Origin of the sequence: Brevundimonas sp. EYE_349, from assembly GCF_023147505.1 — a bacterium.
Classification (GTDB): domain Bacteria; phylum Pseudomonadota; class Alphaproteobacteria; order Caulobacterales; family Caulobacteraceae; genus Brevundimonas.
Window position 1 is genome coordinate 52859 of sequence record NZ_JAHXPB010000001.1, and the last position, 56609, is coordinate 109467.

General features: G+C 67.1%; 51 protein-coding genes, 1 pseudogene and 1 riboswitch (2 of these 53 running past the window's edge). Of the genes and pseudogenes, 28 read left to right on the top strand and 24 right to left on the bottom strand.

Features of this window, described 5'->3' with window-relative positions; genetic code table 11:
- The 13 genes from KZX42_RS00360 to KZX42_RS00420 all read left to right on the top strand — a co-directional run.
- Window positions 1-639, top strand: partial view of an SPOR domain-containing protein gene (locus tag KZX42_RS00360; RefSeq protein WP_248116028.1) — the 3' portion only. The gene continues 48 nt to the left of window position 1, outside the view; the window shows 639 of its 687 coding nt (coding positions 49-687); its start codon lies off the left edge, out of view; its stop codon occupies window positions 637-639.
- Window positions 640-765: 126 nt separating this feature from the next.
- The gene (locus KZX42_RS00365; protein ID WP_248116030.1) at window positions 766-1602 is read left to right on the top strand and encodes a division plane positioning ATPase MipZ; all 837 of its coding nucleotides are present in this window, start codon (window positions 766-768) and stop codon (window positions 1600-1602) included.
- Between the two features lie 15 nt (window positions 1603-1617).
- On the top strand, window positions 1618-2046 hold the full coding sequence (locus tag KZX42_RS00370) for a molecular chaperone DnaJ (RefSeq protein ID WP_248116032.1): 429 nt from the start codon (window positions 1618-1620) through the stop codon (window positions 2044-2046).
- A 90-nt stretch (window positions 2047-2136) separates the two neighbouring features.
- On the top strand, window positions 2137-2835 hold the full coding sequence (locus KZX42_RS00375; RefSeq protein WP_248116034.1) for a YceI family protein: 699 nt from the start codon (window positions 2137-2139) through the stop codon (window positions 2833-2835).
- A gap of 68 nt (window positions 2836-2903) precedes the next feature.
- Window positions 2904-4217 (top strand): cytochrome b/b6 domain-containing protein, encoded by a 1314-nt coding sequence (locus KZX42_RS00380; RefSeq protein WP_248116037.1) that lies wholly within the window; start codon window positions 2904-2906, stop codon window positions 4215-4217.
- Window positions 4218-4288: 71 nt separating this feature from the next.
- Entirely contained in the window at window positions 4289-5248 is a 960-nt protein-coding gene (fabD, locus tag KZX42_RS00385) for an ACP S-malonyltransferase (protein WP_248116039.1), read from the top strand.
- Between the two features lie 150 nt (window positions 5249-5398).
- A complete protein-coding gene (gene fabG, locus KZX42_RS00390) occupies window positions 5399-6139 on the top strand; it encodes a 3-oxoacyl-[acyl-carrier-protein] reductase (protein WP_248116041.1) in 741 nt (246 codons plus the stop codon).
- A 179-nt stretch (window positions 6140-6318) separates the two neighbouring features.
- Window positions 6319-6558: an acyl carrier protein gene (locus KZX42_RS00395; protein WP_008264317.1), complete on the top strand. Its 240-nt coding sequence runs from the start codon at window positions 6319-6321 to the stop codon at window positions 6556-6558.
- A 153-nt stretch (window positions 6559-6711) separates the two neighbouring features.
- Complete coding sequence (fabF, locus tag KZX42_RS00400) at window positions 6712-7983, top strand: beta-ketoacyl-ACP synthase II (protein ID WP_248116044.1); 1272 nt, start codon at window positions 6712-6714, stop codon at window positions 7981-7983.
- Between the two features lies 1 nt (window position 7984).
- The gene (mltG, locus tag KZX42_RS00405; protein ID WP_248116045.1) at window positions 7985-9139 is read left to right on the top strand and encodes an endolytic transglycosylase MltG; all 1155 of its coding nucleotides are present in this window, start codon (window positions 7985-7987) and stop codon (window positions 9137-9139) included.
- On the top strand, window positions 9136-10020 hold the full coding sequence (locus KZX42_RS00410) for a YicC/YloC family endoribonuclease (protein WP_248116047.1): 885 nt from the start codon (window positions 9136-9138) through the stop codon (window positions 10018-10020). The genes mltG and KZX42_RS00410 overlap by 4 nt, the downstream gene beginning before the upstream one ends.
- Complete coding sequence (gene gmk, locus KZX42_RS00415; protein ID WP_248116050.1) at window positions 10010-10651, top strand: guanylate kinase; 642 nt, start codon at window positions 10010-10012, stop codon at window positions 10649-10651. Before KZX42_RS00410 ends, gmk begins: the two co-directional genes overlap by 11 nt.
- 181 nt (window positions 10652-10832) lie before the next feature.
- Window positions 10833-12608 (top strand): ATP-binding protein, encoded by a 1776-nt coding sequence (locus KZX42_RS00420; RefSeq protein WP_248116052.1) that lies wholly within the window; start codon window positions 10833-10835, stop codon window positions 12606-12608.
- Here KZX42_RS00420 and KZX42_RS00425 read toward each other — a convergent pair.
- The 7 genes from KZX42_RS00425 to KZX42_RS00455 all read right to left on the bottom strand — a co-directional run bounded on the left by KZX42_RS00425 (window position 12564) and on the right by KZX42_RS00455 (window position 21765).
- Window positions 12564-13694 (bottom strand): aminotransferase class I/II-fold pyridoxal phosphate-dependent enzyme, encoded by a 1131-nt coding sequence (locus tag KZX42_RS00425; protein WP_248116054.1) that lies wholly within the window; start codon window positions 13692-13694, stop codon window positions 12564-12566. The genes KZX42_RS00420 and KZX42_RS00425 overlap by 45 nt on opposite strands.
- A 9-nt stretch (window positions 13695-13703) precedes the next feature.
- Complete coding sequence (gene rsmA / locus KZX42_RS00430) at window positions 13704-14513, bottom strand: 16S rRNA (adenine(1518)-N(6)/adenine(1519)-N(6))-dimethyltransferase RsmA (RefSeq protein ID WP_248116055.1); 810 nt, start codon at window positions 14511-14513, stop codon at window positions 13704-13706.
- Window positions 14514-14522: 9 nt separating this feature from the next.
- Window positions 14523-15527 (bottom strand): 4-hydroxythreonine-4-phosphate dehydrogenase PdxA, encoded by a 1005-nt coding sequence (gene pdxA / locus KZX42_RS00435; RefSeq protein ID WP_248116057.1) that lies wholly within the window; start codon window positions 15525-15527, stop codon window positions 14523-14525.
- Window positions 15524-16909: a peptidylprolyl isomerase gene (locus KZX42_RS00440; protein ID WP_248116059.1), complete on the bottom strand. Its 1386-nt coding sequence runs from the start codon at window positions 16907-16909 to the stop codon at window positions 15524-15526. Before KZX42_RS00440 ends, pdxA begins: the two co-directional genes overlap by 4 nt.
- Before the next feature lie 72 nt (window positions 16910-16981).
- Entirely contained in the window at window positions 16982-19447 is a 2466-nt protein-coding gene (lptD, locus tag KZX42_RS00445) for an LPS assembly protein LptD (RefSeq protein WP_248116061.1), read from the bottom strand.
- A 33-nt stretch (window positions 19448-19480) separates the two neighbouring features.
- Window positions 19481-20632, bottom strand: coding sequence for an LPS export ABC transporter permease LptG (gene lptG / locus KZX42_RS00450; RefSeq protein WP_248116063.1), 1152 nt, complete (start codon window positions 20630-20632; stop codon window positions 19481-19483).
- A complete protein-coding gene (locus KZX42_RS00455) occupies window positions 20629-21765 on the bottom strand; it encodes an LptF/LptG family permease (RefSeq protein ID WP_248116065.1) in 1137 nt (378 codons plus the stop codon). The genes lptG and KZX42_RS00455 overlap by 4 nt, the downstream gene beginning before the upstream one ends.
- Before the next feature lie 142 nt (window positions 21766-21907).
- On the opposite strand from KZX42_RS00455, the gene KZX42_RS00460 reads away from it, so the two are divergent.
- Genes KZX42_RS00460 through KZX42_RS00475 form a run of 4 tightly spaced genes read left to right on the top strand, consistent with a single transcriptional unit; the run spans window position 21908 to window position 24499 of the window.
- Window positions 21908-23383 (top strand): leucyl aminopeptidase, encoded by a 1476-nt coding sequence (locus KZX42_RS00460; RefSeq protein ID WP_248116067.1) that lies wholly within the window; start codon window positions 21908-21910, stop codon window positions 23381-23383.
- 21 nt (window positions 23384-23404) lie between these two features.
- Window positions 23405-23863: a DNA polymerase III subunit chi gene (locus KZX42_RS00465; protein WP_248116069.1), complete on the top strand. Its 459-nt coding sequence runs from the start codon at window positions 23405-23407 to the stop codon at window positions 23861-23863.
- A complete protein-coding gene (locus tag KZX42_RS00470) occupies window positions 23821-24177 on the top strand; it encodes a DUF1996 domain-containing protein (RefSeq protein ID WP_248116071.1) in 357 nt (118 codons plus the stop codon). The genes KZX42_RS00465 and KZX42_RS00470 overlap by 43 nt, the downstream gene beginning before the upstream one ends.
- A 22-nt stretch (window positions 24178-24199) precedes the next feature.
- Window positions 24200-24499, top strand: a complete 300-nt coding sequence (locus tag KZX42_RS00475; protein WP_248116073.1) for a hemolysin — start codon at window positions 24200-24202, stop codon at window positions 24497-24499.
- Between the two features lie 4 nt (window positions 24500-24503).
- On the opposite strand, the gene KZX42_RS00480 is transcribed toward KZX42_RS00475, so the two are convergent.
- On the bottom strand, window positions 24504-25430 hold the full coding sequence (locus KZX42_RS00480; RefSeq protein ID WP_248116075.1) for a LysR family transcriptional regulator: 927 nt from the start codon (window positions 25428-25430) through the stop codon (window positions 24504-24506).
- A 122-nt stretch (window positions 25431-25552) separates the two neighbouring features.
- Between KZX42_RS00480 and KZX42_RS00485 the strand changes: the two are divergent.
- Together KZX42_RS00485 and KZX42_RS00490 are read left to right on the top strand one after the other, a co-directional pair.
- A pseudogene (locus KZX42_RS00485) lies at window positions 25553-26251 on the top strand (pirin family protein).
- Between the two features lie 84 nt (window positions 26252-26335).
- The gene (locus tag KZX42_RS00490) at window positions 26336-26734 is read left to right on the top strand and encodes a DoxX family protein (RefSeq protein WP_248116077.1); all 399 of its coding nucleotides are present in this window, start codon (window positions 26336-26338) and stop codon (window positions 26732-26734) included.
- 67 nt (window positions 26735-26801) lie between these two features.
- On the opposite strand, the gene pip is transcribed toward KZX42_RS00490, so the two are convergent.
- From pip to KZX42_RS00515, 5 genes are all read right to left on the bottom strand, one after another.
- Window positions 26802-27776, bottom strand: a complete 975-nt coding sequence (gene pip / locus KZX42_RS00495; protein WP_248116079.1) for a prolyl aminopeptidase — start codon at window positions 27774-27776, stop codon at window positions 26802-26804.
- A gap of 29 nt (window positions 27777-27805) precedes the next feature.
- On the bottom strand, window positions 27806-28162 hold the full coding sequence (locus KZX42_RS00500) for a DUF423 domain-containing protein (RefSeq protein WP_248116081.1): 357 nt from the start codon (window positions 28160-28162) through the stop codon (window positions 27806-27808).
- A gap of 43 nt (window positions 28163-28205) precedes the next feature.
- The gene (locus KZX42_RS00505) at window positions 28206-28814 is read right to left on the bottom strand and encodes a hypothetical protein (RefSeq protein WP_248116083.1); all 609 of its coding nucleotides are present in this window, start codon (window positions 28812-28814) and stop codon (window positions 28206-28208) included.
- A gap of 84 nt (window positions 28815-28898) precedes the next feature.
- The gene (locus KZX42_RS00510) at window positions 28899-31457 is read right to left on the bottom strand and encodes a tipN (RefSeq protein ID WP_248116085.1); all 2559 of its coding nucleotides are present in this window, start codon (window positions 31455-31457) and stop codon (window positions 28899-28901) included.
- A 125-nt stretch (window positions 31458-31582) separates the two neighbouring features.
- Window positions 31583-31795 (bottom strand): hypothetical protein, encoded by a 213-nt coding sequence (locus tag KZX42_RS00515; RefSeq protein WP_248116087.1) that lies wholly within the window; start codon window positions 31793-31795, stop codon window positions 31583-31585.
- 141 nt (window positions 31796-31936) lie between these two features.
- Here KZX42_RS00515 and KZX42_RS00520 point away from each other — a divergent pair, with 141 nt between their 5' ends.
- Entirely contained in the window at window positions 31937-33415 is a 1479-nt protein-coding gene (locus KZX42_RS00520) for a phospholipase D-like domain-containing protein (RefSeq protein ID WP_248116089.1), read from the top strand.
- On the opposite strand, the gene KZX42_RS00525 is transcribed toward KZX42_RS00520, so the two are convergent.
- The 5 genes from KZX42_RS00525 to folD form a co-directional block, all read right to left on the bottom strand.
- The gene (locus tag KZX42_RS00525; protein ID WP_248116091.1) at window positions 33400-34137 is read right to left on the bottom strand and encodes an endonuclease/exonuclease/phosphatase family protein; all 738 of its coding nucleotides are present in this window, start codon (window positions 34135-34137) and stop codon (window positions 33400-33402) included. The two genes, KZX42_RS00520 and KZX42_RS00525, sit on opposite strands and share 16 nt — an antisense overlap.
- Window positions 34138-34211: 74 nt before the next feature.
- Window positions 34212-34889 (bottom strand): TPM domain-containing protein, encoded by a 678-nt coding sequence (locus KZX42_RS00530; RefSeq protein ID WP_248116093.1) that lies wholly within the window; start codon window positions 34887-34889, stop codon window positions 34212-34214.
- A complete protein-coding gene (locus tag KZX42_RS00535) occupies window positions 34889-35626 on the bottom strand; it encodes a YgcG family protein (protein WP_248117232.1) in 738 nt (245 codons plus the stop codon). Before KZX42_RS00535 ends, KZX42_RS00530 begins: the two co-directional genes overlap by 1 nt.
- An 89-nt stretch (window positions 35627-35715) precedes the next feature.
- Entirely contained in the window at window positions 35716-36399 is a 684-nt protein-coding gene (locus KZX42_RS00540) for a LemA family protein (RefSeq protein ID WP_248116096.1), read from the bottom strand.
- Between the two features lie 61 nt (window positions 36400-36460).
- On the bottom strand, window positions 36461-37381 hold the full coding sequence (gene folD, locus KZX42_RS00545) for a bifunctional methylenetetrahydrofolate dehydrogenase/methenyltetrahydrofolate cyclohydrolase FolD (RefSeq protein ID WP_248116098.1): 921 nt from the start codon (window positions 37379-37381) through the stop codon (window positions 36461-36463).
- 93 nt (window positions 37382-37474) lie between these two features.
- Here folD and KZX42_RS00550 point away from each other — a divergent pair, with 93 nt between their 5' ends.
- The 3 genes from KZX42_RS00550 to KZX42_RS00560 all read left to right on the top strand — a co-directional run bounded on the left by KZX42_RS00550 (window position 37475) and on the right by KZX42_RS00560 (window position 41184).
- Window positions 37475-39358 (top strand): PPC domain-containing protein, encoded by a 1884-nt coding sequence (locus tag KZX42_RS00550; RefSeq protein WP_248116099.1) that lies wholly within the window; start codon window positions 37475-37477, stop codon window positions 39356-39358.
- Between the two features lie 7 nt (window positions 39359-39365).
- On the top strand, window positions 39366-40397 hold the full coding sequence (gene fni, locus KZX42_RS00555; RefSeq protein ID WP_248116101.1) for a type 2 isopentenyl-diphosphate Delta-isomerase: 1032 nt from the start codon (window positions 39366-39368) through the stop codon (window positions 40395-40397).
- A gap of 44 nt (window positions 40398-40441) precedes the next feature.
- Window positions 40442-40585, top strand: a riboswitch (yybP-ykoY riboswitch).
- 26 nt (window positions 40586-40611) lie between these two features.
- Window positions 40612-41184 (top strand): manganese efflux pump MntP family protein, encoded by a 573-nt coding sequence (locus KZX42_RS00560; protein WP_248116103.1) that lies wholly within the window; start codon window positions 40612-40614, stop codon window positions 41182-41184.
- Between the two features lie 38 nt (window positions 41185-41222).
- Here KZX42_RS00560 and hutH read toward each other — a convergent pair whose 3' ends face one another.
- Genes hutH through hutG form a run of 3 tightly spaced genes read right to left on the bottom strand, consistent with a single transcriptional unit; the run spans window position 41223 to window position 45234 of the window.
- A complete protein-coding gene (gene hutH, locus KZX42_RS00565) occupies window positions 41223-42752 on the bottom strand; it encodes a histidine ammonia-lyase (protein ID WP_248116105.1) in 1530 nt (509 codons plus the stop codon).
- Window positions 42753-42754: 2 nt separating this feature from the next.
- A complete protein-coding gene (hutU, locus tag KZX42_RS00570; protein WP_248116107.1) occupies window positions 42755-44419 on the bottom strand; it encodes a urocanate hydratase in 1665 nt (554 codons plus the stop codon).
- Window positions 44416-45234 (bottom strand): N-formylglutamate deformylase, encoded by an 819-nt coding sequence (hutG, locus tag KZX42_RS00575; RefSeq protein WP_248116109.1) that lies wholly within the window; start codon window positions 45232-45234, stop codon window positions 44416-44418. Before hutG ends, hutU begins: the two co-directional genes overlap by 4 nt.
- 78 nt (window positions 45235-45312) lie before the next feature.
- On the opposite strand from hutG, the gene KZX42_RS00580 reads away from it, so the two are divergent.
- Genes KZX42_RS00580 through KZX42_RS00595 form a run of 4 tightly spaced genes read left to right on the top strand, consistent with a single transcriptional unit; the run spans window position 45313 to window position 52061 of the window.
- A complete protein-coding gene (locus tag KZX42_RS00580) occupies window positions 45313-46704 on the top strand; it encodes a formimidoylglutamate deiminase (protein WP_248116111.1) in 1392 nt (463 codons plus the stop codon).
- Window positions 46701-47414, top strand: coding sequence for a histidine utilization repressor (gene hutC, locus KZX42_RS00585; RefSeq protein WP_248116113.1), 714 nt, complete (start codon window positions 46701-46703; stop codon window positions 47412-47414). Before KZX42_RS00580 ends, hutC begins: the two co-directional genes overlap by 4 nt.
- The gene (hutI, locus tag KZX42_RS00590; RefSeq protein ID WP_248116115.1) at window positions 47411-48622 is read left to right on the top strand and encodes an imidazolonepropionase; all 1212 of its coding nucleotides are present in this window, start codon (window positions 47411-47413) and stop codon (window positions 48620-48622) included. Before hutC ends, hutI begins: the two co-directional genes overlap by 4 nt.
- A 37-nt stretch (window positions 48623-48659) precedes the next feature.
- Window positions 48660-52061, top strand: a complete 3402-nt coding sequence (locus tag KZX42_RS00595) for an SAM-dependent methyltransferase (protein WP_248116116.1) — start codon at window positions 48660-48662, stop codon at window positions 52059-52061.
- Here KZX42_RS00595 and KZX42_RS00600 read toward each other — a convergent pair.
- Together KZX42_RS00600 and KZX42_RS00605 are read right to left on the bottom strand one after the other, a co-directional pair.
- Window positions 52058-52435, bottom strand: a complete 378-nt coding sequence (locus KZX42_RS00600) for a response regulator (RefSeq protein ID WP_248116118.1) — start codon at window positions 52433-52435, stop codon at window positions 52058-52060. The genes KZX42_RS00595 and KZX42_RS00600 overlap by 4 nt on opposite strands.
- Window positions 52432-53952, bottom strand: a complete 1521-nt coding sequence (locus tag KZX42_RS00605) for an HWE histidine kinase domain-containing protein (protein ID WP_248116120.1) — start codon at window positions 53950-53952, stop codon at window positions 52432-52434. The genes KZX42_RS00600 and KZX42_RS00605 overlap by 4 nt, the downstream gene beginning before the upstream one ends.
- 118 nt (window positions 53953-54070) lie before the next feature.
- Between KZX42_RS00605 and KZX42_RS00610 the strand changes: the two genes are divergently transcribed.
- Window positions 54071-55591 carry a carboxylesterase family protein gene (locus KZX42_RS00610; protein WP_248116122.1) on the top strand — a complete coding sequence of 507 codons (1521 nt, stop codon included), beginning with the start codon at window positions 54071-54073 and terminating at the stop codon, window positions 55589-55591.
- 4 nt (window positions 55592-55595) lie between these two features.
- On the opposite strand, the gene gor is transcribed toward KZX42_RS00610, so the two are convergent.
- Window positions 55596-56609, bottom strand: the 3' portion of a protein-coding gene (gene gor, locus KZX42_RS00615; protein ID WP_248116124.1) for a glutathione-disulfide reductase. The gene runs 369 nt beyond the window's last position; 1014 of the gene's 1383 nt are visible here — the last part of the coding sequence; its start codon lies off the right edge, out of view; its stop codon occupies window positions 55596-55598.

Consider the following 56609-nt stretch of genomic DNA (forward strand, 5'->3'; position numbering starts at 1 on the left):
ATTGCGGTCGTGGTCGGCGCCGCCTCTCTGTCGGGGTGCGGCGCCGCGAACAGCGATCCCCATAGGTTCGGAGCCCTGGCGGATCAGGTCGCGGCGGTCGATGTGCCGCTGACGCCAGGCGGCGACCGGCTCGCTCCTCGGGCGCAATCGGCCGAGGCGGCTGGCCTGCGGCCGGTCAAGTTCAGCGCCATGAAGGTCGCGGTGATGGACCCCCACGCCATGTGGGACGCCCGCGACGATCAGGCCGGCGTTCGCCGCGTGGCCGATGACGCCAGCCTGCGCGACGCCGTGATTCGGGTGGTTCAGCCGGCGGTTCAGACCGCAACGGCTATTCCAATTCGTGAAGCCGGCGCAGCGAAGCCGCCCTCCTTGATGCATGACGCCGGCTTGCGCCGTCCGACGCCGATGGGCCGCACCATTCAACTGGGCGCCTATTCCAGCCCTGACGCGGCGCGCCAGGCCTGGGAGCGATTGAAGGCGTCCGCCGATTTCGCCGGCCTGGCGCCGGCGTTCGAGTCCGTGGAAGTTCAGGGTCGGACCTTGACGCGGTTGAAGGTCGGCCCGGTTCCGACCGAGGCCGCCGCTTCGGTTTGCCGCGCCGCCGCCGTCGCCGACGCCTGGTGCGCACGCAACAGCTGAACCCGCCTTCTTCGCCATCCACAGGTCTGCGTTAAGGTTCCGTTGACGTTTGGCGCGCGGCGGCCGACTCTAGGTCGAACTGGACCGCGCCTGAGTCGCGCCGGTCGGCACAGAGGATTCCCTCGAATGACGCAGCCGCATGTGATCGTTCTCGGCAACGAAAAGGGCGGGGCCGGCAAGTCCACCCTGGCCATCCACATCGTCGCGGGCCTGCTGCATGCGGGGCGGACGGTGGCGATCATCGACCTGGACCTGCGCCAGCGGTCGATGCAACGCTTCTTCCACAATCGCCTGGCCTGGCTGGCGGCGAACGAACAGGCCTTGCCGCAGCCCTTTATCCCGGACATGGGCGACGGCAAGGCCCTGGCCAAGACCGATGTCGCCGAACAGATCGCTGTCTTCGAACGCGCCTTCGACGAGGCTGTGGCCCAAGGCGTGGACTGCATCCTGATCGACACCCCGGGCGGGGATACGGCGGTGTCCAGCGCCGCCCACGCCCGCGCCGATCAGATCGTGACGCCAATGAACGACAGCTTCGTCGATTTCGATCTGCTGGGCGAGGTTGATCCGGTGTCGCTGGAGTTGCTGAAGCCGTCCATCTATTCGGAAAGCGTCTGGGAGGCGCGCAAGCAGCGGGCCATCTCTCAGGGGCGGCACGCGACCATCGACTGGCTGGTGGTGACCAATCGCCTGGCCGTCGCAGAGGCCCGCAACCGCAAGCGTCTGGAAGAGCGGATGACCAAACTGGCCAAACGGGTCGGTTTCCGCGTCGGGCCGGGCCTGCGCGACCGGGTCATCTATCGTGAACTGTTTCCCTTCGGCCTGACCGTGGCGGATCTGTCCAACGACATCCGGCCCGTGGCGGTGTCGCTGGCGCACGTCGCGGCGCGCCAGGAGCTTCGCAACCTGATGATGGCCATGGGGCTGGAGCAGGTGATCGCCCCTTTGGACGTGGCGGCCTGACGGTTTGACGACCCGATGGGTTTGATCGGGCTCGCCCTGGCGGCCATCGCCGTCTGGGCCCTGGTTCGGCTGGGTCGCCAGACCGAGCGGCGCGGCCGGGCGCATTGGCGCGTCACGGCTACCCTTTTGGGATCGGTCCTGCTGGCGGGCGGCGCTCTGGCCGCGTTTCGCGGCGCATGGCTGGCCGCGGCGGCGCTGGCCGGGGCTGGCCTCTATCTGGCTTGGTCGTCGCGAATACGATCCGTCGTTCGCTCCGAGCCGATTAGCGACGCCGACGCCCGCGCCGTGCTGGGCGTGCGAGCAGGGGCGAACGAGGCCGAAATCCGGGCTGCGTGGAAGCGCGCCATGGCCCGCGCCCATCCGGACCAGGGCGGCACCGAGGGGCTGGCGACGCGCGTCAACGCCGCGCGTGATCGCCTGCTGAAGCGGCGGGGGTCTTCCTAGCCGACACCAGACTCATTCGAAACAGTAGTTGTTGCGTATCAGTTTCATCTGGCCTAGATCATCTGAACCAACTTTCGGATGGAGCCGGAAATGAAGATCGCAACCCTCGCCGCCGTGTCCGCGCTGGCCCTGCTGGCCGCGTGCAACAAGCCGGGCGAAGCGCCTGCCGCCGCCCCGAACGCGTCGGCCGAAGCGCCGGTGTCGGTGAAGGCGCCGGCCGGCGTCTATGTGCTGGACCCGACCCATGCCACGCTGCAGTGGTCGCTGCTGCACAATACGATCTCGCACTACACCGCGCGGTTTGACAAATTCGAGGCCAGACTGACGCTCGACCCGGCGAACCTGGAAAACTCCAAGATCACCGCGACCATCGACCCCGCCTCGGTCAATGCGGCCTATCCCGCCGACTACAAGGCGTCGCACGCGGGTTCGGCCTATTCCGGCTGGAACGACGACATGGCGAACAATCCTACCTGGCTGAACGCCAAGGCCTTCCCCGCCATCACCTTCGTCTCGACGTCGGTGAAAAAGACGGGCGCGCGTACGGCCCAGGTGACGGGCGACCTGACCTTCCTGGGTCAAACCCATCCGGTGACGTTGGACGCGACCTTCAACGGCGAGATCGACCGTCATCCGTTCGCCAACGTGCCCGCCGTCGGCTTCGCCGCCGAAGGGCGGTTCAAGCGCTCCGCGTTCGGCATGGCGGTTGGTCCCATCGGCGACGAGGTGACTATCCGCTTCGACGGCGAATTCATCCAGGAAGTCGCTCCGGCCGCGCCTGCGTCCTGAGACCCAGAGCGAGAGAGCGGCGATTTCGGTCGCCGCTCTTTTTACGTCGCACTCAAGTCCAAGTGTCCATGTCACAAGCCCGCACCCGCTATTCATCCGTCGCCATCGCCCTGCACTGGGCCATCGCGCTTCTGATCCTGTCGATGATCCCTATGGGTTTGTGGATGACATCGGCGATCGACAACACCGACAGTCAGGCCTTGGCCTATCGGGTATTTCAGATTCACAAGTCGATCGGCTTTCTGATCCTGGCGCTGACAGTGGTGCGGATCGTCTGGCGGCTGACGCATCGGCCGCCCGCCTTGCCCAGGACGATGAAGCGGTGGGAGGCCTTTGCGGCGGGCGCGACCCATGTGGCCTTCTACGCCCTGTTGCTGGCTCTGCCTCTGACAGGCTGGCTTTATGTGTCCGCAGGCTGGGCGGTGTCGCAGGATCGCGCGTTGGAGGTGGCGACCAGTTGGTTCGGCCTGTTCCCCATTCCGCACCTGCCAGGTGTGGCCGAACTGTCGATCCAGATGCGGCGGGCGCTGGCCTTTCAGGCTATGGGCGCCCATTCGCTGATGGCCTGGGGCGCGGTTGTGCTGATCGTGCTGCACGTCGGCGCCGCCCTGAAGCATCAGTTCGTCGATAGGGACGGCGTGCTGGGTCATATGGTTCCCGGTCTGAAGTCCGGTCATGCCGATGAATCTGTCGCTCCTCCACCGGCGCCAGTCTGGGCCGAGCGCGCGGCAGGCGTCGCCCTGGTTCTGGCCGTCGCCGTCGCTGGGGCCATCGCAGCCCGGCCCTATGCCTTGACGGAAAGCCAACTGGCCGAGATCGCGCCGGCGCCTGTCGTCGTCTCAACTCAGCCGAAGCCCGAGGCCCCCGTCACGCCAGGCACGGCGGCCGCATGGACCATCGACGCGGCCGTCTCCAGCATCCGCTTCACCGGAACGCACGCCGGGAAACGATTCGAAGGTCGATTCGACAAATGGGATGGCCAGGTGTGGTTCGACCCGGCCGATCTGGCGGGATCGAAGGCCGTTGTGCTTGTCCAAACCGCGTCCGCGCGGACGGGCGATCCAACGCAGGAAGGCTCTTTGCAGGGCGCGGAATGGTTCGATCCAGCGCAATATCCGGTCGCCCGTTTCGAGGCGACGCGCTTCCGATCCCTGGGCGGCGACCGCTATGAGGCGGCGGGCGACCTGCGCATCAAGACCACCACCATCCCCGTGGTTCTGCCGTTCCGGTTCAGCGAATCCGGCGGCGTGGCCAAGGTGGAAGGCGCGCTGGAGCTGGATCGGACGGCGCTCGATCTCGGCATGGCCTCGGACGCTGCGGCGGATTGGGTGTCCAAAATGGTCGGGGTTCGGATCGAGGTCTCTGCGCGTCGCGCGTCGTGAACCGGCGCTTGCCCTGACGGAAACGAGGGCTTACGGCTCCGCGCCTTGATGAACGATTCAGGGAGCGGTCGATGACCCTCGCACTTCTGTTTCCGGGCCAGGGCAGCCAGGCGGTCGGCATGGGCGCGCAACTGGCCGACGCCTTCGCCTCCGCTCGCGATGTCTTCGCCGAGGTGGACGAGGCCCTGGGCCAGAAGCTGTCGGTGCTGATGCGCGAAGGGCCAGAGGATCAGCTGACCCTGACCGAGAACGCCCAACCGGCCCTGATGGCCGTGTCGGTCGCCGCCATCCGCGCCCTGAAGGCCGAGTTCGGTTTCGACGTTTCGACGGCGGCCTATGTCGCCGGTCACTCGCTGGGCGAATACTCGGCGCTGGCGGCGGCGGGGGCGATCTCGCTGTCGGACACGGCGCGGCTCTTGAAGCTGCGCGGTCAGGCCATGCAGCGCGCCGTGCCGGTGGGGCAGGGGGCGATGGCCTCTCTGATCGGCCCAAAGACCGATCTGGCGCTGGCGGAGGCCGCTGCGGCGGCGGGTGCGGAACTGGGCGTCTGCGTGGTCGCCAACGATAATAACGCGGGCAACATCGTCATCTCCGGCGAGAAGGCGGCGGTCGACCGCGCCATCGAAAAGGCCAAGGAACTGGGCGCGCGGGCGATCCCGCTGAACGTCTCGGCGCCCTTCCACTGCCCGCTGATGCAGCCCGCCGCCGACGAGATGGCTCAGGCCCTGGCTTCGGCAACGATCCTGGCGCCCGTCGTGCCTGTGGTCGCCAATGTTCTGGCGCGCCCGGAAAGCGACCCCGAAGTCATCCGTCGCCTGCTGGTCGAGCAAGTCACCGGCCGCGTGCGTTGGCGCGAGAGCATGGAGTGGATGGCGACGTCGGATTCTCAAGGAGGGGGCGGCGTGACGCGCTTCGTCGAGATCGGCTCGGGCAAGGTTCTGACCGGCATGGCCAAGCGGATCGCGCCGGACGCTGAAGGCTTGGCGCTGAACAGCCCGGAATATCTGGAAGCCTTCGCCAAGGGCGTCTGACCATACCCAATGCCGTCATCCTCGGGCTTGACCCGAGGATCGGACCATCCGCACTTCGGCGCTAGTAGCGAGCGCTGACATAGATATCGGCGTCGCACGGCGCCTGATCCTCCGGTCAAGCCCGAGGATGACGGAAGAAGGAGAGGACGAATGTTCAATCTTGCAGGCAAGACCGCGCTGGTGACCGGCGCGACGGGCGGAATCGGAGGGGCGGTGGCGCGGGCGCTGCACGCCCAGGGCGCGACCGTGGTGCTGTCGGGCACGCGTGAGGCGGTTCTGGCCGATCTGGCCAAGGAACTGGGCGAACGCGCTCACTTCGCCACCGCCAACCTGTCGGACCCGGAATCAGTCGACAATCTGGTCGCTGCGGCGGAAACGGCGGCGGGCGCGCCGCTCGACATCCTGGTGGCCAACGCGGGCATCACCAAGGACGGCCTGCTGATGCGGATGAAGGACGAGGATTTCCAGTCGGTCATCCAGATCAATCTGGAAAGCTATTTCCGCCTGACCCGCGCGGCGGTGAAGGGGATGATGAAGCGCCGCTCGGGCCGAATCATCGGCGTGACATCGGTGGTCGGCGTGACCGGCAATCCGGGCCAGACCAACTATTCGGCGTCCAAGGCCGGCATGATCGGCTTTTCCAAGTCGCTGGCCCAGGAGGTCGGCTCGCGAGGGATCACGGTCAACTGCATCGCGCCGGGCTTCATCGCCTCGCCGATGACCGATGTGCTGAACGATCAGCAGCGCGAAGCCATCCTGACCAAGATTCCCGCCGGGCGCCTGGGCACGGGCGACGAGATCGCCGCCGCCGCCGTTTATCTGTCGTCGAACGAAGCCGCCTATGTCACGGGCCAGACCCTGCATGTGAACGGCGGCATGGCGATGATTTAAGGCTCGTCGCCGTCATCACGACGCGCAACAGACTATTTCCAGCCCGAAAGCCTGTGCTAAAGGGCTTGATGCAACGGCGGTTCGGGCTTTCGGGCTTGCGTCGCCTTCGCTGCCGTGAGACGGCGATTTCTGAGCTACCCCCGCCTCTACGGCGATTTCAAACAGGCAGAGAGACACTGATGTCCGACACCCTCGAGCGCGTTCGCAAGATCGTCATCGACCACCTGGACGCCGATCCGGACAAGGTCACGGAAAAGGCCAGCTTCATCGACGACCTGGGCGCCGACTCGCTCGATAACGTCGAGCTGGTGATGGCCTTCGAAGAAGAATTCGACATCGAGATCCCGGATGACGCCGCCGAGCACATCCAAACGGTCGGCGATGCGGTCAAGTTCATCGACGAAAAGTCGGCGGGCTGATCCCAGCCTCCGACGGGAAGCCGAAAGGCTGACGGTTCAAAGGGCCGCCCGGCGCTCCTAGCGGAGACGCCCGGCGGCCTTTACTGTTTCTGACCGCGACGAATCCCCATGTGATTCCGTCGGGGAAAGTTTGGAGCTGAAGGAGCACGCACCATGCGCCGCGTCGTCGTTACGGGCATCGGTCTGCTGACACCCCTGGGCTGGGGCGTCGAGAAGAGCTGGCAAGGCATCGTCGAGGGACGGTCGGGCATCGGCCCTATCACCGCCTTCGATACCGAAGGCTATGGCTGCACCATCGCTGGCGAAGTGCCGAGCGTTGATGGACGCGGCGGCGGTGGCGAAGGCGACTTCGACCCTGACCAGATCATGTCGCCCAAGGACCGGAAGCGCGTCGACGACTTCATCCTTTACGCCATCGCCGCCGCAGACGAGGCGCTGGCCGATGCGAATTGGAAACCGGAGACCGAGGCGGACCGCGAGGCCACGGGCGTCATGGTGGGGTCCGGCATCGGCGGCCTGGGGCCCATCGCGGAGACGGCCATCGTCCTGAAGGAACAGGGCGTGCGACGGGTCAGCCCCTTCTTCATTCCCTCGGCCTTGATCAACCTGGCGTCGGGCCAGATTTCGATCCGCCATGGGCTGAAGGGCCCCAACCATTCGGTCGTGACCGCCTGCGCCACCGGCGCCCACGCCATTGGCGACGCGGCGCGGATGATCGCCTTGGGAGACGCCGAGGTGATGGTGGCCGGTGGGGCGGAAAGCTCCATCGTGCCCATCGGCATCGCCGGTTTCCTGGCCTGCAAGGCGCTGTGCACGGCTTATAACGACACGCCCGAGACGGCTTCGCGGCCCTATGACCGGGGCCACGCCGGCTTCGTCATGGGCGAGGGCGCCGGGGTCATGGTGCTGGAGGAGTACGAGCACGCCAAGGCGCGTGGGGCCAAGATTTACGCCGAAGTCGTGGGCTATGGCATGAGCGGCGACGCCTATCACATCACCGCTCCGTCCGAAGACGGCGACGGCGGCCTGCGCGCCATGAAGATGGCGCTGAAACGAGCCGGAATGCAGCCGTCCGATCTGGATTACGTCAACGCCCACGGCACATCGACCATGGCCGACTGGATCGAGCTGAAGGCGGTCGAGCGGCTGGTGGGCGATCACGCGCCGAACGTGGCGGTATCCTCGACCAAATCGATGACGGGACACCTGCTGGGCGCGGCGGGCGCCATTGAGAGCATCTTCTCTGTCCTGGCCATTCGCGACCAGATCGCGCCGCCCACGATCAATCTGACCGATCCCGAAATGGAAACGCCCATCGACCTGGTGCCCAACCAGGCCAAACCGATGAAGATCGATGTCGCCATGTCTAACAGCTTCGGCTTTGGCGGCACCAACGCCTCGGTCATCTTCAAGAAGGTGGACTGAGGTGTTCGGACGGGGACGGGGCGAGAAGTCGAGCGGACGGTCGGGGTTCGCGGTCTCGCTGCTGACCGCATCGGCGACCTTCGGCCTGTTCCTGCTGGTCGCGTTGATCTCGGTCTGGGCGGTCTATTATGCGCCCGGTCCGTCGGCGCGGCAGGGCGACAAGACGGTCGTGACCTTGGCCAGCGGTTCCGGCGTCTCCGCCATCGCCGCCAAGATGAAGGCCGAGGGCGTCATCCGTTCGACCGACCTGTTCCGTGCGGCGGCGACCCTCACCGGGGCGGATCGTCGGCTGAGGGCCGGGGAATATGAAGTGCCCTCGGGCATGTCCTTGGCCGGGGTGTTGAATCTGCTGGTCGAAGGGCGGGTTGTCCGTCACTTCGTGACCCTGCCAGAGGGGTGGTCCTCGCTTCAGGCGGTGGACATTCTGAACAAGGAGCCGGTGTTGATCGGCACGGTCGCGGACACGCCTGAAGAAGGCAGTCTGTGGCCCGACACCTATGAGGTGGCGCGCGGCGATACGCGCCAGTCGGTGATCGACCGGATGCAGCGCGCGGCGAGCGAGAACCTGCGTTTGCTGTGGAGCCAGCGTTCGCCCGCGACCGTGGCGCGCACGCCGGAAGAGGCGGTCGTCCTGGCCTCCATCGTCGAAAAGGAAACCGCCTTGGCGGCCGAGCGGCCGCGCGTGGCGGCGGTCTTCTCCAACCGATTGCGCGCCGGAATGCGCCTGGAGAGCGACCCGACCATCGTTTACGGCATCACCAAGGGGCGGCCGCTGGGGCGCGGCATCCGGCGTTCCGAACTGCTGGCCGCGACGCCTTGGAACACCTACCAGATCAACGGCCTGCCCCCGACGCCGATCGCCAATCCGGGTGTGGAGGCGGTCAAGGCCGTGCTGAACCCACCGGCGGATCCCGCCCTGTTCTTTGTTGCGGATGGATCGGGCGGCCACGCCTTCGCCCTGACCTATGACGAGCATCAGCGCAACGTGGCCCGCTGGCGCCAGATCGAGCGTCAGAAGGCGGGCTTGCCGCCAGAGGAGCCCGCACCCCTAGTTCCTGGAACCAACCCGGCGCCGATGACGCCAGCGGCCGAACAATCCGCGACGGGGCAGGCGACCATCACCCTGCCGCCCGGCGCCAGTCAGGGGGCGAGATGACCGCGCTATCAGGCATGACGGGATTCGGTCGGGCGGACGGCGCCGGCGACGGCTGGACCTGGTCGGTCGAGGCCCGGTCCGTCAACGGCCGCAACCTGGAGGTCCGGTTTCGCGCACCGCATGGCTTCGACGCTGTCGAGCGAGCGGCCAAGGCGGCGGGACAGGCGCGGTTCGCACGCGGTCAGGTCAGCATTGGCCTGCAGGCCAAACGCACCGACTCCGGTGAAGCGTCGGTCGCCATCAACGCCGCCGTGCTGGCGCGTTATCTGACCTTGGCCAATGAACTGGCCGAGGATGGCGCGACGCCGCCGTCGGCGGACGGGTTGTTGGCGTTGAGGGGCGTGATCGAGACGCCCGAAGAGGTTGACGATCCCGAGGCGCGGGCGGTGCTGGAAGCCGCCATGGCCCAGACCGTCGAGAAGGCGCTTGACGCCTTGAAGGTGTCGCGTCAGCAGGAGGGTGCGCTTCTGGCTCCCGTGCTGGAGGATTTCATCACCAGGATCGAAACCCTCACGGCCGAGGCCGAAGGCGAAGCGGCGGCGCAGGTCGAAACGATCCGCGAACGGTTCACACGCCGCATCAGCGAACTGGCCCCCGATGCGCCAGGATTGGAAGACCGGGTCTTCCTGGAAGCGGCCGCTCTGGCCACCAAGGCGGACGTGCGCGAGGAGCTGGATCGGCTGACCGCTCATGTCGCGGCGGCGCGCCAGCTTGTGGCTTCAGCGCCCGCCGGGCGGAAACTCGACTTCCTGATGCAGGAATTCATGCGTGAGGCCAACACGCTGTGCTCGAAATCGGCTACGACCGCGCTCACCGGAATCGGCCTGGAGCTCAAGGCCGTCATCGAACAGTTGCGTGAGCAGGTCCAGAATGTCGAATGAACGCACGCCCCGCCGGGGCGTCCTCCTGATCGTCGCCAGCCCTTCGGGCGCGGGCAAGACGTCGCTTTGCCGCCGACTGATGGCGGATCACGGGGGGCTGGAGTTGTCCGTGTCCATGACCACGCGCGGCATACGGCCGGGCGAGGTGGACGGGCGCGACTACCACTTTGTCGGGCATGACCAGTTTCAGCGCCTGATCGACGAAGACGCCTTTCTGGAATGGGCCGATGTCCACGGAAATCGCTATGGCAGCCCGCGCGGGCCGGTCGACCGCGCTCTGGCCGAGGGTCGGGACGTCCTGTTCGATATCGACTGGCAGGGCGCCCGCGACGTGGCCGAGAAATGCCCCGAGGACGCCGTGCGCGTGTTCATACTGCCGCCCAGCCTGGAAGAGCTGCGCCGCCGTCTGGTGACCCGCTCCCAAGACGCCGAGGACGTGATCGAGCGCCGCGTCGCCAACGCCAAGGGCGAGATCGAACACTGCGACGCCTTCGACTATGTTCTGGTCAACGAGGACTTCGACCGATCCTACGCCGAACTGGCCCACATCTATCACGCCGAGCGTTCGCGCCGTTTCCGTAACCTGTGGGTCGGCGACTACAAGGCCGCCCTGCTGCGCGAGGCGGTCTGAGGAAAACGCCGCAGACCGGAGTCTGCGGCGTTGGCACTCAACGCTACGCTACTGACCGTGGTGTGCCACGCTGAAAGGCAGCGGAGAGTAAACGCGGTCATAGGGAAGAACCCTTAAGCCGCGACGATGATTTACGTCCTGTTCGCCCTCTGCCGTCTAAGGTCGGGACAGCGGGGGGCTCATGACATCTCTGGATTCCATAGGACCGATCCTGGCGGGCAGCGCCAAGGAGCGGGCCAAACAAGCGCCGGTGCGCCTATTGCTCGCCGTTGTGATGGCCTGGGCCATGTACGGCGGCGGCATGGCGTCATGGATTCCCGTCTGGTTGGCCGCGGCGTTGATCGTGCAGGGATTCGAGTTCTGCGCCATGGCTCCGTTCCGGCGGGATCCACCGTCGAACAACCGTCTGTCGGTCGGCTTGGCCTTGATGTCCACGACCCTGATGGCCACTCTTTTCGGGGGGATGGCTTTGATCATCTGGACGACCAACCACCCCGCGCTGGTGACCCTGGCGGCCCTGACCCTGGCCGGGGGATTGTTGACCAATGTCGCATCAGGCATCGGCTCGCGCCTTCTCTTCTTCATCGGCGGCGGTCCGTATCTGCTGTTCTTGGCCCTGATGCCGGTGATCAAGCTGGTCCAGGGCGATACGCGGGGCGTGGCCGTCATGACCCTATCGGCCGCCCTGTTCGCCGGCATGATGCTGAACATCTATTGGCGCGTGTATCATACACGGCAGGCCGAGGTTCAGTCGCGCGCAGAGGCTGAAACACGCCTGGAGCAGGCGCAGACCGCCATGGCCGACCGCGCCGCCATGGCCGCCATCGTCAGCCACGAACTGCGCACGCCGGTCAGCGCCATACTGGCGGGCGCCCATGTCATCCGAGATGGCAAGTTGCCAGAGAAGCGGGAAGAGACGGCCGAACTGATCATCGACGCCGGGCGTCTGATGACCGGCATGCTGAACGATCTGCTTGACCACTCCAAGATGGAGGCTGGGGCGATGATGATCGAGAGCCGGGATTTCGAGCTTGGAGAATTGGTGCGTGACACCGCCCGGTTCTGGAGCGCGCCGGCAAGCGAAAAGGGCTTGGTTCTGGAGTTGGCGCTGGATCACGGCGAAGCCGTCTGGCTGCGTGGCGATCCCTATCGCCTGCGTCAGATCGTCAACAATCTGATCTCCAACGCCATCAAGTTCACGCCTGCAGGGGCGATCCGACTGGAGGCTGCCGCGCCGCACGGCAGCGATCATCATTGCCTGACGCTGACCGTCGTCGATCAGGGGGCGGGCATCACGCCTGAAGCCATGAACCGGCTCTTCTCGCCCTTCGAGCAAGGGTCCGCCGAGGTGGCGCGCACCTATGGCGGGACAGGGCTGGGCCTGACCGTCAGCCGTGAGCTGGCGCGGCTGATGGGCGGCGACCTGACGGTGCGGAGCGCGCCGGGCGAGGGGGCGGCCTTCACACTGTGCGTCGATCTGCCAGCGGGCCAGCCCACGGAGGCGAACGACGGCTTTGAGGACGCGGCCCCGGCTCTGGCGCGTCGCATCCGCGTGCTGGCCGTCGATGATCACGAGATCAACCGCCGAACCATCGCCTTGGTGTTGCAGCCGCTGGAGGTCGATCTGGCGACCGCCTCGGACGGTAATCTGGCGTTGTCGCTGCTAGCGGAACGTGCGTTCGACGTGGTGCTGATGGACGTCAACATGCCGGGCATCGACGGTAATGAGACGACGCGGCGCCTAAGGGCCTCCAACGGTCCGAACGCGGGCGTGCCTGTGATCGGCTTCAGCGCCGGCACCGAGGCGGAACAGGTCGAGGCCTGCTATGCCGCCGGCATGACCGACTGGCTGCCCAAGCCCTTGGAGCCCAAGCGCCTGTACGACGCGCTTCACCGCGCGACGTCGGCAGACTTAAGCTCTGCCCCGCGCAGCGAACCAAGGACGCAGGCGGCTTAACGCGTCCTCGATCTCGGGCGTCGAGACCGCGAAGCTGAAACGAATGAAGCGGCGACCATCGACGGGATCGAAATCTACCCCGGGCGCCGTCGCGACGCCGGTATCGCGCAGAATCTGCTCGCAAAAGGCCACGCTGTCGTCCGTCAGATGGCCGATGTCCGCCCAGATGTAGAAGGCGCCGTCCGGCGGGGCGATCCTTTGCAAGCCGAGGGAAGGCAGGGCCTGAAGCATCAGATCGCGATTGCGGGCGTAGGTCTGGATGTGGCCTTCCAGCTCCTCGACGGCATCCATGGCGACCAGCCCGGCGTGCTGGCTCAGCGACGGCGGGGTCAGGAACATATTGCCGATATAGGCCCGAGCAGCGTCCACCTGCGCCTGTGGGACCAGCAGCCAGCCCAGGCGCCAGCCGGCCATGCTCCAGTATTTGGAGAAGCTGTTGATCACCACGGTGTCCGGCGCGAACTGCAGCATGGAGGAGGTCGGGCCGACGTAGCTGAGGCCGTGATAGATTTCATCGGAGACAACGGCGATCCCGCGCTGGCGGCACACGTCGGCGATGGCGGCCAGTTCGGCGTCGGGGATGATGGTGCCGGTCGGATTGGCCGGGCTGGCGATGATGACGCCGGCGGGGGCCGGATCGAGCGCTTCGAGCTGGGCGGCGGTGAGCTGGAACCGGGTCTCGGGGCCGCAGGCGATCTCGACCGGCTCGAGATGCAGGGCGCGCAGCGTGTTTCGATAGGCGACATAGCCGGGGCGGGCCAGGGCGATGCGGTCGCCGGGCTTGAACAGTGTGCTGAGCGCCAGAACCAGGGCCGGCGAAGCGCCGCAGGTCAGCAGAATGCGGTCGGAGTTGACCGTGACACCGTAGCGGTCGTCATACAGGCGCGCGATGCGGGCGCGCAGGTCCGGGCTTTCCCAATAGCCCATGGCGTCCTGATCCAGCACCTGATGAGCGCGGGCGATGGCGGCGGCGGGCGCACCCGTCGACGGCTGGCCGAACTCCATGTGAATGATCGAGCGGCCTTCGGATTTCAACTGATGCGCCAGACGGCTGACGGAGATCGCGCGGAAGGGTTCGACGGTCATGTCAAAGACTCAGGATAGCGCGTCAGCCAGGCGAAGGAAGCCCGCCACGTCGATGGTTTCGGCCCGGGCGTCCGGCTCAATCCCGGCCGCTTCGCACAGGGCGCCGCCGCCCAGTTGCTTCAGGCTGGAACGCAGCATCTTGCGGCGCTGGCCGAAGGCGGCGGCTGTGACGCGCTCCAGCTTCTTCAGGCGTTCTGGAGAGGGGCGTTCGTCCAGCGGGACCAGATGCACCACGGCCGAGGCCACCTTGGGCGGCGGGGTGAAGGCGGCGGCTGGCAGGTGCATGACGACGCGCGCGGTGCAGACGGCCTGAGAAATGACGGCCAGACGGCCGTAGGCGTCTTCGCCCGGCGCTGCGGCGACACGCTCGGCGACCTCTCTCTGGAACATCAGGGTCAGGCTGTGCGGCAGCCAGGGGCCTGTCAGCCATTTGATCAGCAGGGCCGTGCCGACGTTGTAGGGCAGGTTGGAGACCAGGTGCGCGGGGCCGGGGACCAGATCGGCCTCCTTCACCTTCAACGCGTCCGCCTCGACAATGGTCAGGCGGCCGGAGCCGTCGTCCAGTTCAGACAACAGGGGAATGAAGCGGGGATCCTTCTCGACCAACAGCACCGGACCGGCGTCGGATTCCAGCAGGGCGCGGGTCAGGCCGCCGGGGCCGGGGCCGACCTCGATCACGGCGCGGCCTTCGAACGGACCGGCCAGCCGCACGATCTTGCGGGTGACGTTCAGGTCCAGCAGGAAATGCTGGCCGAAGCTCTTCTTGGCCGAGAGGCCGTGGGCGTCGAGGGTTTCGCGGAGGGATGGTTGGTCGGTCACGACGGTCTGTTAGCGCGCGGCGCGCGCCACCGCCATCTCCGAAGCCAGACGGATGGCGGCGATCAGGCTGTCGGGGCGGGCCAGGCCTTTGCCTGCAATGTCGAACCCGGTGCCGTGGTCGGGCGAGGTGCGGATGATGGGCAGGCCCAGGGAGACGTTGACCCCGCCCCAGAAGTCCAGGGTCTTGACCGGGATCAGGGCCTGATCGTGATACATGCAGATGGCCGCGTCATAGGTGGCGCGCGCCGCGTCGTGGAACAGGGTGTCGGCGGACTTGGGATCGGTGATGTCGATACCCTCGGCACGCAGTTGTCGAGCGACCGGGATCAGGATGTCCATCTCCTGAAGGCCCAGTGCGCCGCCTTCGCCCGCGTGGGGGTTCAGGGCGGCCATGGCCAGCTGGGGACGGGCGATGGCGAAGTCCCGCTTCAGGCTTTCATGGACGACTCGGGCGGTGCGGGCCACGCGCTCGGCGGTCACCAGTTCCGGCACCTGGTCCAAGGCGACATGGATGGTCACCAGACAGGCCCGCAGGTCCCGCGCCGTCAGCATCATCACCGGGCCGCGCGTTCCGGGATAGGGCGCATCGGCGGTCAGTTCGGCGATGAACTCCGTATGGCCCGGAAAGCGAAAGCCCGCTGCGTACATCGGCGCCTTGGCGATGGGGGCGGTGACGACGCCCGACGCCTCGCCGGACAGGGCGAATCCGACCGCCTCCTCGATGCCGTCCGCGACAGCCAGGGCGTTGGCGGGATCCGGGCGACCGACCTCGACCGGGGTGGGCAGGGGACGGTGAATGACGGGTAGGGCGCGGGCGAAGCGGTCGGCGGCGTCGCCGGGCGCGCCGACCTCGACCACCGGCACGTTTTGGGCGCGCATCAGGTCGGCGTCGCCGATGACCGCAAAGGCCAGCGGTTCGTGTCTTAGGGCGGTCCAGGCGGCGGCGACGATCTCCGGCCCGACGCCGGCGGGCTCGCCCAGCGTCAGGACCAGAGGCGCGACCGATCCGGTCACTTGAACTCGATCAGGGCGTCGCTGCGCAAGTCGCGCAGATAGCGTCGCTCCAGAACCTGAAGGTTCTGCGCCCGCAGGCGGTTTTCGACCTGCTGGCGGTTGGGGGCCTCGGGGCCACCGACGCGACGGCCGCAGACGGCGACCAGGTGCAGACCCAGCGGCGTGCGGATGGGGGTGGAGACGGCGCCAAGCTCGCCGGTGCGGGCGAACTGTTGGAATTGGGGCGCCAGATTGGCCACGTCGGATTCGCCCAGGTCAGCGCCGATCACGCCTTCGGTTGCGCGAGCTTGCGACAGAATGTTGTCGCAGGTCAGGCCCGCGCGCATGGCCTGGAGCTTCTGCGTGGCGGCGGCGACGTCGGCTTCGGACGCAGTCTCGGGCAGTTCGACCATGACCTGACGCAGCGAGACCAGACTGGTCGAGGCGCCGTCGCGCTTGTCGCGAAGATAAAGGATATAGACCCCGCCATCGACGACGATGGGGTTGGACAACTGGCCGGGCTGGAGTTGATCGACCACGGTCTGGACGGCCGGCTGCAGCGAATCACGCACGACCCAGCCCGCGTCGCCCGGCACCCGCGCGTTGGCGGACGGCGCCGAGGAGAATTGCTGGGCCACGGCCTGGAAGGGCGCGCCCTGAATGATCTGCTGCACCAGTTGGCGCGCGCCGTTCAGCGCGGCCTGCGGCCCGCCCACGCGGGCGGCGTCGATATAGATTTCGCCCAGCAGGAATTGAGGCTTGGAGGCGGCTTCGTTCAGGCGACGCAGTTCCTGATCGACCTGCAGGCTGCTGGCGCGGGCGCGGCTGTTGAAACGGCCGGGCACCAATTGGCTCCAGCCAATCTGGGTGCGCAGGTTCTCGCGGAAGGCGGCGGGCTGGATGCCGCCCTGCTGCAGGAACTGCAGATAGTTGGCCGGGGTCGTGCCCGCGGCGCGGGCCATTTCAGCGATTTCCTGATCCACCTCTTCGTCGGTGACCTTCAGGCTCTCGAACTTGGCCATCTCCTGAATCTTCAGGCGATCCTCGATCAGGGCGTTCAGCGCCGCCTGCTGGATGGCGGGCAGATTCTGCTCGGTCGGTTGCACCTGAGACGAGGCGATCAGCATCAGCATCCGCTGACGCAGGTCATAGCCGGTGATGATCTTGTCGTTGACGGTGGCGACGATGCCGTCGGCCATTTCGAACTGAGGCTCGGCGCGCGCCGTCGTGGGCGCTTCCTCGGCCGCCGGATTGGGCGCGCCGGCGGCGACGCCTTGGCCGGACGTCTGAGCCGGAGCTTGGGCGGCCCCCTGCGGGCGGGCCTGGGCCGCCTGGCCATGGGCCGAACCGGCGAGCAGGACCGCCGCGAGCGCAGCCCCCGTCGAATAACGCATCAAACCCATTGCTCGTCCTGATTCCTCACAGCGGTCCGCCAGCCAGACGGGCAGGCGGTCGCGCCCCGTAAAGCGTCATGCTCAACGCATGTCGCCCTGTCCATAACCTGAACCTCCGAAAGTGGCGAGGTTTAGGCGCACATAGATGCCTTCTGACGGTCCGCCGGGCCGCGCGCGGGTATTGTCGCGGCGATAGCCCAGTTCGAACCGGAAGCAGTCGTCGTCGAACAGCATGCCCACTTCGGACCGGGTGATCTCGTTCTCGTCCAGATCGGCGATGCCGGCGACGGCGAAGCCCCAGTTGCGATAGAGGAACTGCTGGCCCGCCAGCTGAACGAACTCGTAGTTTCGGTTCAACGGGCCATCGACTGGGTTGGACTGGTCCAGAATATAGCTGACGATAGCCTGATTGCGCCGCCCCCAGCGACCGTCCAACGCCGCTTCGGCCCGCCGAACCTCGCCCGAACCGTCTACGGTGGCGTGGAACCAGCTGCGGATCCGATCCGATGGTGAGAAGTCGCCCTGAACCACCCAGTCGGAGGTTTCGGACGCCAGGCCGGTGGGATCATAAAGGCGCGCCGGCGCGTCGGGGATGGAGGTCTTGAAGTCGTCCTGCTGATGGAAGCGATAGCTGCGCCCGATGAACAGGCTGGCCTTGCGTCCCTCGGACCAGCGAATCGTGGCGCGCCCACCGGCGGTCAGACGCGCGCCGCCTTCCAGCAGGTCGTAGCCGGAAAAGCGGTCCATGCGGAACAGTGAGGATTCGTCCAGTTCGAGAACCTGTGCGTCTTCGATCGGGATTCGCGGGTCTAGATTGACCTTGTTGGATACCGAGAACTGGCCGACCGGCTCCAGGATGATGTCGGCGTCTCCGGCGCGCTTGATCAGCGGATAGGTCACGTCCACTCCGGCGCTGAGGCGCGAGCGGCTGATCGTGGCGTCGCTGTCGATCCCCATCATAGGCGGCAGGTCGGACATGGAATACAGGTCGACGCGAGTGTCCACGAACGGCTCGACCCGCACGCCGATCGGCAGGATGACGGTGCGCCGCCATTCCAGCTGGCCGGTGACGCGGCGGCTGTCCACGCCGGTGAGGCCCTCCGTGACCGGCGGCACGATCTCGGGGTTCAGGATCGGCGCGCCGACGAAACGGTCGCGATAGAGCGACACCGCCGAACCCTTCAGCCGCAGCCTTCCGCCCATGACCAGTTCATGCGGTTCCCACCGCGCGTCGATCAGGGGCGCGACCAGGGGCAGGGTGTGATCGTCCTCGAACACCTTGAAGCCGTTGGCGTCGCGGAAGTCGGTGGCCGCGAAGGCTGGGTCCAGGCGCAGGCTCTGGATCGAGAAGGCGGCGACCGACACATAGGAACGGTCGGTCTGATGCTCGGCGTAGATCTGGCTGATCAGGCGGCGCCGATCCCCGTAATAGAGACCGTTGTCCTGATAGGGGGAGCGCACGTCATAGCGGTCGAACAGCGTCTTGTCCGAGGTCCGCTCGGCCGTGAAGCCGAATCGCCAGGGCCCGTCGGGATCAAACTCGCCATGCGACAGCAGATAGCTGCGGTTCTCGCGGTCGCCGAAGCGGACGTTGCTCTCCAGCCGACCGTCGCCATCGATGTCGAAGTCGCCGAAGTTCCGCTCGTTGGTATAGCCGCCGCGCGCCACGATCATGCCGTTGGCGAACCGACGCCGCCATTGCAGGTTTAGGAGCGGCGCGACCTTGGTGTTGATCTGGGGACTGATCAACCAGTCCTCGGACGGCGAGACGACGTGGAGGTAAGGGATTTCCACCGACACGCCCCGACCCTCGTCAAAGTTCACGATGGGCACCAGCACGCCGGACGCCCGCTCGACCGAGGGGTCGGGGTGGGCGAAGAAGGGCGTGTAGAAGACCGGCAAGGGGCCGATGTAAAAGACGGCGTTTCGGTACAGGATGGCGCGAAGCTGCTCGTCCTGAACCACGCGCTCGGCCTGGATCGAGATGGTGGGACGACGCGGCCCATTGTCGTCGCAGATGGGGCAGGGGGTGAACCGTGCGTAGTTCAGCTCGTTGACATTCTCGCTCCGGCGCACCGCGGTCGCGGCCATCAGGCTGGCGCCGTTCGGCAGCCGGGTGGCGAAATCCACGGCGACGCCCGTGGTCAGGTTCTGGTCCAGCTCCAGATGACTGGCGTAGACGACCGTGCCGTTAGGGGCGATGGCCTCGACATCGCCCTGGCCCGTCGCTGAGCCTGCGTTCAGATCGTAGGACAGGCTTTCGCCGCGCAGCACATGGCCGCGCGTGCGGACGTAGGCCCGGTTCTCGGGCGTGCCGTTGACCACGATGGCGTCGCCGACACGCTGGGCGTTGTCGGCGTCCACATAGACGGCGTTCGGCCCCAGACCATCGGACGGCGCGGAGATCTGCACCGCAGGCGGAGTGGCGCGCGCATCGGCCTGGGCGAAGACCGGCGTGGCCAGGGGCGCGCAGGCGACCAAGGCGGCGCCGGCGAGAAGCCTTGCTCTGAAAGCGTTGCGGCGCCGATCGTGGCGATCACCCTGCATAGGCCATCCGTATTCTGAGAAGCGAGCGCCCGATTAGCCGTCTTCGGTATAGAACAGCAAGGTAAAGGCTGCGAGCGCCGTCAGAACGGGCGGCAGCCACGCGGCGACGAACGGCGCCACGACCTCGGCCGATCCCATGGCCGACGAAAACTGGTTCAGGAAGAAGAAGGCGAAGCCCAGCACCACGGCTGCCCCGCTCATACGCGCCAGATCGCCTAGCCGCATCAAGCGCAACGAGAAGGCCGCCGCCAAAATCGACATGGCGGCGAACACCAGCGGCGTAGCCAGAAGCTGCTGGAATCGCAATCGATAGGCGGTGGAGGTGAAACCGGCGTTTTCGATCCGGCTGATCTGGTTCGGCAGGGACCAGAAGGGGGTCGACTGCGGTCGGGCGAACCGTTCGAACGCCTCCTCGTCGGCCAAGCTGGAGACCAGGGTCAGGCTGGAATAGCTGACGGCGCGCTGGCCGATCTGGGCTCCGACCGCATCGGTCAGCCGCCAGCTTCCGGCGTTCAGCGAGGCGGACTTGGCGTCGATCCGTTCCGAGAATGTCCGACCGCCGCCGGGAGCGGTGGTGTAGATAAAGAAGCTGACGTCCAGCAGGCGGGCGTTGGCGCGATCCTGGCGGCCGGCGCGAATGATCATTTGGCGCTGGTCGTCGCCTTCGCGCAGCCAGATCGCCGCGTTCGGATCGCCGCCGGGCGCCGTTCCCGAGATGCGGGCGCGTTCGCGCTGCCAAAGGCCGTCCCCGGCCGAGGCCAGCGGTCCCAGGACTGTCACCGTCGCCACGCCCAGGACGAAGGCCATGCCGGCCGCCGGCAGCACGAACCGCCACGCAGAAACGCCTGCTGCACGCATGGCGATCAACTCGCTTCGCCGGTTCAGGCCAATGAAGGCCGACAGTGTGCCGAACAGGAAGACGAACGGCATGAGTTGCAGGATCACCGAGGGCGATTTCAGCAGCACCAGGCCGAAGATGCGTACAGCCGACAGGTCCTGATCCGACCCCAGCCCACGCGACACTTCGACAAAGTCGATCAGCATGACCAAGGCGGCGATCACCGCCAGCGCTACGGCCAGCGACTTCGATTGTTGCACCAGCACATAGCGTTCGATGACGCCCAGGCGGGGGATGTGCGGCGAACGGCGGACCGTCGCGGTCAAACGCGGGGTGACGGCGGTCATGCGAACCTCGCCTTCAGATCGCGCAGGACGAGGGCGCTACGGCTGCGACGCGGCTTCAGGGCGCGGAACAGGACCCGCAGGGATATGGCGACCGCGACGATGGGCACGACATATTGCAGCACGTTCAAACTGGCGTTCCAGGCGCTGCCGGCGACCAGTCCGTAGCCGATGACCCGCAGCAGCAGGAACAGCGCGGCCGCCTTGGCGATCCGCAGCGTATAGCCGGTGCGGCTGAACGATCCGCCCAGAACGGCCGACAGCGCAAGCGCCATTGCGACCAGGGCGTAGAGGGGCGAGGAAAGACGCGAATGGGCCTCGGCCAACAGCTCGCCACGTGTGCCTGCGACCTCCACGATCTTGGCCGTAGGGTTCAGCAACTGCCGCAGATAGAGGTCGGTGGGCTTGAAGCGCAGGGTGTCGGTCACGCCGACGAACGGGGCAAGCGAGAAGTCGTAGCGGCCGAACGACAGCGTCTCCAGAACCCCGCCCGACGAATAGCGCTGGGCCGAGCCGTCGATCATGGTCAGGACCGGCGTGCCGGCGGCGTCACGGCTGAACCGCGCCTCTGCGGCGTTCCAGGTCGTAACCTTGTCCTTGTCATCCAGATAGACGAACAGATTCTTCAGCAGGCCGTTCTGTTCGATCTGCTGCACATAGACGGTAAGGCCGTCAGGCCCCTGAACGAACTGTCCCTCTTCGACCAGAAGGGCGGCCAGGTCGGTTCGGATGTCGAACGCCTGTCGTCGCGCCTCCTGCTGGGCCCAGGGCAGCAGGAAGACATTGACCAGCAGGGTGACAAGCGCGACCAGAACAGCGATGCGCGCGGCGGGAGAGATCACCTGCCACCGGGTCATGCCGCCGGCGAAGCTGGCCGTCAGCTCCTGCTCCCGCTGCAGCCGCGTCAAGGCGATCAGGGCGCCGACGAACAGGCCGATGGGCAGAATCACCGCCAGCAGCTGCGGCAGGGCCAGCAGCGTCAGCTTGACCATGATCCACACGCTCTGGCCCCGCTCGACGATGACCTGGAGTTGGTCCAGGCTCTGGCTCAGAAATCCGATTCCCGCCAGCGCCGCGCAGGCGGCGACCACCGGGAAGAGGATCTGGCGGAAAAGGTATCTTTGAATCAGGGTCATGGGCGGATGGACTTCGCCCGGTTGCAGGCGGCGACATTGAGGCGCATCTAGTAGCACATCACGGCGCGTCGGCGACAAGCGGACGCGCCATTGTCTTTTAGTCTTTGCAGACGCCGGGTGGGGCCTGGCTGGAGTTGGTTGAATGAAGATCGAATTCGTCGCCGCCGTGGACGCCGCCGAAATTGTCGCGGTTCCCGTGTTCGAAGACCGCGCCCTGACGGCGGCCGGTTCGGCGCTGGACGGCAAGGCGGGCGGCGCCCTGACCAAGGCGATGACGAAGGGCCGCTTCACCGGCAAGGCGGGCCAAAGCCTGCTGATCGCCGCCCCGTCGGGCGTGGACGCGGATTCGGTCCTGCTGATCGGCGCGGGCGACAAGGCCAAGCTGGACGATCTGGCGGTCGAGGCCTTCGGCGGTTCGGCCTATGCGGCGGTCAAGCTGTCGGGCGCCGAGGTGCTGACCATCGACGCATCGGACCTGACGCCCGAGCAGGCGGCGCGGGCGGGCTTCGCGGCGCGTCTGGCGGCCTACCGCTTCGACAAATACCGCACCACGCAAAAGGCCGACAAGATTCCGTCGATCACGGCGGTTCGCGTCGTCACCGCCGACCTGCGCGCGGCTGAGGCGGCGCTGGAGCCGCTGTCGGCCGTGGCGGACGGTGTGATCTTCGCCCGCGACCTGGTGTCGGAACCCGCAAACGTCCTCTATCCGGCCGAGTTCGCCAAGCGCGTCAAGGCGCTGGAAAGCCTGGGCCTGGAGGTCGAAATCCTGGGCGAGGCCGAGATGGAGAAGCTGGGCATGCGCACCCTGCTGGGCGTCGGCCAGGGCAGCCGTCGCGAAAGCCAGTTGGCCGTGATCCAGTGGAAGGGCGGCGAGGCGGGCGGTCAGCCCATCGCCTTCGTCGGCAAGGGCGTCTGCTTCGACACCGGCGGCATCTCCATCAAGCCGGCCGACGGCATGGAGGAGATGAAGTGGGACATGGGCGGCGCGGCCGCCGTGACTGGAACCATGATCGCCCTGGCCGGCCGCAAGGCCAAGGTCAACGCCGTGGGCGTTCTGGGCTTGGTCGAGAACATGCCGGACGGCAACGCCCAGCGTCCGGGCGACGTGGTGGTGTCCATGTCGGGCCAGACGGTCGAGGTCATCAACACCGACGCGGAAGGCCGCCTCGTCCTGGCCGACGCGCTCTGGTACACGCAGGAGCGTTTCAAGCCCAAGTTCATGATCGACCTGGCCACCCTGACGGGCGCCATGATCGTGGCCCTGGGCCTGGATTACGCCGGCGTCTTCTCCAACTCCGACGACGTGGCCGATCCGATCCTGGCGGCGGCCAAGAAGGTGGGCGAGAACTTCTGGCGGATGCCGATCCCGGCCATCTATGAGCAGCACATCGATTCCAAGATCGCCGACGTGAAGAACACCGGAAACGGACGCGCGGGCGGCTCGATCACCGCCGCTCTGTTCCTGCAACGCTTCACCAACGGCGTGCCATGGGCGCACCTGGATATCGCCCCGACCGCCTGGGCCAACAAGAGCCCCAACCCAACCGTGCCCGAGGGCGGCGTTGGCTTCGCCGTGCGCACCCTGGATCGCATGGTGGCCGACACCTACGAAGCCTGATCGTCGGATCGGTAGGGCCGGATGAACGGCGAGCCCGAAATCTGGTTCTACCACCTGGAGCGGTCCACGCTGGATCAGGTGCTGCCGACCCTGCTCGAGAAGACGCTTGAGCGGGGCTGGCGCGCCATGGTGAAGTCGTCGCATTCCCATCGTCTGGACGATGTGGACGAACTGCTCTGGACGTTTCGCGAAGACAGCTTTCTGCCGCACGGCCGGGCCGATCAGCCCCATGCCGACCGTCAGCCCGTGCTGTTGAGCGAGACAGGGGAGAACCTGAACGGCGCTCAGGCGCTGTTCATTTTCGACGATGCAGACATGGGCGCAACGGAAGGGTTCGAACGATGCTTCATAATTTTCGACGGGCGGGACGAACCGGCGTTGCAGCACGCCCGCAGCCGCTGGAAGACGCTGAAGGATCAGGGCGCCAATCTGGCCTATTGGAAACAGTCGGACGAAGGGCGCTGGGAAAAGGCGGCCTGATCGCGCTGGGCCTGCTGGCGGCCTGTTCGACGCCGGTGTCCGAGGCGCCCGCCCCACGCGCGGTCGAGCAGGCGCAGTTGAACCCGCCTGTCGGCAGCCGGATGCCGACCGGGCAGACGCAAGACTTCTGTAAGGCTGGCGAGATGCAATATCTGGTCGGCAAGTCGCGCACCGAGATTCCCGTGCCCGTCGAGGTGGTCAATCGCCGCGTGACCTGTACGACCTGCCCGGTGCAACAGGACTTTTCGGCCTATCGCCTGAACATCTTCTACAATGCGCAGACCGGCATCATCGAACAGGTTCGCTGCGGCTGAGCCGACATGGAAGGGACGGATCATGAAACTCATCGCTAGCACGCTGTTCGCAGCCGGCGCCTTTGCGCTTTCGGCCTGCGCCCCGACTCAGACCGCGACGCCGCCGACGAACGGATCGGAACCCGCCTTCAAGGCGTGCAAGGTCGAGGACTATCAAAGCTACGTCGGGCGTAATCGCTCTACCATTCCGACCGCGCCGAGCGGCCAGACCTTCCGCGTCCTGTGCACCACCTGCGCGGCGACGATGGACTATCGCGAGAACCGGGTGAACTTCGTGTTCGATGAGGCCACCAACATCGTCAAGCAGGTGAAGTGCGGCTGACGCCTTATCGGCCGACCGTATCGCCTGGCCACAGCGGCTTGCTGAACCGGTCGGCTAGATAGTCCATAAGGGCCGTGACCCGCGCGGGTCTCGGGCCGCTGTTGGGCGCGACCAGGTGAAGGGCGATGGGCGGCAGGCTCCAGTCGGTCATGACCGTCTCCAGATGGCCGCCCGCGACATCCCTCCAGTAGATGAAGTCCGGTTGGGGGAAGATGCCCAGCCCCGCCCACAGCGACGCCGTGAGGGCGTCCGAGTTGTTGGCTCGCAACGGTCCCTGCGGCCGCACCAAGACCTCTTCACCCGCCGCGTTGCTGAACCGCCAGATGTCGGGCGTCGGCATATAGGCGTAGCAGAGACAGGCGTGGCGGTTCAGATCGTTCGGGTGGCTAGGCCTTCCCCGCTGCGCCAGATAGGTGGGCGAGGCGACCAGAGCGCGTTTAACCGGCCTCAGCTTGCGCGCCGTCAGCGAGGAATCGGGCAGGGCGGCGATCCGCAGGGCGCAGTCGAAGCCGCCTCCGACAAGATCAATCACCTCGTCCGCCAGATGCAGGTCGATCGAGATGTCTGGGTTGGTCGCCAGGAACTCGGGCAGGGCGGGGGCCACATAGGCCATGCCGAAGGACATGGGCGCGGCCAGTCGCACCAGTCCGCGGGGCGTCACCGACATGTCCAGCGCCTCCGACACCGCCCCTTCCGCCTCGGCCAGCATATGGGCCGCGCGTCCCGCCAGGGTCCGGCCTGTGTCCGTCAGGGCGAACCGGCGCGAGGTCCGGTGAAGAAGGGTGGTCTGAAGCTGCTGCTCCAGCCGAGTCACCGCCTTGGACACAGTGGCCTTGGACAGGGACAGGCTTTCAGCCGCGCCTGAGAAGGACTGGGTTTCCGCCACCTTGGCGAAGATAGCCAGGGCTTCCAGATCGGGCAGTCGTGACATGCTGCGGCCTATGCGAAGGGAAACAATGAGTTTCGTTGGTTTCTATTTCTGTTCGGTCGCCGATCTCTATCTTGTCGTCAAGCAAAGGCGTCGGACGGTTCCGACGCGAAAGGACCCCACCGATGATCGAGCGCAGACCGTTTGAATCCCTTGGCGGCGCCAACCACGGCTGGCTGAACGCCAAACACCATTTCTCCTTCGCCAACTACTACGATCCGAACCGTATGAGCTGGGGCAATCTGCGTGTCTGGAACGACGACGAGATCGCCTCCGGCACCGGTTTTCCCCCCCATCCCCATGCCGACATGGAGATCATCACCTATGTCCGCGACGGCGCCATCAGCCACGAGGACAGCCTGGGCAACAAGGGCCGCACGGTTGCGGGCGATGTCCAGGTGATGAGCGCCGGCACCGGCATCCGCCATGCGGAGTACAATGCCGAGCCTGAGCTGACGCGAATCTTCCAGATCTGGATCGAACCGACGCGGCGCGGTGATGCGCCCAGCTAGGGCGCCAAGCCCTTCCCGAAAGGTGAGCGGGCCGGGCAGTTCGTAGTCCTGGCGTCCGGCTTCGACGGCGATGACGACGCCCTTCCGATCCGCACCGATGCGCGGATCGTGGCGGCGACCCTGAATGCGGGCGACAGCGCCAACTATCCGCTAGGCGCGGCGCGTCGCGCCTATCTGGTGCCGGCCAAGGGCGAGGTCGAGGTCAATGGCGTTCGCCTGAATGCGCGCGACGGCGCCGCCATCGCCCAGGAAGACGTCATCACGGTCAAGGCCCTGTCGGATGCCGAGATCGTGTTGGTGGACGCGGCCTGATTTTCGGATCAAGCTTCACGGTCGGACCTCGGTCCGGCCGTGAAATCCGCATCGCGCCAACGCATGCAAACGGGAGGAAAGACAATGTTCAGCCAAGCAAGCGCATGGTCGGCGAGAGCCTTGGCGGCGCTACGGATCGTCGCCGGTCTGCTGTTTCTCGCCCACGGCCTGGTCAAGCTGTTCGGCTTCCCGGCGGGCGCCGAACCCGGCCAGCAGGACCTGCTTTCCCTGTTCGGCATCGGCGGAGCCATCGAGCTGGTGACGGGCGTGCTTCTGGTGCTGGGTCTGTTCACCCGACCTGCGGCCTTCATCGCCTCGGGTCAGATGGCGGTGGCCTATTGGATGTTCCACTTCCCCCGGGACCCGATGCCGGCGGTGAATGGCGGCGATGCGGCCATCCTGTTCTGCCTTGTCTTCCTCTACGTCTTCACCGCCGGGCCGGGCGCCTGGAGCCTGGACGAGCGCGGCTCCAGACGGTTTTGATCCCGCAAGCGAAAGGGCCGCCCCGTGATCGACGGGGCGGCCCTGGTTCTCTGACCTGAGATCGGCTTCAGGCGGTCGCGGCCCAGTCGGTGGCGCGCACCAGGCTGTCGACGATGCCCGGCTCGGACGATGCGTGACCGGCGTCATCGACGATATTCAGATGCGCCTCGGGCCAGGCGCGGTGCAGGGCCCAGGCGCCGGAAATCGGCGTGACCACGTCGAACCGACCCTGGGCGATCCAGCACGGAATATGCCGCATCCGGTCCACATTCTTCAGGATCCAGCCGTCCTCCTCGAAGAAGCCGGCGTTGGTGAAGAACCAATTCTCGATCCGTGCGAAGGCCACGGCGAACTCCGGCTCGGCGAACTTCTCGGGCCGGGCGTTGGGGCCTTCCACGCTGACGGTCTCGCCCTCCCAGCTTGACCAGGCGACGGCGCACCGCTCGCGTTCCGCCACGTCGTCGCCGATCAGTCGTTTGTAATAGGCCGCCATCAGGTCGCCGCGCTCGGCCTCGGGGATCGGCTCCAGGAACCTTTCCCAAGCGTCGGGGAACATCATCGAGGCGCCGTCCTGATAGAACCAGTGCAACTCCTTCTTCGTCAGCAGGAAGATGCCGCGCAGGACCAGCGCCCTGACCCGCTCGGGGTGGGTGATGGCGTAGGCCATCGACAGCGTCGAACCCCACGATCCGCCAAACACCACCCATTTCTCGACGCCGCACAGAATTCGCAGCCGTTCGATGTCCGCGATCAGGGTCCAAGTGGTGTTGTCCTCCAGCGAGGCGTGGGGGCGCGACAGGCCGCAACCGCGCTGATCGAACATGATGATGCGATAGACGGCCGGATCGAAGAACCGGCGCATTCCCGGATTGACGGCGCCGCCTGGGCCGCCATGCAGCACGATGACCGGCACGCCGTGCGGATTGCCGGATTCCTCATAGTAGATTTCGTGCACGCCCTCGGTCCTCATCCAGCCGGAGGCATAGGCCTCAACCTCGGGATAGAGGATGCGACGCGGATCAGCGGGCGCGGGGAAGGCCATGCAGGGGTCTTTCTACTCGGACGAAACGGTCAGGAACGAAGGGCGGCGAAGGCGAGGCACAGCCATCCGGCGATCATCAGCGCCCCGCCGATGGGGGCGATCACGCCGAAGGCCGGCACGCCGAGGAAGGCGATCAGCAGCAGGGACAAACAGAAGACCAGACCCCCGACGGACGCGAGCCAGCCGGCCACGGACGTCAACCGCCCGCCCGCTTGCCATTGAACGGCGGCGACCGCCAGAACCGCATGGATCAACTGATACTGGGCGCCGGTGGTCAGCAGGGTCTTGATCTGCGGCCCCGCGCCATGCGCGGCGAAGGCCCCGACGGCGACCGCCATGGCGCCGTTCAGGGCGGCGAAGAGGATCAGTTTGCGACTCACGATCATCTGGCCAACCTAGACCGTAGATCGACCCCTGTCTTTCGCTCGTTCACCCGGCGCGGGGCAGGGGCGTCAGGTGGCTGGCCATGGCCGAGGCGGCGGCCTTGACGCCCTTGCGCACGGCGGCCTCATTGGCGGGGGCAGGTGCGCGCAGCAGGCCGATGGAGGGCGTCAAGGGCCCATCCGGCAGATCGGCCAGCACCCGGTAGAGCAGATAGGAACCGGCGTCCTCTTCCGCCTCGGACGAAGCGTCGGCTTCAAGACCCGCAGCGGTCAGGGCGCGCACGATGTCGGCGACCGGCGCCGTGGCGCGGGCGACGCCGGGGCCGGTGCTGGACAGGCGATGCTTGTGATCCAGCGTCCGGTTTTCGGCCCGCATCTGGACCCGGAAGCCTTGACCCTTGTGCGTGCGGCCCACCAGCAGGACGGCGCGGCAGTCGCCGCTGCCCAGATGCGCCGCCAGGGTCGAGGCCAGGGCGTCGGGATCGTTGCCGACGATGGGCACGGCGCGTGCGCCCGCCGGGCTCCAGATTTCGCCGGAAAGGTCCTCGACCAAATCCCAGCCCGTGTCCTCGCCCTCATAGGCGCAGATGATGATGCCGGGGCGGCGGTCGCCGTTTCGGGTGTCGGCGTCCGCCGCCCTGTCCATTTCACTCATCGTGCCGGCCATCGCCATGCCCATGACAGTTCGGTGACCCGCAAGTGGCGGCAACTGGAGGGCATCGTCAAGTCCCGTCGCTCCCTAGCCCAGATCGCCGACAGCGGCGTCCAGCAGCATGAAGGCGCGTCCGGCGTCCGACGCCAGGGCGGTCTGAACCGCCGCCGCATCGCCCGCGCGGGCCGAAGCAGCCAGGCCGCCCGCGAAATGGCGCACATAGCGTTCGGCGTCGGCGCGCAGTTCGGCGTCGCTGAGCACCCGGCGCGACACGCTGCGAACGGCGGCCGGCGCCACGCGGCGCACGATCTGGCGGCCGCCGTCCGGGTCGCCCTTGCCGATGGCGCGCGCCGCTTCCTCGACACGGGAGCGCGGGAGAAGGGCGTTGGGATCGACGCCCATACGGCGAATGGCGGCCATCACCCGCTCGGACAGGGCCTCGGCCTCTGCCGGCGTGGGGCCGGCCGCCGCAGCGGGAGTGTCCAGGTTCAGGGGCGGCTCGTCACCGTCATCCTGGGCGACCAGGTCGCTCCAGTCCAGGCGTTCGTCGGCCACGGGACGCGGGGTTTCGGTCGGCTCAAGCCGCAAGCGGCTGCGTAGACCGAACTTGCGCTCTTCGACAGGCTGCGGAACCGGCGTCCGAGCAGCACGCGGTTCGACGCGTTCGGGTTCGGGGGGCGCCTCGCGACGACGGGCAGGGGAGGCGTCGCCGGACACGACGCCCATGAGCCGAACGGCCTCGGTCAGCATGTCGTAGTTGCGGCGCACCCGCTCCTGGAAGCCCAGATCCAGGGCCTCGGTGTCCTCGGCGGCCTTGCGCGAGGCGGCGGACAGCGACGCCAGGCCGTCCTCGACCGTCGCGCGCACGGCCTCGGCGCGAACACGGGCTTCCTGGGGCAGGCGGGCGGCGCGCTCGTCGATGTCCGCGACGGCGGTGTCGATCTCGGACAGGGCCTCGTTCAGGCGGCCGACCAGGGTCTCCAGGCGATTGACCATCCGCTCGCCGGCCTCCTCGACCATGCCGGACGTTTCGCTCACGATGCGGCGCGCGTCCTCGATACGGGCGTCGGCGGCGTTATCGGCCTTCTGCGCCGCATCGAACAGGGTTTCGCCCAGGCGGTCGGCGCGCAGACGGGCCTGTTCGGCGGCGTCGGCGGCGGCGGCGCGGGAGTCCTCAGCGGTGGCGCGCATCTGCTCCAGGGCGCGGCGCGTCTCCTCCATCAGAGCGTCGCGGGCCTCAGCGGCCAAGGCCTCGAAGCGGTCCAGCGCGACCTTGGTGGCGGAATCGAAACCGTCAGCCTCGCGCTGAGACATGTCCACCAAGGCGCGGAACTGGTCGGCGGCGGCCTCGACCAGATCGCGCAGGGCGTCGACCGAGGTCTGGGCCGTGCGGTCCAGGTCGCCGGCGGCGCTGCGGGTCGCGGACAGATGTTCGATCAACTGGGCGCGCTGGCTCTCGACCTGGGCGGAGAAATCCTCCTGATCGGTGCGCAGCGCATAGGCGGCGGTGACCAGCGAGGCGCGTTGTTGGCCCAGGCCCTCTTCGACCGACTGAATCTGTTCGGCCACGCCAGAGCCGGCGTTCTCCAGCCGGATCGTCTGGCGGGCCAGATCGTCCGCCGCGACGCGAGCGGCGTCCTGGGCCTCGCCGGCGGCGGCCGCCAGATCGGCGGCGCGGGCGGCGAGCGCGGCCTCGGCCTCGCGCAACTGGGCCTGGGCCAGGTCCGAGGCGTCGGCGACCATGCGCGACTGGCGTTCGACCGCGTCGATCACCCCGGTCGCCTGAGTGTCCAAGTGAAGGCCAAGCGTCTGCATATGATCGCGTTCGCGACCCAGGTTCTCAGCCAGGCGACGAGCGGTGCGGCCGGCGTTGTCAGCCGCCTCGTTAAGGCGCGCCGTCTCCTCGGCCAAGGCTTCGCGCAGCAGGGCCATGTCGGCGCGCGCCCGCTCGGCCGCCAGGGCGGCGTGGTCGATGTCGGATCGCAGGGATTGAAGCACGTCGCCGGTCTGCTGGGCGGCCAGCGCCGTCGGGGCCACCAGCGCCTCGGCCAGTTGCCGCGCGCGACGGGTCTCGGCCGCCAGTCCCGCACCTTGCCGCACGGCATGGGCCAGCATGATGGCCAAGCCTGCCGGGGCCAAGGCGATCAGGGCGTAGATGGCGATCCGCAACGGGTCCAACTCGGCCCCGCCGGCCCCGAACTCATAGGCGGCCCAGGAGGCGACCCCGCCGATCCAAAGGGCTGAGGCGATGCCGGCGATCAGATAGGCGTGGCGGCCGGACGGCTCGCTGGCGCGCTTGGTTGCGAGCGGCTTCACGGCTGGAGGCGACGACAGTTCGAACGGGGCCGGGGGCTTGCCGGTCGCGACGGCCAACTCGACCTCGGCGGTCAGTTCGGGCGATGGCGCGTGCTGGGCCTTAGCGGCGCGTTCTTCGGCCAGACGCTGTTCTTCCAGCAGGCGACGACGACGCCGTTCGGACATCGGTCTTTCGAACGTGGGCTGCACGATTTCCAGATCTGCGTCGGTCAACGGTTCTGGTTCGAAAGAAGCGTCGGCGACGGGCGTCTCCTCGATGGACGGCGCATCGACGGGCGCGACCACGTCCTCGTCGGTCAGCTTCAGCGGCGGCCGTTTGGGAGACTTCATCAGTTCAAAAACTCGATCTCTACGCAGGCGTCCGACAGCGCCGTCCAGACCCTAGAACAGGAATGAGGCAGACGGAACCTGCTGGCGCGCGTAAGCTGTCGATCACCGACGAACAGGCCGCTATGTCAGCAGCCGCGACTGCTCTCGACCATGACCGTGGACGAAGCGGCGCCGTCGCGACACTCGGCCACGCGATGGACCTCGCGGTCGGAATGGTTGGTGGTGTGCGTGTCCACGCCGAACTGCGACAGGACGGCTGCGGCCAGCAAAGCGATGAAGCCGGCGATCAGTTCGACCAGCGCCTGCATTCCACCCTCCCTCGCGGCCTGAATGGCCATGCGCCTTATGCCTCAGATCGGCGAACGTCACAATCCCGCCTTAAGGCCTGCGTTCTGAAAGATTGACCCGACGCCAAGCGCATGAAACGGAGAACCTAGGCGCTCCGACACCGTGTCACGCGAATCAGGCAGAGGGGTTGCATGGGGCAAGGCGGCGATAGTTACGACGGCAGTTTGCTGGAGCCGGGGCCGGGTCTGTGGACCTCGGCCGTCGCCCATCGGTTCTCCGTGCTTATGGAGAACGAGGCCTATTTCGACGCCCTATCCTCGGCCATCCAGAAGGCGGAACGGTCCATCGTCCTTCTGGGCTGGCAGTTCGATCCGCGCACCCATCTGGATCCCGAAACGCGGCCGGGCGACAAGAGCGCCGAGATCGGACGCCAGCTTAGACTGCTGGTCAAGAAGAAGCCCGATCTGGACGTGCGGCTGCTGATCTGGAAATCGCCCCTGCTGATCGCGGCGTCGCAGGGCTTCTATCCCCATCGCGCTCAGCGCTGGTTCCGCAAGCGGATGGTGGAGTTCCGTCTGGATTCGCCCGGCCCCATCGGCGCCTGCCACCATCAGAAGGTGGTGGTGATCGACGACAAGCTGGCCTTTTGCGGCGGGGGCGACATCTCGACCGACCGCTGGGACTCCGACGAACATCTGGACGGTGATCCGCGCCGCGCCCTGCCCAGCGGCGTCATCTGCAAGGCGCGGCACGAAGTGATGTCGGTTATGGACGGTCCGGCGGCGCGGGCGCTGGCCGATCTGGCGCGCGAACGCTGGTTCAAGGCGACGTGGGAACGCACCATTCCCGATCAGGTCGACGGCGATCCGTGGCCCGACGACGTTCCGGTCCAGATGACGGACGTGCCGGTCGGCATCGCCCGCACCGAGCCGAAATGGGCCGGTCGGCACGAGGTGCGCGAGAGCGAGGCCCTGCATCTGGAGTCCATTCGGCGCGCCAAACGGCTGATCTATCTGGAGAACCAGTATTTCACATCGCCGGTGATCGCCGCCGCTCTGGCGCAGCGTCTGGCCGAGCCGGACGGGCCGCAGATCATCGTCGTCTCAACCGCCAAGAGCCCCAGCTGGTTCGACAGCCTGACGATGGATACGGCCCGCGCTGAGGTGCTTTACCGGCTGGAGCAGGCGGACAAGTTCAACCGTTTCTTCGCCTTCGCCCCCCTGACCGAGGACGGCGACCGCATCATCGTCCACGCTAAGATGTCGATCATCGACGACCGGCTGATAAGGATCGGGTCCACCAATCTGAACAACCGTTCGATGGGCTTGGATACCGAATGCGACATCGCCGCCGAACCGACAGACGCGGCGGGGCGCGCGGCGATCACCGCCCACCGCCATCGCACCATCGCCCACTGGCTGGGCGTCGCGACCGAGGATTATGCGGCGGTGGAAGCGGTGTTCGGCTCGGTCGGCCAGGCGATCTGCAGCTTCGAGACGGATCGACTGAAGCCGCTGGGTTCGGAGCCGCCTACCCGCATCCAGCGGATGTTCGCGGAATGGCAGCTGGGCGATCCTACATCCTCCACCGACGCCTGGCGGCCCTGGAAGCGGCTGAACCGCTCGCACCGGACGCGACCGATCTCCGAAGGCGGTCAGGCGCCCGGCTGAACCACGTCGAAATCGACGATCAGCGGCAGATGATCCGACGCCACCCGCGCCAGCGGCGAAAAGGCCGAGCGCACTGCGCGTATCCGAATGTGCGGGCTGACGAAGCAGTGGTCGATACGGATGGCCGGAAAGGCCGAGGGGAAGGTCTTGACGCTGGGCTTGACGCCCAGTTGACGCTGGCAGTCTTCAAGAGTGCGGCACAGGGTCTGATAGGGACGGGTGATCGAGGTGGCGTTGAAGTCCCCCGCCAACAGGATCGGTCCGGCGCAGCCGCCCAGCCAGCCCGGCCCGATCAGGGCCGCCGCCTGCAGGCGCTGTTCGCGCGGGACCAGACCCAGATGGGTGTTGAAGACGTTCAGGGCCACACCGTCGATCTCGATCTCGGACCAGATGGCGCCGCGCGGCTCAAGCCCGGGAATGCCTGTGACGGTCGGCAGGGCGTCGGCGCGGATCAGCCGTTCAGGATGGGCGGTCAGGATGGCGTCGCCATACAGTTCCGCCTCGACCCGCATCGCCGGGTGAAAGCGCGAGGTCATGGCCAGACCATCGGCGATGGCGCGCGCCTGATCCACGCCATTGGTCCGCGACCGGCCTACATCCAGCTCTTGCAGGCAGACGATGTCCGGCTCGTATTCGCCGATGACGGCGACGATACGGTCGACATCGAGACGACGGTCTGTGCCGACGCAGCGGTGAACATTGTAGGTGAGAAGGCGGGGCATGGGGGGGCTATGGCGTCTGGCTTCGACGTGGGCCTAGGCCTTCTGGCCCCGGAATGCGACCCCGATACGACGATTCACAACAGGATCAGATGATCCGGCAACTCATTGGGATTGTCCGGTCGCGGCGGGAAGTGCCTGGCCAGCACCTGGCCGCACAGGGCGACGGCGGCTGAAAAGCCCTCGACCAGCCGGTCTTCGCGCAGTTCGCGGGTCAGGGCGTCCACCGCCTGAGCCCAGTCGGCTTCTTCCACCTCGGCGTGAATGGCTTCGTCAGCGATCAACTCGACCTGATGTTCGTCCAGGGCGGCGAAGATCAGGACGCCGGTGCGTTCGCGCGTGACATGGACGCCGTGGGCCAGGAACTGCTGCAGGGCCGCTTCTCGCACCCGTCCGCGTCGCACGCCGGCCGGCGTGGACAGGCGGCGCAGGGCGGGAATGCGGGTCAGCAGGAAGACGCTCACGAACACCACCGCCTGCGACAGGGCGTATATGGCCAGGGTCTGTCCGGTGCTCGCCGCCTCGGCCGCCCGATGCGCGGCCTCCCAGCCGCCGCCGGGCCAACGCAGGTCCAGAACGAAGGGGACGAAGACGATGGGAGCGATCAGGGCCGCGCCCGCCGCCCACGCCAGGCTGACGTCCAGATAGGACGAGACGCGCCGCGATACGACGCAGAAGATTTCGCCCGAGGTCTGGGCCTCGGCGCCGGCGATGGCCGCTGCGATGCGGGCGCGGTCGTTGTCCGTGATCTGCATCACCATCCTCCTGACGCGCCGCCGCCGCCGAAGCCGCCGCCGCCTCCGCCAAATCCACCCCCGCCGCCGAAGCCGCCGCCTCCGCCGCCCCAACCCCCGCCGCCGCGTCCTGAATCGCGCAGCGCCTCGGACGCCGCCCACAGCAGGACGGAGCCGACGCCGCTGCGCCGTCCGCGACCGGATCGCGCGGCGGCCAAGAACATGAACAGGAAGATGATCGCGACGATCACCAGAGGCGCGATGGAGCCGCCCTTGTCCTTGGCCTGTTCGTCCGCGACGGCCTGGGCGCGGGCCTGGGCTTCGGCGGGATCGAGCGACAGTTGCGCGATCAGCGCATCCACGCCCTTGACCACGCCGGTCTTGTAGTCGCCGTCGCGGAAGGACGGCAGGATGTCGTTGCGGATGACCTGGGAAGAGAAGGCGTCGGTCAGGATCGGCTCCAACCCATAGCCCACCTCGACCCGGACCTTGCGCTCATTGGGCGCGACGATCAGCATGGCGCCGTTGTCCTTTTCCTTCTGACCGATGCCCCAGGCGCGACCCAGCTGATAGCCGTAGTCCTCGATCTCCTGATCCTGGAGGCTGCTGACGGTCACGACGACAAGCTGGTCGGTGGTCGCGGCTTCCAGCGTCTGCAGCTTCTCGGTCAGGGCCTGTTCGGTCGCGGGATCGAGCAAACCAGCCTGATCAACCACGCGGCCGCTCAGGGGCGGAAAGTCGATCTTGGACTGCGCCATCGCCGGAACGGCGAACAGCAGCAGGACCGCCAGGCCGATCAACCAGCCGGCGACGTCGGTCGGACGTCGCCCCGGCGTGAGCAGGCGTGTCACTGGGCCGGCGGGGTGGAACCGGGCGCGACGGCGGGCGCGCCGCCGCCGGGTGCGGAGGCGTTGGACGGCGGGGCGTTCAGGTTGAAGTTGACCTGCGGCGCCGACTGGGCGGCGGCGGTCGCGGTGAACAGCTGCATCGGCTTGGACCCGCCATGCAGGGTCTTGGCCCAGATCACCTGCGGGAAGGTGCGCAGGGTGGTGTTGTAGTCGCGAACGGCCTCGTTGTAGTCGCGGCGCGCGATCTGGATGCGGTTTTCGGTGCCTTCCAGTTGCGATTGCAGGGTCAGGAAGTTCTGGTTGGCCTGAAGCTGAGGATAGGCCTCGACCGTGACCAGCAGGCGCGACAGCGCGCCCGACAGCTGGCCTTGCGCTTCCTGGTACTGCTGGAAGGCCTGCGGATTATCCAGATCGTCGGCCGAGACATTGACCGATGTGGCGCGGGCGCGGGCGTTGATCACGTCCGTCAGCGTCGTGCGTTCCTGGATCGCCGCGCCTTGGACCGTGGCGACCAGGTTCGGCACCAGGTCCGCACGCCGTTGATACTGGCTCTGCACATCGGCCCAGGCGGCCTCGGCGCGTTCCTGCTTGGTCGGAATGGTGTTGTAGCCGCATCCCGCTGCGGCCGGGGTGATCAACAGGGCGGCCGTTAAGGCCAGCGCACGCGCGTTAAGGCGAACCATGACATCTCCCTATCGGCGCAGATCGCCGTCGGGTCGAATATTGACCCGCCGCAGGAATGCATCAAGCGTCCAATGGCTCCGGTTGGAGATTGTTGATGCGGCAGGCGGCCGAATAGGTATTGGCCAGCAGGCAGGCGATGGTCATGGGGCCTACGCCGCCAGGAACCGGGGTGATGCGACCGGCGACCCCCGCAGCCGTCCTGGCCACGTCGCCGACGACACGGGTCTTGCCCTCCGCCGCCTTGGCCGGATCGGCGGACGGCACGCGGTTGATGCCCACGTCGATGACCGTGGCGCCGGGCTTGATCCAATCGTTCTGGATCATCTCGGGCCGTCCGACCGCCGCCACCAGAATATCGGCTTCGCGGCAAACCGCGGGCAGATCGTGGGTGCGCGAATGGGCGATGGTGACGGTGCAGCTTTCACCCAACAAAAGTTGCGCCATCGGCTTGCCGACGATGTTGGAGCGGCCCACCACCACGGCGTTCAGTCCCGACAGATCGCCCAACTGATCCTTCAGCAGCATCAGACAGCCCAGCGGCGTGCACGGAACCAGCCCCGGCAGGCCGACGGCCAGACGGCCCGCGTTCACGACATGAAACCCGTCCACGTCCTTGTCCGGGTCGATCGCGTCCAGCACCACGGTCGCGTCGATGTGGGCGGGCAGGGGCAACTGCACCAGAATGCCGTGAATGCCCGCATCGGCGTTCAACTGGGCGATCAGGGCCAGAAGCTCGTCCTGGCTGGTCGTTTCGGCCAGGCGGTGGGTGTCGGATCGCATCCCGGCGCGCAGGGTCGTCTCGCCCTTGTTGCGGACGTAGATCTGGCTGGCCGGATCCTCGCCGACGATGACGACCGCCAGGCCAGGCTTGACGCCGTGTTCGGCCCCCAGCCGCTCGACGGCGGCTGCCACCCGCTGGACCAGCGTCGCCGAAAAGGCCTTGCCGTCGATCAGGGTCGCGGGCGTGGATTCGGCTGACATGGCAGCTCCGTTTGGCGGGGAAATCAAGATGGTGGCGATTTACAGCCGCGCCGGTTCGGCGTCTATGATCCCGGTCCAAAGCTGGAGAAATTCATGAGCCGTCCCTCTCTCGCCGCCGCCGTCAGCCTGATCGCGTTGATCGGCGCCGCAAGTCACGCCCTGGCCCAGGAGGCCCAGCCGCTGCGGATCGGCGCCAGCGTCAGCGGAGCACTGACGGACGGCGACGCCAAGGCGGCGGACGACGAATATCGCTACGATGACTACCGTTTCCAGGCGCGCGCCGGCCAGCGACTAGAGGCCGTGCTGCGCTCCGACGCCTTCGACGCCTATCTGGCGATCTACGCCGATGGCGCGATGGACGAGGCGTTGGCCGAGGACGACGACGGCCTGGGCGACGGCACTAATGCGCGCCTGCGCTTCACGCCCGAGCGGGACGGCGTCTATGTGCTGAGGGCGCGCACGCTCAGCGGCCTGGACGGCGGCGACTATCGCCTGTCGCTGCAGGAACGTCCCCCCGCGCCCCGCGCCCCGCGCCCGACCGGCATCCGCGTCGGCGCGACGGTCAGCGGAGAACTGACGGACCATGATCCCGAGCAGGAGGACGGCGGACGCTATGACGCCTACGCCTTCCGAGCGGCGGCGGGCGACCGGTTCGTCATCACCCTGGACTCCAGCGACATCGATCCGCTGGTGCGGGTCGGCCGTATGAACGGCCCGGACTTCACCGAACTGGCCAACAACGACGACGCGCCCGGCGGCGGGCTGAACTCACGCCTCGTCTTCACGGCTCCGTCGGCCGGCGAGTACGTGATCCGAGCGACGGGCGTGGACGAACGCCTGGGTCGCTATGCGCTGGGGCTGGCCGAGGCGCCGCCCGCGCCGCCGTCCAAGCCCATCGCCGTCGGCGACGAGATCAAAGGCGAACTGGGCGACGACAGCGCCACCAACGACGATGGGCAGCGCGCCGACACCTACCGCTTCACCGGAACGGCCGGTCAGCGTGTCGCCATCGAAATGAAGTCCAGCGACTTCGACGCCTATCTGACGCTGCGCCGCGCCTCCGACGGCGGTCTGGTGGCCGAGGACGACGACGGCGCGGGCTCAGGCACCGACGCCCGCATCGGCCGCACCCTGGACGCGGCCGGCGACTACATCATCGAGGCGCGCGGTTTCAGCGACGAAGCCGAGGGCGACTATACGCTGAAACTGACCGAAACGGCGCCGCCGCCGCCTCCGACGCCGGCCGTATTCGGCCAGACGGCCGAGGGCGAGATCAGCGATGCGAGCCCCCAAGGGGACGATGGCAAACGCTATCACGCCTACGTCTTCACCGGGACCAAGGGGCAGCGCGTTCAGGCCATACTGCGCTCCGGCGACTTCGACGCCTATCTGGAGATCGGCAAGGCGGGCGAGGCCTTCGAGGCCTTGGCCAGCGACGACGACGGCTTGGCCGAGGGCACGGATTCACGCCTGACCTTCACCCTGCCGGAAGACGGCGACTATGTAGTGCGCGCCATGCCGCTGAGCGCAGAGGAGAAAGGGCTCTATTCCTTCGAACTGTCGGATCGCGGGCCCGAACCCAGACCCGGCAGCCTGCTGGTGGGGTCCACGGTGCGTGGCGTGCTGAAGGATACGTCGGCCCTGACGGACGAAGGCGCCTATTTCGACGCCTATCGGTTCCAGGCCAAGAAGGACGAGAAGCTGCGGCTGACCATGGTCTCCAACGCCTTCGACTCCTTTATCGACCTGGGCCGCCAGGACGACGACGGCGACTTTTCCAGCCTGGCCACCGACGATGACGGCCTGTCCGACGCTCACGCCAAGCTGGATTGGACGGCGCCCGACGACGGCTGGTATCTGGTGCGCGCCCGCGCCTATGGCGCAAATCAGACGGGCGCCTACGCCCTGACGGTGGAACGCCAGCCCGCGACGGGCGGCCGCAGCAGCGAAGCGCGGAGCCAGACGCCGTCCGAGTAGTCCCCTCATGAGCGACGCCGCCGCGCCCGACCGCAGGGAACAGCATCTGGACGTCGTTCTGGCGGGGCGGGCACGTCATGCGCGCGCCGCCGGTTTCGACCGGGTGCATTTCGTCCACGAGGCCTTGCCGGACCTTGATCACGACAAGATCGACCTGGGGGCCGACTTTCTGGGCCGGCGGCTGAAGGCGCCTCTGCTAATCTGCGCCATGACCGGCGGTCCCAGCCGGTCAGAGGCGATCAACGCCCGCCTGGCCGAGGCGGCCCAGCATCTGGGTGTCGCCTTGGCGGTGGGATTGCAGCGGGCGGCGATCAAGAACGACGACAGCGGGGGGCTGGACCGGACCCTGCGTCGTCGCGCCCCCGATACCGTCATCCTGTTCAGTATCGGCGCGGCCCAGCTGACGCGCGGCTTCGGATTGGACGAGGCGCGGCGGGCCATGGACATGATCGACGCCGACGCCTTGGTCGTTCATCTGAACCCCCTGCAGGAGGCCTGTCAGCCTGAGGGAGACCGTGACTGGTGGGGCGTGGGCGCGGCGCTGGAGGCGCTGATCCTGAAACTGGACGCCCCGGTGGTGGTCAAGGAGACGGGCGCGGGCCTGTCCGGCCGCACCGCCCGCCGGTTGATCGACATGGGCGCGGCGGCGGTAGAAGTGGCGGGCGCGGGCGGCACAAACTGGGCTCTGGTCGAGGGCGAACGGGCCTCGGACCCGTTCGATCAGGCGCACGCCGCCGTCTTCGCCGACTGGGGCGCGCCGACCGCCCAGGCCCTCGTCGATGTGCGGCGCGCCTGCCCGGAGGCCGTCATCATCGGTTCGGGCGGCGTTCGTGACGGAGTGGATGCCGCCAAGGCGATTCGGCTGGGCGCCGACATTGTGGGCCAGGCGGCGGGTGTTCTGGCGGCGGCCACGACTTCTTCGGAGGCGGTGGTCGAACATTTTCAGCAGGTGGTGCGCCAGCTGCGAACCGTCTGTTTCTGCACCGACTCCGCCAATCTGGCGGCGTTACGCCGCGCCCCCTTGCGACCCTTCGACTGATCGTGAGCGGTTGCCAAGCGCGCATCGGGTCGTGTAGAGCGCCGCCTCCTGTTGGGGAGTAGCTTCCGGCGTCGCATCGTCGGGATCGCGTCAACACACTCGCGCTTCGGCGCGTGGCGCGATCAGCGGACCACCGCCTAGCGAGACCAGCGTGTTCCACCGCCGCACCGGCCGGCGTGGGGACCGCTGTCGCTTGCCCGGTGGAGTATTTCGCATGACCCCAGGAGCCATTGCCGTTCTGTCCCTCAGCATGTCCACGGACGCCTTCGCGGCCGCCGTGGGGCGCGGTGCGTCGCACCGACCGACCGTGCCGGCCGCCGTCAAGGCGGGCCTGGTGTTCGGGATGATCGAGGCCATCACGCCGTTGATCGGCTGGGGGCTGGGGATCATCGCCGCCGGTCTGGTCGAGCGGATCGACCACTGGATCGCCTTCACCCTGCTGCTGATCGTGGGCGGAAAGATGATCTGGGAAGGCGCCAAGCCGCGCGACGGCGACGAGGACGCCGCCCCCCGTCGCTCGGGTCCGTGGGCCTTGATCGCCACCGCCATCGGCACCAGCATCGACGCGGCGGCGGTCGGCGTGGGCCTGGCCTTCATCGGCGCCAACATCTGGGTGATCGCCGCCTCGATCGGCTTCACCACCTTCGTCCTGACCACTATCGGCATGCTGATCGGCCGGGCCGTGGGCCTGAAGTTCGGCAAGGCGGCCGAGATCGTGGGCGGCGTGGCCCTGATCGGCCTGGGCACGATGATCCTTATGGAACACCTGGGCGTTCTGGGCGGCTGATCCAGGCGCCCAGGCGCCCAGGCGGGGCGGGGCGGGGCTCAGGCGGACGGCAGCAGGTCGTCGGCGAACGCCCGGTAACGCCCCGCCCGAACGCCGTCGGTGGCGCGGGCGATGTCGGGCGCGAAATAGTGGTCGCTGGCGTAGGGGGCGGCGGCTTCGCGCACGATGGCGAAGACCTGCTCCAGCGCCTGCGAACTGGTCAGGGGGCGGTGAAACTCGATCCCTTGCGCCGCCGCCAGCAGTTCGATGCCCACCACCGTCGCCGCGTTCTCGGCCATGTCCAGCAGACGGCGCGCGCCGTGGGTGGCCATGGAGACGTGATCCTCCTGATTGGCGCTGGTCGGGACCGTGTCCACGCTGCACGGATGGGCCACCATCCGGTTCTCGGCGATCAGGGCGGCGGCCGTGACCTGGGCGATCATGAAACCGGAGTTCAGGCCGCTTTCCTTGACCAGAAAGGCCGGCAGTTCACTCATCTTCGGATCGACCAGGATGGCCGTGCGACGCTCGGACATATTGCCGATCTCGCATAGGGCCATAGCGATCTGATCGGATGCAAAAGCAACGGGTTCTGCGTGGAAGTTGCCGCCCGAGATTACGTCGCCGTCCTCAATGAAGACCAGCGGGTTGTCGGTGACGGCGTTGGCCTCGCGCTCCAGCGTCGCGGCTGCCGTCTTCAGCACGTCCAGTACCGCGCCCATGACCTGAGGCTGACAGCGCAGGGAGTAGGGGTCCTGCACCTTGGCGCAGTCGTCGCGGTGGCTGTCGCGAATGGCCGAACCGTCGATCAGTCGTCGCAAGGCGGCGGCCACGGCGATCTGGCCGGGCTGGCCGCGCAGGGCGTGAATGCGCGGATCGAAGGGGGCGTCGGACCCCTTCAGTGCATCGACCGACAGGGCGCCCGCCGCCAGGCCGGCCGCGAAAACCGCCTCGGCCGCGAACAGGCCCGCCAAGGCCAGCGCCGTCGAACACTGGGTGCCGTTCAACAAGGCCAGACCCTCCTTGGGGCCCAGCGTCAGCGGCGTCAGCCCCGCGCGCGCCAGAGCCGTTTCGGCCTCCAGCGTCTGGCCGTCCACCCGCGCCTCGCCCACGCCGATCAGGATGCAGGACATATGGGCCAGCGGGGCCAGATCGCCGGACGCCCCGACCGATCCCTTGGACGGAATGCAGGGCAGGATGCCGGCGTTGACCAGGGCGACCAACGCCTCCAGCGTCTCGCGCCGGATGCCCGAGGCGCCCCGCGAAAGAGAGGCGATCTTCAGCACCATCAGCAGACGCGTCACCGCATCCGGCAGTAGCGGGCCAACGCCGCAGGCATGGCTCAGAACCAGGTTCTTCTGAAGGGTTTCAAGGTCCTGTGGCGCAATGTTGGTGTTAGCCAAGAGGCCGAATCCGGTATTCACCCCATAGACGGTGCGCCCCTCGGCCACGATCGCCGCCACCGTCGCCGCGCCCCTTTCCACATCGGTCCAGGCGGGGTGCGTGATGGAAACCGTCACGGGGCCGTCCAGCACGGCGCGAAGCTGGGCCAGGGTCAGGGGCGCCTCGCAGATGGTCAGGGTGGTCATCGTCAGGCCTTCAGGCTGGGCAGGTTCAGTTCGTGTTCGCGGGCTGCGTTGCGCGCGATCTCGTACCCCGCATCGGCATGACGCATCACGCCGGTGGCCGGGTCGTTCCACAAGACGCGCTCCAGCCGCATGGCCGCTTCCGGCGTGCCGTCGGCGACGATGACGACGCCCGAGTGCTGGGAATACCCCATGCCGACCCCGCCACCGTGGTGCAGAGACACCCATGACGCGCCCGAGGCCGTATTCAGCAGGGCGTTCAGCAGAGGCCAGTCGCTGATTGCGTCCGACCCGTCCATCATCGCCTCCGTCTCCCGGTTGGGGCTGGCGACCGAGCCGGAATCCAGATGGTCGCGGCCGATGACGATGGGGCCGGACAGTTCGCCGGACGCCACCATCTCGTTGAACATCAGGCCCGCGCGATGGCGGTCCCCCAGGCCGATCCAGCAGATGCGAGCGGGCAGGCCCTGGAAGGCGATCCGCTCGCCCGCCATGTCCAGCCAGCGGTGCAGTCCTGTATTGTCGGGAAACAGACGCTTCATCGCCGCGTCGGTCTTTCGGATATCTTCCGGGTCGCCGGTCAGGGCTGCCCAGCGGAACGGGCCGATCCCCCGGCAGAACAGCGGGCGGATATAGGCGGGCACGAAGCCGGGGAAGTCGAAGGCGTTCTTCAGTCCTTCGTCGAAGGCGACCTGACGGATATTGTTGCCGTAATCGACGACCGGAACGCCCGCCGCCTGGAAACCCAGCATGGCCTGAACATGGGCGACGATGGACTTGCGCGCGGCCGCCGCCACCGCGGCCGGGTCGCTGACCCGCCGATCCTCCCATTGCGCGATCGTCCAGCCGGACGGCAGATAGCCGTTGACCAGATCGTGGGCGCTGGTCTGGTCGGTCACCAAATCCGGGCTTGCGCCGCGCCGCACCAGTTCAGGCAGCACATCGGCTGCGTTGCCCAACAGCCCGACCGATATCGGTTTCCCGGTTTCCTTGGCTGTCTCGATCATGGCCAAAGCCTCGTCCAAAGTCTCGGCCATGACGTCCAGATAGCGGGTCTTCAGCCGCATCTCGATCCGGCTGCGCTGGCATTCGACCGCGAGGCACGAGGCGCCGGCCATGGTCGCCGCCAGGGTCTGGGCGCCGCCCATGCCGCCCAGGCCTGCCGTCAAGATCCACTTGCCCGACCAGTCGCCGCCGTGATGCTGGCGTCCGGCCTCCATGAAGGTCTCGTAGGTGCCCTGCACGATGCCTTGCGTGCCGATGTAGATCCAAGACCCGGCCGTCATCTGACCGTACATCATCAGCCCCTTGCGATCGAGTTCGCCGAAATGCTCCCAGGTCGCCCACTTCGGCACCAGGTTGGAGTTGGCGATCAGCACCCGCGGCGCATCGGCATGGGTTCGGAACACGCCAACGGGCTTGCCTGACTGCACCAGCAGGGTCTCGTCCGCCTCCAGCGCGCGCAGGGTCTCCACGATGCGGTCGAAGGCGGCCCAGTCGCGCGCCGCCTTGCCGATGCCGCCATAGACGACCAGGTCCTGGGGCCGCTCGGCGACCTCCGGGTCCAGATTGTTCATCAGCATCCGCAGGGCGGCCTCAGCGGCCCAGGTCTTGGCGGTCATCTCCGGCCCGCGCGGACTGCGGACGATGCGGGTGTTCGGCGTGTTCATCTCTGGCTTTCCGCAAAGGCGATGCAGGCGCCGAGCACGCGGCGCAGATGGTCCCGCATCGGCTCCGCGCGTTCCGGCCGATAGGGGCTGGGCCAGTTGTCGGGCGACAATGGCCCGGCGGGATCGGCCATATAGCCCCGGTCGGCCAACTCCATCTGGATGGCGTGCATCCCCAGGCTCGGTCGTCCGTAATGGCGCGTGGTCCAGCCGCCCTTGAATCGGCCGTTGACGACCAGGCTGAAGCCGCTGATCGCGCAGGCGGCCTCGACGCCCTGAGTCAGTTCCGGCGCGCATGTCGATCCGTCGTTGTCGCCGATATTGAACTGAGGCAGTTCGCCCTCGAACAGGCGCGGCACGACCGAACGGATCGAATGGGCGTCATAGAGGACGACGGGGCCGCTCGCGCGCAGCCGATCCAACTGCCCCCGCAGCGCGGCATGATAGGGATCGAACCAGGCCGCCCGTCGCATTGCGATTTCGTCGGCGTCAGGGGCCTGGCCGTTGCGATACAGCGGTTCGCCGTCGAAGGTCTCGGTTGGGCAAAGGCCCGTCGTCGTCATGCCGGGATAGAGTGAGGCGCCGGAGGGATCGCGGTTCACGTCGATGACGCTGCGTGAAATCGCCGTCCGCACCATCGTCGCGCCCATGTCGGCCGCGAAGTCATAGAGCCGATCGACCCACCAGTCCGCGTCCTTACGCGCCAGCCAGGGCGAGGTCATTCGCGCCTCGATCTCGGGCGGAATATCGATCCCGGTGTGCGGCAGGCCGATCACCAGCGGCGCCGAACCCTCGTGGATGGTCAGCCAGTCCTTCATCCGCTCCAGCCTCCCTCGCCAAATCGATCCGTCGTGGTATGTCTAGACATATTGATCGTAGAGATGCGGACCTGTCCAGTGACCCCTGAAGCGCACCCTGTGGATCGCAGCCTCTGGTTCCAGGCCGCCCTGCTGCCGGACGGCTGGGCGAAAGCGGTGCGGATCGGGCTGGCGGGCGGGCGGATCGCCAGGGTCGAAACCGGCGTGGCGCGCCAGCCGGCGGACACGGGCGGCGGCGTCGCTCTGCCCGGCATGACCAATCTGCACAGCCACGCCTTCCAGCGGGCGATGGCGGGCCTGACCGAGGCGCGTGGGCCTTCTGACGACGATTTCTGGACCTGGCGCGCGCTGATGTATCGCTTTCTGGACCGCGGCGGGCCTGAGGAGATCGAGGCCATCACCGCCTTGGCCTTCTTGGAGATGCTGGAAGGCGGCTTCACCCGCGTGTGCGAGTTTCATTATCTGCACAACGATCCGTCGGGCGCGCCCTATGGCGATATCGCCGAGATCGCCGGCCGGATCGTTGCGGCGGCCCGGACGACGGGGATCGGCCTGACCCTGCTGCCGGTCTTCTACGCCCACGCCGGGTTCGGCGGCCAACCGCCCGCGCACGGCCAGCGGCGGTTTCTCACCGATCTGGACGGGTTTTCCGATTTGGTTGGCCGTTGCCACGTTTTGACCGCCGACATGGAGGGCGCCGTGGTGGGTGTGGCGCCCCACAGTCTGCGTGCAGTCGCGCCGGACGAACTTACGGCGATGCCGGGCTTGGCGAGCGATGGGCCGATCCATATTCATGTGGCCGAACAGACCAAGGAGGTTCAGGACTGCCTGGACTGGTCGGGCGCACGTCCGGTCGAATGGCTTCTGGCCAATGCGCCCGTGGATCCGCGCTGGTGCCTGATCCATTCGACCCATGTGACCCAGGTGGAATGGCGCGGGATCATGGATCGGCATGCCGTGGTCGGCCTGTGTCCCATCACAGAGGCCAATCTTGGCGACGGCGTCTTTCCCGCCGTCGATTTCACTCAAGGAGGCGGGCGGTTTGGTGTCGGCACGGATTCCAACGTCCAGATCGGCGTGTCCGACGAGCTGCGGATGCTCGAATACAGCCAGAGGCTGGCGCGACGGGGTCGCGGGGTCATGGCCGACCCGCGACGCTCGACGGGGCGCGCCCTCTATGACCGTGCTCTGGCGGGCGGGGCGCAGGCGGGGGGCGTCAAGTCCGGTCTGATCGCGGGCGCCTGGGCCGATATCGTGTCGTTGGATGTGGACGGGGTCGCCTTCGTCGGGCGCGACGGCGATGCGGTTCTGGACAGCTGGATTTTCGGCGCGCCGCGATCCGGCGCGATCCGCTCGGTCTGGCGGGCGGGACGCGAGGTGGTGAAGAACGGCCGCCATATCGCTCGCGACGCGGTTCAGAGCCGGTACCGCCAGGCCCTGCTGCGGATCTTGGGCGAGGCGGCGGCATGACGCTGCACCAACGCATCTATGCCGACCTGGAGCGCCGCATCCTGTCCGGCGATCTGTCGCCCGGCGACCGGATTCCGTTCGAGCATGAGTTGACCGAAACCTACGACTGCTCGCGCATGACGGTCTCCAAGGCGATCTCCGAACTGGCGGGGCGCGGGCTGGTGACGCGCCGCCGCCGCGCTGGCACCTTCGTCGCCCAGCCCAAGGCCCATGCCGCCGTATTGGCCATTCCTGATCTGCAGGCCGAGGTCGCGGCGCGCGGTCAGGCCTATGGCTATGCGCTGCTGGATCGGGTGGAGCGGAACGCCCGGGACGACGACGAAGGGGAACTGGCCGCTGGCGGGCGTCTTCTGGACCTGACGTGCCTTCACAGCGCGGACGGGGCGCCTCTGGCGTTGGAGCATCGGCTGATCGCGCTCGCCGCTGCGCCACAGGCTGTCGACGTTGATTTTCAGACGCTTTCGCCCGGCAGTTGGCTGCTGAAGTCACAGCCCTGGACCGAGGCGGAGAACCGCATTTCCGCCATCGAGGCCGACGCCATGGCCGCGCGCCTGTTGGGCCTGAAGCCCGGCGCCGCCTGCCTGTGCGTCGAGCGACGGACATGGCGGGACGGGCAGGGGGTGACGCGCGTATGGCAGACCTTTCCCGGCGACCGCTACGATCTGGTCGCCCGCTTTTCGCCTGCGCACATGAAGGACATCCGCCGATGAAGGCCGACCGCCTGCTGATCGACTGTCATGTCGCGACCATGGTCGAGGGCGGACCTCCCTATGGCGCGGTGACCGATGCGGCGGTTGCGATCGCGGATGGACGCATCGCCTGGGTCGGGCCGCGCGCCGACCTCCCGGCCATTGACGCCGCACAGACCGACCGCCTGGATGGACGCTGGGTCACGCCGGGACTGATCGACTGTCACACCCATCTGGTGTTCGGCGGGGATCGTTCGGGCGAGTTCGAACAAAGGCTGGGGGGGGCCAGCTATGAGCAGATCGCCCGCGCAGGCGGGGGCATCGCCTCTTCGGTCAAGGCGACGCGGGTGGCGACGGAAGACGATCTGTTCGTCTCGGCCATGCGCCGCCTGGCGGGCCTGAAGGCGTCCGGCGTGACCACCGTCGAGATCAAGTCCGGCTATGGCCTGGATCGCGACACTGAGCTGAAGATGCTGCGCGTCGCCCGCCGGATCGGGCGCGAAGGCGGGGTGCGTGTTCGCACCACCTATCTGGGCCTGCACGCTGTGCCGCCCGAATATCGCGACGACCGCGCCGCCTATGTCGACCTGGCCATCGGCGACATCTTGCCGGCCGCCCATGCGCTGGGTCTGGTCGACGCGGTGGACGCCTATTGCGAGCCCATCGCCTTTTCCATCCAAGAGGTCTCGCGGCTGTTCGACAAGGCGTGCGACCTGGGCCTGCCGGTAAAGCTGCATGCCGACCAGTTGTCGGACGGCGGCGGGGCGGCTTTGGCCGCGCGTCATCGGGCGTTGTCGGCGGATCACATTGAACACGCGACGAAAGAGGGCGTCGCCGCCATGGCCGCCGCCGGCGTCGTCGCGGTCCTGCTGCCCGGCGCCTACCTGATGCTGCGCGAGACCCAGGCGCCGCCGGTCGATCTGCTGCGCCGCCATGGCGTGCGAATGGCCGTCGCCACGGATTGCAACCCTGGCACCTCGCCCGTCGCCTCCATGACCGCCGCCATGACCCTAGCCTGCGTCCAGTTCCGCCTGACCCCTGAGGAGTCTTTGGCCGGGGCGACGCGAGAGGCCGCCCGAGCGCTCGGGATGCTGCAAGAGGCGGGAACGGTGGAATCGGGCAAGGCGGCCGACTTGTCGGTTTGGGACGTCTCCGGCCCGGCCGAACTTTGCTACTGGCTTGGCAAGCCGTTGCTGAACCAGCGCTATCTCAAGGGAAATCGCGTTTAGGTTGCGCTGTGCGTGAGGATAACCATAGATTGTCTGTATGCTCGCAGAACAATCGAACGATGTGGACGCCTTCATCGCGCACTGGTCCGCCGCCCCCATCAGCGAGCGCGCGCACTATCAAACCTTCATCATCCAGCTTTGCCGCCTGATCGGCGCGCCAGCCCCGGACGATGAGCGCGCCGGCGATCTGGACTACTGTTTCGAGCGCCCGATCCAGTTCCTTCACGACAACGGACTGACCACGACGGGCTGGATCGATTGCGCCAAGCGTGGCTGCTTCGTTCTCGAGGCCAAGCAGTCGCGCAAACGCCGAGACGGGGGACCGCTGGATCCCGCCGCCCAACTGGCGCTCCTTTCGAAGCCGGCCGCCAGGTCTCGCGCGCCGTCGCAGGAGGCGCTGGACCGCGTCATGCGTATCGCCAAACGCCAGGCCGAAAACTACGCCAAGGCGCTGGACGAATGGCCGCCTTTCCTGATCACCGTCGACGTCGGGCGCTCGATCGAGCTGTGGTCCGATTTTGCGAGACAGGGCAAGATCTACGCGCCGTTTCCCGACCGGGCTGGCCACCGCATCACCTTGGAACACTTGCGCTCGCCTGACGTGCGCGAGCGGCTGCGTCGAGTCTGGACCGATCCTATGTCGCTGGACCCCGCCGCGCGATCCGCGGAGGTTACGACGGACATCGCGACCTCGCTCGCCTGGCTGGTCAAGTCGATCAACAACCGCCGCCAGTTCGGGCTCGGGCGGGTGGAGCGCACGGCCCAGGCCGCCAAGACCGCCCGGTTCGTCATGCAGTGCATCTTCGCCATGTTCGCCGACAGTGTGAAACTGATAACCCACCGCAGCTTCCTGGACCTGCTCCAAAGCCACAGGGGAACGGCCGACCGCTTTCATGAGGGCGCGCGCGACCTGTTCATCACGATGGAAAAGGGCGGCTATTGTGTCGCCACGCGCCAGACTGTGCCGTGGTTCAACGGCGGGCTGTACAAGACGGTAGAAACGCTTCCGATCACAGAGGATGAACTGGCGGCGCTGATCGCGGCGGCGAAATGCGACTGGACCGATGTGGAACCGGCCATATTCGGAACACTGCTGGAACAGGCGCTCGACCCGGCTGAACGCGCGGAGCTTGGCGCCCACTACACGCCGCGCGCCTTTGTCGAGCGGCTGGTCGAGCCCACGATCATGGAGCCGTTACGGGCGGACTGGGAGGCCGTGGAGGCCGAGGCGGTCGCCGATTTCGTCCAGGGCGACACCATGAAGGCGCGCCGCCGGCTTCACGCTTTTCATGCGCAGCTTTGCAAGACGCGCGTTCTGGATCCGGCCTGCGGCACCGGCAACTTCCTCTATGTCGCCATGCGGATGATGAAGGAGCTGGAAGAGGAGGTGTTCGGCACGCTCGGCGAAATGGGCGAACACCAGGGCGTTCTGGCCTTCCAGGGCCAGGTCGTCAGCCCGGAGCAGTTCTATGGCATAGAGAAGAACGCCAACGCCGCCTGGATCGCGGAGATGGTGATGTGGATCGGCTATCTGCAATGGTATTTCAAGGCGACCGGCGGCTCCTCGCCGTCCGAGCCGATTTTGAAGAATTTTCGCACGATCCGGCATGCCGACGCCTTGCTGGACTATGCCCGCGTTGAGGCGGCGCCGGTCCAGGCAGCGGGCGTGCGAGAGGCCGAGACCTACGTCGATCCGCGCCCGACGCCCTGGCCGTCCGTGCATTTCATCGTCGGTAATCCGCCCTTCATCGGCGGCAAGGGTCTGAGACGCGAACTGGGCGACGGCTATGTGGACGCTTTGGCGACGATCAGAGGCGGGCGGTTCCTGTCGGCGGACTTCGTGACCGCCTGGTGGGATCGCGCGGCTGAAATCCTGACGCAGCCGGGGTCGATCCTGCGCCGGTTCGGGTTCATCACCACCAACTCGATCACCCAGACCTTTTCGCGCCGCGTGCTGGAGCACCATCTGCGCGCTACGCCGCCCATCAGGCTGGTCTTCGCCATTCCAGATCATCCGTGGGTCAGGGGCGCAGGATGCGCCGACGTCAGGATCGCCATGTCCGTCGCCGAGCGGGGCGAGCCGGATGGCCACGGCCGGTGGCTGCGACCTGTCGATCCCGACGCCGTGACGTTTGAGGAACGGCACGGCGACATCGGCGCCGACCTGATGCTGGACAGTCGTTTGGCGCAGGTCCGCCCGCTCAAGGCCAACGCCTGCCTGGCCTATCGCGGCGTTCAGCTGATGGGCGCGGGATTTCAGGTCACGCCTGAACGAGCAAAGGCGCTGCTGGCCGGTTCGGACGCGGATGCGCCGTCTCCGGTTCGGGATTATCGCAACGGTCGCGATCTGGCGGATCGGCCCAGGGGCGTGCAGGTCATCGACTTCTTCGGTTGGGACGAGGGCGAGGCCAGGCGTCGCCACCCTTTGCTGTTCCAGCATCTGATTGAGGCGGTGAAGCCGGAACGGGATCGAAACAATCGCGCGTCATACCGCGAGAACTGGTGGATTTTCGGCGAACCCCGGCGCGACCTTCGCGCCGCGCTGCAGGGCTTGAGCCGCTACATCGTCACGGTCGAGACGGCCAAACATCGCTGGTTCCGGTTCCTGGACGCATCCGTCCTGCCGGACAACAAGCTGGTGGTGATCGCCAGCGATGATCCGGCGGTTCTGGGCGTGTTGTCGTCGCGTCACCACCGCGCCTGGTTCGCCGCCAACGCCGGGCGAATTGGCGAGTACGAGCGCGAGGCGGTCTATGTGAAGGGCGTCTGCTTCGACGCCTTTCCCTTGCCTGATTTGACCGGAGCGGCGGCCGCAGAGATCGCCGTGCTGGCTGAAGAGTTGGATGCCCTGAGAGCATCCGTTCTTAGCGCCAGCCCGGTTCGTACCATGACCGGCCTCTACAACGACCGGGCGCGCATAGGGCAGGGCGACGCCCTGACCGAGGTCGAGCGGGAGGCTCAGGAGTCTGCGCGCATCGGTCTGATCGACCATCTGCACCAGCGTCTCGATCAGCAGGTGTCGCGCGCCTATGGCTGGCCGGACGATCTGACAGACGCTCAGATCGTGGATCGCCTGATCGGTTTGAACCACGCCCGCGCCGAACAGGAGGCGGCGGGCGAGGTCGCCTTTGTTCGGCCGGTCTATCAGGTGGACAAGGTCCGACAATCCAAAGCGACCAAGCCCGTACAACCGACGCTGCCGACCTCTCGCGAAAAGGTCTTGCTGCCCGAAGAACCCGGCGTCCTGGCGTCCAGCCTCTTGGCCATTCTGCGAAAGGAGGGGGCGCCCATGTCGCCGGGTGATCTGGTCGACGAGTTCGAAGGTAGTCGGCCGCGCGCCAGGCGGCTGATCAGCCATACGTTGAAGGTGCTGGCGGTCGCAGGCTCGGTTCAACTGACCGATGTCGGCTGGTTCGCGCCCCGGCGGATGCCGACCTAGACCTCGGCGAGGCCGATGACCTTCATCAGGGCGTCGCGGATGGCGGCTTCGGTGAAGGGTTTCTGCACGGTGGGCTGGCCGCGCCATTCGTCGGGCAGGCCGCCCTCGCCATAGCCGGTTGAGAAGACGAACGGCACGCCGCGCGCCTTCAGCGCCTCGGCGACCGGGAAGATCTGCTGGCCGGCGACATTCACGTCCAGAAGCGCGGCGTCCAACCCTTCGGCGTCGCGCACCAGGGCAAGACCCTCGTCAATAGTGGAGGCGGGGCCGACCGGCACGCATTCCATGTCTTCCAGAATGGTCTCGATCAGCATGGCGACAAGCGATTCGTCTTCCACGATCAGGACGCGGCGGCCGGTCAGGGGCTGGGTCATTTTGCGGCGGTCCTGTCGAGCGGAATCGTAAGCTCTGCAATCAATCCTTCAGGGGCGTAGACCAGATCGATCTCTCCCGCCAGATCATGGCGAATGTTTCGTTCAATCAAGCGACTACCAAAGCCTCTTCTGTCCGGTACCGTAACTTTCGGCCCGCCCATTTCGCGCCAGGTCAGGCGTAGTTTGCGATCGCGTTGATCGGCCAGCGCCCAATCGATCAGCACCCGTCCCTCAGGTGTATGCAAGGCCCCGTATTTGGCGGCGTTGGTCGCCAACTCATGAAAGATCATGCCGAGCGACAGAACCACCGACGGCTCCAGAGACACAGGCGGACCGATCAGACTGATCCGTGTCGGACCATAGGCTTCGGTTTCATGCTGCAGGATAGCGCGCAGGTCGGCGCCTTCCCAATGGCTTCGGGTCAGGAGATTGTGGGTGTGGGACAGGGACATGATCCGCGACTGGAAGGTCTCGGCGAACCCGGCTGGATCGGTATTTGACCGAGCGGTCTGGATGGCGATGGACTGGACCGTGGCCAGGGTGTTCTTCACCCGGTGGTTCAGTTCGTCGATCATCAGCTTCTGGCGCTGGGCGGCCAGGACATTGGCGGTGACGTCGTGGCCTTGCACGAAGATGCCGACGACCACCCCTGATCCGTCCCGGATCGGCTGATAGATGAAGTTCAGATAGACCGTCTCCAGCGGACCATCGGGCGTGCGTTGCAGGCGAGCGGCGCTTTCGCGGCCCTCGTAGGGTTCGCCCGTGACGAAGACGCTGTCCAGCAGGTCGAAGAAGCCCTGACCGTCCAATTCGGGCAGGGCCTCGCGCACCGGCTTTCCAGCGATGTCGCGATGGCCGATCAATTGGCCATAGGCGTCGTTGTGCATCTGGAACCGATGATCCGGGCCGGACAGAATGACCACGAAACCCGGCGCCTGCATGAACATTTCGACCAGGCGATTGCGTTCGCCTTCAAGGCGGCGATTGTCCTCCTGCACCGACTGGGCGCGGCGAAGGACCGAGCCGCCTACGATGGCGTCCAGAGCCGTGGTTGGTTCTTCCGGCCTGATCTCAGGCGACAGGTCGGTGACGTCGCTGGTGTGCTGCAGGAGCAGCTCGACCTCTCCGGCCGCATTCAGCACAGGCGTGTGCGTCGCGCTCCACACCCGTTCGACGAAGCCAACACTCCCATCGGCCAGCGTCTTTTCGACCGAGAAGCGGACGACCGCCAGATGGTCGCGCTGACGTGTATCGCGCGCCTTTTCCAGCGAATCGCGCACCTGGCGCACGTTTTCCGGTGCGTCAGACCCTGGCCCGGAATCGAAGGCGGCGAACAGCGGCTGGCCCACGATGTCCTGTCGCCGCCCCCCTGTCACATCCTCGTAGGCGCGATTGACGGCGACGATCCGCAAATCCGGCGTCAACAGCACATAGGGATTGGGCGAGCTTTCGAACGCCGCGCCCAGGGCCGCAGTCTGGGCGGCCGTCAGGCTGTCTGATGTCTTCGGATCGTTCAACGCCTACCCCGCTAGCTTGGCGATAACGCACGATGCGTGAAACGGTTCGATAGAGAGATTTCAGGGATTGTGACCGCAAGATCATTGGCCCGTCGCCAGGATTTGCTAATCAGCGAGGATGACAATCGCCGGCGTCTTCGCCACCCTCTCGCTCATGATCGCGCCCGCAGCCGACCAGCCCACCGTCCGCATCTCGCAGGGCGTCCTGACCGGACGCGCCGACGGCGACGTGGTTTCCTTCAAGAACATTCCCTATGCGGCGCCGCCGACGGCCGCGCGCCGGTGGCGGCCGCCCGGTCCCGCGCCGACCTGGCAGGGTCAGCGCGACGCCGGCGCCTATGGGCCGATCTGCATCCAGGCGCCGCCCAGCGGGGATCCTGGCGTCGGCCCCTTGCCGATGAGCGAGGATTGTCTGAACCTGAACGTCTGGCGGCCAGCCGGCTCCAGTCCGCCGGCGCCGGTGATGGTCTGGATCCATGGCGGCGGGATGGTGAACGGTTCGGGCACCGCGCCGCTGTATGATGGGGCCGCCCTGTCCCGGCGCGGCATGGTGGTCGTCACACTGAACTATCGGCTGGGACGTCTGGGCTTCTTCGATCATCCGGCCCTGGCGGCCGAGCGGCCGGCGGGCGAGGCGGCCGCGAACTATGGCCTGATGGACGTGACCGCGGCGCTGAAATGGGTGCGCGCCAATATCGCGGCCTTCGGCGGCGACCCCAAGAACGTCACCATCTTCGGCGAATCGGCGGGCGGGGCCATCGTGACCCGGCTGATGATCTCGCCGCCCGCGCGGGGCCTGTTCGACCGGGCCGTGGTCCAGTCGGGACTGGGGCGCGAGTTGCAGACTCCGCTGGACCGCAAAGGGCCGCATGGCGCTCCGTCCGCGCGCGAGAGGGGCGAGGTCTGGGCCTATGGCGCGGGTCTTCGCACGGCGGCGGATCTGCGCGCGGCGCCGGCGGACCTGTTCCTGACGCCGCCGCCGGTGTTCGCCAATGGCGACCTGACCTTGATCGACGGTCGCGTCGTGCCGTCCACGGTCGAGGCCGCCTTCAAGGCCGGGCGTCAGGCGGCCGTGCCGCTGATCATCGGCACGAACAGCGCCGAATTCTGGTGGATGCGCCCGACCGACCGCAACGGCTATGGCCAGGTCGACGACGACATGACCTGGCTGGAGCGGGCCGACGCGGTCCAAGCCTATGGCGGTCTGGAGGCGTTCGACAAGCTGGTCGTCACCGACCTGGTCTTTTCCGAACCGGCGCGGATGCTGGCGCGGCTGCACAACAAGGCCGGGCATCCGGCCTGGCTCTATCGGTTCGACGTCTCGTCGCCGCAGAATCCAGAGCCGCACGGCGGTGCGACGCACGCGATTGAACGGCCCTATGTGTTCGGCACGCTGAACACCCTGCCGTATCCAGTCGAGGATCGGGATCGCAAGGCGTCTGACGCCATGATGGGCTATTGGACCGCCTTCGCGCGCTCGGGCGATCCGAACGGCGTGGGTCGCCCGGAATGGCCGAAGGCCAGGGCAGGGGACACCCGCCTGATGAACTTCGGCAACGCCGGACCGACCGTGACGCCCGTGCCGTTCAGCGCGCGCCTTGATCTGTTGGAGCGGTTCCGCGAGCGGCCTCGCCCGTAAAGGTTCAGCCGGCGGAGGTCGCCGACGACTGCTTCTCCTTCAGCGTCACCAGTTCCTCGGCCATGGTCGGGTGAACGGCGCAGGTCGCGTCCCATTGGGCCTTGGTCAGACCGGCCTTCACGGCGATGGCGGCCAGTTGGATCATCTCCGGGCTGTCGGGGCCGACGATGTGGACGCCGACGACGCGCTGGCTGTCGGCGTCGACCACCAGCTTCATCAGGACCCGCTCGTCCGAGCCGGTGAAGGCGTATTTCATCGGGCGGAAACGAGTGAGATAGACGTCCACGCCGTTCGAGCACGACCGCCGCGCCTCGGCTTCGCTCAGCCCCACGACACCCACGGGCGGCTGGCTGAAGACGGCCGTCGCCACGGCCTCGTAATCGAAGTGCTGGGGGGTGTCGCGATAGACGGTCTGATGGAAGGCGAGCGCCTCGCGGATGGCGACGGGGGTGAGGTTCATCCGGTCGGTGACGTCGCCGATGGCCCAGATATTGTCTGCCGTGGTTCTGGAATACGCATCGACCTTGATCGCGCCTTGGTCGGTCAGCTCCACGCCGGCGGTTTCCAGGCCCAAATCCTTGACGTAGGGGACGCGGCCCGTGGCGAACATGACCACGTCGGTCTCCAGCTTCATGCCGTTTTGCAGGTGGTTGACCAGGCCGGCCTCGGTCTTTTCGATCTTCTCGTGCTGGCAGCCCAGGATGACCTTGATGCCGCGCTTCTCGATCTCGCCGGCCAGATGGGCGCGCACGTCGTCGTCGAACCCGCGCAGGATGTTGGGGCCGCGATAGATCAGGGTGGTCTCCACCCCCAGTCCGGCGAAGATGCCGGCGAATTCCACCGCGATATAGCCGCCGCCGGCGATCAGGATGCGCTTGGGCAGCTCCGGCAGATGGAAGGCTTCCTCGGAGGTGATGGCGTGTTCGATGCCGGGCAGATCCTCCGGCTTCCAAGGCCGGCCGCCGGTGGCGATCAGAATTTTCTCGGCGGTGATGCTGCGGTCCTTGCCGACGATCTC

Bases quoted from the DNA above. Each gene is read 5' to 3' on its own strand.
- folD (WP_248116098.1), bottom strand. From the start codon at position 37,381: ATGTCAGCCGAATCCACGCCCGCGACCCTGATCGACGGCAAGGCCTTT.
- hutI (WP_248116115.1), top strand. From the start codon at position 47,411: ATGAAGGCCGACCGCCTGCTGATCGACTGTCATGTCGCGACCATGGTC.
- KZX42_RS00560 (WP_248116103.1), top strand. From the start codon at position 40,612: ATGACCCCAGGAGCCATTGCCGTTCTGTCCCTCAGCATGTCCACGGAC.
- KZX42_RS00455 (WP_248116065.1), bottom strand. From the start codon at position 21,765: ATGACCCTGATTCAAAGATACCTTTTCCGCCAGATCCTCTTCCCGGTG.
- KZX42_RS00600 (WP_248116118.1), bottom strand. From the start codon at position 52,435: ATGACCCAGCCCCTGACCGGCCGCCGCGTCCTGATCGTGGAAGACGAA.
- KZX42_RS00425 (WP_248116054.1), bottom strand. From the start codon at position 13,694: ATGACCGTCGAACCCTTCCGCGCGATCTCCGTCAGCCGTCTGGCGCAT.
- KZX42_RS00380 (WP_248116037.1), top strand. From the start codon at position 2,904: ATGTCACAAGCCCGCACCCGCTATTCATCCGTCGCCATCGCCCTGCAC.
- KZX42_RS00530 (WP_248116093.1), bottom strand. From the start codon at position 34,889: ATGCAGATCACGGACAACGACCGCGCCCGCATCGCAGCGGCCATCGCC.
- fabG (WP_248116041.1), top strand. From the start codon at position 5,399: ATGTTCAATCTTGCAGGCAAGACCGCGCTGGTGACCGGCGCGACGGGC.
- fabF (WP_248116044.1), top strand. From the start codon at position 6,712: ATGCGCCGCGTCGTCGTTACGGGCATCGGTCTGCTGACACCCCTGGGC.
- hutG (WP_248116109.1), bottom strand. From the start codon at position 45,234: ATGAAGGACTGGCTGACCATCCACGAGGGTTCGGCGCCGCTGGTGATC.
- pip (WP_248116079.1), bottom strand. From the start codon at position 27,776: ATGGCCTTCCCCGCGCCCGCTGATCCGCGTCGCATCCTCTATCCCGAG.
- KZX42_RS00365 (WP_248116030.1), top strand. From the start codon at position 766: ATGACGCAGCCGCATGTGATCGTTCTCGGCAACGAAAAGGGCGGGGCC.
- KZX42_RS00465 (WP_248116069.1), top strand. From the start codon at position 23,405: ATGAACGGCGAGCCCGAAATCTGGTTCTACCACCTGGAGCGGTCCACG.
- KZX42_RS00500 (WP_248116081.1), bottom strand. From the start codon at position 28,162: ATGATCGTGAGTCGCAAACTGATCCTCTTCGCCGCCCTGAACGGCGCC.
- KZX42_RS00510 (WP_248116085.1), bottom strand. From the start codon at position 31,457: ATGAAGTCTCCCAAACGGCCGCCGCTGAAGCTGACCGACGAGGACGTG.
- KZX42_RS00475 (WP_248116073.1), top strand. From the start codon at position 24,200: ATGAAACTCATCGCTAGCACGCTGTTCGCAGCCGGCGCCTTTGCGCTT.
- hutU (WP_248116107.1), bottom strand. From the start codon at position 44,419: ATGAACACGCCGAACACCCGCATCGTCCGCAGTCCGCGCGGGCCGGAG.
- lptG (WP_248116063.1), bottom strand. From the start codon at position 20,632: ATGACCGCCGTCACCCCGCGTTTGACCGCGACGGTCCGCCGTTCGCCG.
- KZX42_RS00535 (WP_248117232.1), bottom strand. From the start codon at position 35,626: ATGGCGCAGTCCAAGATCGACTTTCCGCCCCTGAGCGGCCGCGTGGTT.
- KZX42_RS00480 (WP_248116075.1), bottom strand. From the start codon at position 25,430: ATGTCACGACTGCCCGATCTGGAAGCCCTGGCTATCTTCGCCAAGGTG.
- fabD (WP_248116039.1), top strand. From the start codon at position 4,289: ATGACCCTCGCACTTCTGTTTCCGGGCCAGGGCAGCCAGGCGGTCGGC.
- KZX42_RS00515 (WP_248116087.1), bottom strand. From the start codon at position 31,795: ATGGCCATTCAGGCCGCGAGGGAGGGTGGAATGCAGGCGCTGGTCGAA.
- KZX42_RS00410 (WP_248116047.1), top strand. From the start codon at position 9,136: ATGACCGCGCTATCAGGCATGACGGGATTCGGTCGGGCGGACGGCGCC.
- hutH (WP_248116105.1), bottom strand. From the start codon at position 42,752: ATGACCACCCTGACCATCTGCGAGGCGCCCCTGACCCTGGCCCAGCTT.
- KZX42_RS00375 (WP_248116034.1), top strand. From the start codon at position 2,137: ATGAAGATCGCAACCCTCGCCGCCGTGTCCGCGCTGGCCCTGCTGGCC.
- KZX42_RS00440 (WP_248116059.1), bottom strand. From the start codon at position 16,909: ATGGGTTTGATGCGTTATTCGACGGGGGCTGCGCTCGCGGCGGTCCTG.
- KZX42_RS00505 (WP_248116083.1), bottom strand. From the start codon at position 28,814: ATGAGTGAAATGGACAGGGCGGCGGACGCCGACACCCGAAACGGCGAC.
- KZX42_RS00595 (WP_248116116.1), top strand. From the start codon at position 48,660: ATGCTCGCAGAACAATCGAACGATGTGGACGCCTTCATCGCGCACTGG.
- KZX42_RS00460 (WP_248116067.1), top strand. From the start codon at position 21,908: ATGAAGATCGAATTCGTCGCCGCCGTGGACGCCGCCGAAATTGTCGCG.
- KZX42_RS00525 (WP_248116091.1), bottom strand. From the start codon at position 34,137: ATGCCCCGCCTTCTCACCTACAATGTTCACCGCTGCGTCGGCACAGAC.
- lptD (WP_248116061.1), bottom strand. From the start codon at position 19,447: ATGCAGGGTGATCGCCACGATCGGCGCCGCAACGCTTTCAGAGCAAGG.
- KZX42_RS00520 (WP_248116089.1), top strand. From the start codon at position 31,937: ATGGGGCAAGGCGGCGATAGTTACGACGGCAGTTTGCTGGAGCCGGGG.
- KZX42_RS00540 (WP_248116096.1), bottom strand. From the start codon at position 36,399: ATGGTTCGCCTTAACGCGCGTGCGCTGGCCTTAACGGCCGCCCTGTTG.
- KZX42_RS00420 (WP_248116052.1), top strand. From the start codon at position 10,833: ATGACATCTCTGGATTCCATAGGACCGATCCTGGCGGGCAGCGCCAAG.
- fni (WP_248116101.1), top strand. From the start codon at position 39,366: ATGAGCGACGCCGCCGCGCCCGACCGCAGGGAACAGCATCTGGACGTC.
- KZX42_RS00490 (WP_248116077.1), top strand. From the start codon at position 26,336: ATGTTCAGCCAAGCAAGCGCATGGTCGGCGAGAGCCTTGGCGGCGCTA.
- KZX42_RS00610 (WP_248116122.1), top strand. From the start codon at position 54,071: ATGACAATCGCCGGCGTCTTCGCCACCCTCTCGCTCATGATCGCGCCC.
- KZX42_RS00550 (WP_248116099.1), top strand. From the start codon at position 37,475: ATGAGCCGTCCCTCTCTCGCCGCCGCCGTCAGCCTGATCGCGTTGATC.
- KZX42_RS00395 (WP_008264317.1), top strand. From the start codon at position 6,319: ATGTCCGACACCCTCGAGCGCGTTCGCAAGATCGTCATCGACCACCTG.
- gmk (WP_248116050.1), top strand. From the start codon at position 10,010: ATGTCGAATGAACGCACGCCCCGCCGGGGCGTCCTCCTGATCGTCGCC.
- hutC (WP_248116113.1), top strand. From the start codon at position 46,701: ATGACGCTGCACCAACGCATCTATGCCGACCTGGAGCGCCGCATCCTG.
- KZX42_RS00370 (WP_248116032.1), top strand. From the start codon at position 1,618: ATGGGTTTGATCGGGCTCGCCCTGGCGGCCATCGCCGTCTGGGCCCTG.